At 73.1% G+C, this 55666-nt stretch carries 48 protein-coding genes and 7 tRNA genes (2 of these 55 cut by a window edge); 38 read left to right on the forward strand and 17 right to left on the reverse strand.

The window, feature by feature from the left end; translation table 11 throughout:
• From ACZ3KJ_RS15230 to ACZ3KJ_RS15240, 3 genes are all read left to right on the forward strand, one after another.
• Positions 1–122 carry the 3' end of an aldo/keto reductase gene (locus tag ACZ3KJ_RS15230; RefSeq protein ID WP_467527187.1) on the forward strand. Its footprint begins 850 nt before the window's first position, so the window shows 122 of its 972 coding nt (coding positions 851–972); the start codon falls outside the window, past its left edge; it ends in the stop codon at positions 120–122.
• A gap of 128 nt (positions 123–250) precedes the next feature.
• The gene (locus ACZ3KJ_RS15235; protein WP_467527189.1) at positions 251–817 is read left to right on the forward strand and encodes a TetR/AcrR family transcriptional regulator; all 567 of its coding nucleotides are present in this window, start codon (positions 251–253) and stop codon (positions 815–817) included.
• Positions 814–2337 (forward strand): MFS transporter, encoded by a 1524-nt coding sequence (locus ACZ3KJ_RS15240; RefSeq protein WP_467527191.1) that lies wholly within the window; start codon positions 814–816, stop codon positions 2335–2337. The genes ACZ3KJ_RS15235 and ACZ3KJ_RS15240 overlap by 4 nt, the downstream gene beginning before the upstream one ends.
• A gap of 81 nt (positions 2338–2418) precedes the next feature.
• On the opposite strand, the gene ACZ3KJ_RS15245 is transcribed toward ACZ3KJ_RS15240, so the two are convergent.
• A complete protein-coding gene (locus tag ACZ3KJ_RS15245; RefSeq protein ID WP_401690996.1) occupies positions 2419–3090 on the reverse strand; it encodes a lysophospholipid acyltransferase family protein in 672 nt (223 codons plus the stop codon).
• Positions 3091–3677: 587 nt separating this feature from the next.
• Between ACZ3KJ_RS15245 and ACZ3KJ_RS15250 the strand changes: the two genes are divergently transcribed.
• From ACZ3KJ_RS15250 to ACZ3KJ_RS15260, 3 genes are all read left to right on the forward strand, one after another.
• Positions 3678–4895 carry a glycerophosphodiester phosphodiesterase gene (locus ACZ3KJ_RS15250; protein WP_467527193.1) on the forward strand — a complete coding sequence of 406 codons (1218 nt, stop codon included), beginning with the start codon at positions 3678–3680 and terminating at the stop codon, positions 4893–4895.
• 68 nt (positions 4896–4963) lie between these two features.
• The gene (locus tag ACZ3KJ_RS15255; RefSeq protein WP_467527195.1) at positions 4964–5473 is read left to right on the forward strand and encodes a sigma-70 family RNA polymerase sigma factor; all 510 of its coding nucleotides are present in this window, start codon (positions 4964–4966) and stop codon (positions 5471–5473) included.
• A gap of 45 nt (positions 5474–5518) precedes the next feature.
• Positions 5519–6016, forward strand: a complete 498-nt coding sequence (locus ACZ3KJ_RS15260; RefSeq protein WP_467527438.1) for a GNAT family N-acetyltransferase — start codon at positions 5519–5521, stop codon at positions 6014–6016.
• Here ACZ3KJ_RS15260 and ACZ3KJ_RS15265 read toward each other — a convergent pair.
• Both ACZ3KJ_RS15265 and ACZ3KJ_RS15270 read right to left on the reverse strand, forming a co-directional pair.
• On the reverse strand, positions 6006–6422 hold the full coding sequence (locus tag ACZ3KJ_RS15265) for a hypothetical protein (protein WP_467527440.1): 417 nt from the start codon (positions 6420–6422) through the stop codon (positions 6006–6008). The genes ACZ3KJ_RS15260 and ACZ3KJ_RS15265 overlap by 11 nt on opposite strands.
• Position 6423: 1 nt before the next feature.
• Positions 6424–6783 (reverse strand): hypothetical protein, encoded by a 360-nt coding sequence (locus tag ACZ3KJ_RS15270; RefSeq protein ID WP_389519719.1) that lies wholly within the window; start codon positions 6781–6783, stop codon positions 6424–6426.
• A gap of 574 nt (positions 6784–7357) precedes the next feature.
• Here ACZ3KJ_RS15270 and ACZ3KJ_RS15275 point away from each other — a divergent pair.
• The 8 genes from ACZ3KJ_RS15275 (at position 7358) to ACZ3KJ_RS15310 (ending at position 19349) form a co-directional block, all read left to right on the forward strand.
• A complete protein-coding gene (locus ACZ3KJ_RS15275) occupies positions 7358–8410 on the forward strand; it encodes a methionine ABC transporter ATP-binding protein (RefSeq protein ID WP_467527196.1) in 1053 nt (350 codons plus the stop codon).
• Complete coding sequence (locus ACZ3KJ_RS15280) at positions 8407–9144, forward strand: methionine ABC transporter permease (protein ID WP_401690805.1); 738 nt, start codon at positions 8407–8409, stop codon at positions 9142–9144. The genes ACZ3KJ_RS15275 and ACZ3KJ_RS15280 overlap by 4 nt, the downstream gene beginning before the upstream one ends.
• Before the next feature lie 65 nt (positions 9145–9209).
• Complete coding sequence (locus ACZ3KJ_RS15285; protein WP_467527197.1) at positions 9210–10037, forward strand: MetQ/NlpA family ABC transporter substrate-binding protein; 828 nt, start codon at positions 9210–9212, stop codon at positions 10035–10037.
• A 216-nt stretch (positions 10038–10253) separates the two neighbouring features.
• Positions 10254–10892, forward strand: coding sequence for a GNAT family N-acetyltransferase (locus ACZ3KJ_RS15290; RefSeq protein WP_467527198.1), 639 nt, complete (start codon positions 10254–10256; stop codon positions 10890–10892).
• 94 nt (positions 10893–10986) lie between these two features.
• Positions 10987–12204 carry a precorrin-6y C5,15-methyltransferase (decarboxylating) subunit CbiE gene (gene cbiE / locus ACZ3KJ_RS15295; RefSeq protein ID WP_467527199.1) on the forward strand — a complete coding sequence of 406 codons (1218 nt, stop codon included), beginning with the start codon at positions 10987–10989 and terminating at the stop codon, positions 12202–12204.
• A gap of 366 nt (positions 12205–12570) precedes the next feature.
• Positions 12571–16902 (forward strand): nicotinate-nucleotide--dimethylbenzimidazole phosphoribosyltransferase, encoded by a 4332-nt coding sequence (cobT, locus tag ACZ3KJ_RS15300; RefSeq protein ID WP_467527200.1) that lies wholly within the window; start codon positions 12571–12573, stop codon positions 16900–16902.
• A 312-nt stretch (positions 16903–17214) separates the two neighbouring features.
• The gene (gene cobA, locus ACZ3KJ_RS15305) at positions 17215–18465 is read left to right on the forward strand and encodes a uroporphyrinogen-III C-methyltransferase (protein WP_467527202.1); all 1251 of its coding nucleotides are present in this window, start codon (positions 17215–17217) and stop codon (positions 18463–18465) included.
• A gap of 65 nt (positions 18466–18530) precedes the next feature.
• Positions 18531–19349, forward strand: coding sequence for a TrmH family RNA methyltransferase (locus tag ACZ3KJ_RS15310; protein WP_467527204.1), 819 nt, complete (start codon positions 18531–18533; stop codon positions 19347–19349).
• 167 nt (positions 19350–19516) lie between these two features.
• On the opposite strand, the gene ACZ3KJ_RS15315 is transcribed toward ACZ3KJ_RS15310, so the two are convergent.
• The gene (locus tag ACZ3KJ_RS15315; RefSeq protein ID WP_467527442.1) at positions 19517–20980 is read right to left on the reverse strand and encodes a serine/threonine-protein kinase; all 1464 of its coding nucleotides are present in this window, start codon (positions 20978–20980) and stop codon (positions 19517–19519) included.
• 196 nt (positions 20981–21176) lie between these two features.
• Here ACZ3KJ_RS15315 and ACZ3KJ_RS15320 point away from each other — a divergent pair, with 196 nt between their 5' ends.
• From ACZ3KJ_RS15320 to ACZ3KJ_RS15335, 4 genes are all read left to right on the forward strand, one after another.
• Positions 21177–21497, forward strand: coding sequence for a hypothetical protein (locus tag ACZ3KJ_RS15320; RefSeq protein WP_467527206.1), 321 nt, complete (start codon positions 21177–21179; stop codon positions 21495–21497).
• A 91-nt stretch (positions 21498–21588) separates the two neighbouring features.
• Positions 21589–21774, forward strand: a complete 186-nt coding sequence (locus ACZ3KJ_RS15325; RefSeq protein WP_467527208.1) for a hypothetical protein — start codon at positions 21589–21591, stop codon at positions 21772–21774.
• Between the two features lie 329 nt (positions 21775–22103).
• A complete protein-coding gene (locus ACZ3KJ_RS15330) occupies positions 22104–23042 on the forward strand; it encodes a phosphotransferase enzyme family protein (protein WP_467527210.1) in 939 nt (312 codons plus the stop codon).
• Positions 23043–23123: 81 nt separating this feature from the next.
• Positions 23124–23414, forward strand: a complete 291-nt coding sequence (locus ACZ3KJ_RS15335) for a TFIIB-type zinc ribbon-containing protein (RefSeq protein ID WP_467527212.1) — start codon at positions 23124–23126, stop codon at positions 23412–23414.
• 124 nt (positions 23415–23538) lie between these two features.
• On the opposite strand, the gene ACZ3KJ_RS15340 is transcribed toward ACZ3KJ_RS15335, so the two are convergent.
• From ACZ3KJ_RS15340 to ACZ3KJ_RS15360, 5 genes are all read right to left on the reverse strand, one after another.
• A tRNA-Val gene (locus ACZ3KJ_RS15340) sits at positions 23539–23610 on the reverse strand.
• Between the two features lie 34 nt (positions 23611–23644).
• Positions 23645–23716: transfer RNA gene (locus ACZ3KJ_RS15345), tRNA-Val, on the reverse strand.
• Positions 23717–23734: 18 nt separating this feature from the next.
• A tRNA-Val gene (locus ACZ3KJ_RS15350) sits at positions 23735–23806 on the reverse strand.
• 1 nt (position 23807) lies between these two features.
• Positions 23808–23881: transfer RNA gene (locus tag ACZ3KJ_RS15355), tRNA-Cys, on the reverse strand.
• Positions 23882–23920: 39 nt separating this feature from the next.
• Positions 23921–23993 (reverse strand) — tRNA-Gly (locus tag ACZ3KJ_RS15360).
• Between the two features lie 189 nt (positions 23994–24182).
• Here ACZ3KJ_RS15360 and ACZ3KJ_RS15365 point away from each other — a divergent pair.
• The 3 genes from ACZ3KJ_RS15365 to ACZ3KJ_RS15375 all read left to right on the forward strand — a co-directional run bounded on the left by ACZ3KJ_RS15365 (position 24183) and on the right by ACZ3KJ_RS15375 (position 27142).
• A complete protein-coding gene (locus ACZ3KJ_RS15365) occupies positions 24183–25226 on the forward strand; it encodes a chorismate-binding protein (RefSeq protein WP_467527214.1) in 1044 nt (347 codons plus the stop codon).
• Entirely contained in the window at positions 25223–26044 is an 822-nt protein-coding gene (locus ACZ3KJ_RS15370; RefSeq protein ID WP_389519694.1) for an aminotransferase class IV, read from the forward strand. The genes ACZ3KJ_RS15365 and ACZ3KJ_RS15370 overlap by 4 nt, the downstream gene beginning before the upstream one ends.
• A gap of 273 nt (positions 26045–26317) precedes the next feature.
• Complete coding sequence (locus ACZ3KJ_RS15375; RefSeq protein ID WP_467527216.1) at positions 26318–27142, forward strand: GNAT family N-acetyltransferase; 825 nt, start codon at positions 26318–26320, stop codon at positions 27140–27142.
• A gap of 132 nt (positions 27143–27274) precedes the next feature.
• Here ACZ3KJ_RS15375 and ACZ3KJ_RS15380 read toward each other — a convergent pair whose 3' ends face one another.
• Entirely contained in the window at positions 27275–27820 is a 546-nt protein-coding gene (locus ACZ3KJ_RS15380) for a DsbA family protein (protein ID WP_467527218.1), read from the reverse strand.
• Positions 27821–28395: 575 nt separating this feature from the next.
• On the opposite strand from ACZ3KJ_RS15380, the gene ACZ3KJ_RS15385 reads away from it, so the two are divergent.
• Both ACZ3KJ_RS15385 and ACZ3KJ_RS15390 read left to right on the forward strand, forming a co-directional pair.
• Positions 28396–28842: a hypothetical protein gene (locus ACZ3KJ_RS15385; protein WP_467527220.1), complete on the forward strand. Its 447-nt coding sequence runs from the start codon at positions 28396–28398 to the stop codon at positions 28840–28842.
• A gap of 346 nt (positions 28843–29188) precedes the next feature.
• Positions 29189–29341: a hypothetical protein gene (locus tag ACZ3KJ_RS15390; RefSeq protein WP_187750717.1), complete on the forward strand. Its 153-nt coding sequence runs from the start codon at positions 29189–29191 to the stop codon at positions 29339–29341.
• Between the two features lie 149 nt (positions 29342–29490).
• On the opposite strand, the gene ACZ3KJ_RS15395 is transcribed toward ACZ3KJ_RS15390, so the two are convergent.
• Entirely contained in the window at positions 29491–30051 is a 561-nt protein-coding gene (locus tag ACZ3KJ_RS15395) for a CGNR zinc finger domain-containing protein (protein WP_467527221.1), read from the reverse strand.
• A gap of 229 nt (positions 30052–30280) precedes the next feature.
• Positions 30281–30694: an SsgA family sporulation/cell division regulator gene (locus ACZ3KJ_RS15400; RefSeq protein ID WP_004002642.1), complete on the reverse strand. Its 414-nt coding sequence runs from the start codon at positions 30692–30694 to the stop codon at positions 30281–30283.
• 191 nt (positions 30695–30885) lie between these two features.
• Here ACZ3KJ_RS15400 and ACZ3KJ_RS15405 point away from each other — a divergent pair, with 191 nt between their 5' ends.
• The 7 genes from ACZ3KJ_RS15405 to ACZ3KJ_RS15435 all read left to right on the forward strand — a co-directional run bounded on the left by ACZ3KJ_RS15405 (position 30886) and on the right by ACZ3KJ_RS15435 (position 39272).
• The gene (locus tag ACZ3KJ_RS15405; protein WP_467527222.1) at positions 30886–31344 is read left to right on the forward strand and encodes a TIGR02611 family protein; all 459 of its coding nucleotides are present in this window, start codon (positions 30886–30888) and stop codon (positions 31342–31344) included.
• Between the two features lie 75 nt (positions 31345–31419).
• Positions 31420–31491: transfer RNA gene (locus tag ACZ3KJ_RS15410), tRNA-Val, on the forward strand.
• A gap of 1207 nt (positions 31492–32698) precedes the next feature.
• Positions 32699–33985, forward strand: coding sequence for an ABC transporter substrate-binding protein (locus tag ACZ3KJ_RS15415; RefSeq protein WP_467527223.1), 1287 nt, complete (start codon positions 32699–32701; stop codon positions 33983–33985).
• A 14-nt stretch (positions 33986–33999) separates the two neighbouring features.
• Positions 34000–34956 carry a carbohydrate ABC transporter permease gene (locus ACZ3KJ_RS15420; RefSeq protein WP_467527224.1) on the forward strand — a complete coding sequence of 319 codons (957 nt, stop codon included), beginning with the start codon at positions 34000–34002 and terminating at the stop codon, positions 34954–34956.
• Positions 34953–35828, forward strand: coding sequence for a carbohydrate ABC transporter permease (locus tag ACZ3KJ_RS15425; protein WP_467527226.1), 876 nt, complete (start codon positions 34953–34955; stop codon positions 35826–35828). Before ACZ3KJ_RS15420 ends, ACZ3KJ_RS15425 begins: the two co-directional genes overlap by 4 nt.
• A 10-nt stretch (positions 35829–35838) precedes the next feature.
• Complete coding sequence (locus ACZ3KJ_RS15430; protein WP_467527227.1) at positions 35839–36429, forward strand: hypothetical protein; 591 nt, start codon at positions 35839–35841, stop codon at positions 36427–36429.
• Between the two features lie 104 nt (positions 36430–36533).
• The gene (locus ACZ3KJ_RS15435) at positions 36534–39272 is read left to right on the forward strand and encodes an exo-rhamnogalacturonan lyase family protein (protein ID WP_467527229.1); all 2739 of its coding nucleotides are present in this window, start codon (positions 36534–36536) and stop codon (positions 39270–39272) included.
• A gap of 86 nt (positions 39273–39358) precedes the next feature.
• Here the strand turns inward: ACZ3KJ_RS15435 and ACZ3KJ_RS15440 are convergent, their stop codons facing one another.
• Positions 39359–41734: an SCO7613 C-terminal domain-containing membrane protein gene (locus ACZ3KJ_RS15440; protein ID WP_467527230.1), complete on the reverse strand. Its 2376-nt coding sequence runs from the start codon at positions 41732–41734 to the stop codon at positions 39359–39361.
• Positions 41735–41792: 58 nt separating this feature from the next.
• On the opposite strand from ACZ3KJ_RS15440, the gene ACZ3KJ_RS15445 reads away from it, so the two are divergent.
• From ACZ3KJ_RS15445 to ACZ3KJ_RS15455, 3 genes are all read left to right on the forward strand, one after another.
• A complete protein-coding gene (locus ACZ3KJ_RS15445; RefSeq protein ID WP_467527231.1) occupies positions 41793–42239 on the forward strand; it encodes an SRPBCC family protein in 447 nt (148 codons plus the stop codon).
• Between the two features lie 39 nt (positions 42240–42278).
• Positions 42279–42350: transfer RNA gene (locus ACZ3KJ_RS15450), tRNA-Val, on the forward strand.
• A gap of 118 nt (positions 42351–42468) precedes the next feature.
• A complete protein-coding gene (locus tag ACZ3KJ_RS15455; protein ID WP_467527233.1) occupies positions 42469–44310 on the forward strand; it encodes a DUF2207 domain-containing protein in 1842 nt (613 codons plus the stop codon).
• A 74-nt stretch (positions 44311–44384) separates the two neighbouring features.
• Here the strand turns inward: ACZ3KJ_RS15455 and ACZ3KJ_RS15460 are convergent, their stop codons facing one another.
• Positions 44385–45110, reverse strand: a complete 726-nt coding sequence (locus tag ACZ3KJ_RS15460; RefSeq protein ID WP_467527235.1) for an exonuclease domain-containing protein — start codon at positions 45108–45110, stop codon at positions 44385–44387.
• Between the two features lie 190 nt (positions 45111–45300).
• Between ACZ3KJ_RS15460 and ACZ3KJ_RS15465 the strand changes: the two genes are divergently transcribed.
• From ACZ3KJ_RS15465 to thrS, 3 genes are all read left to right on the forward strand, one after another.
• Positions 45301–45867 (forward strand): DUF4365 domain-containing protein, encoded by a 567-nt coding sequence (locus tag ACZ3KJ_RS15465; protein WP_385072037.1) that lies wholly within the window; start codon positions 45301–45303, stop codon positions 45865–45867.
• On the forward strand, positions 45864–47087 hold the full coding sequence (locus tag ACZ3KJ_RS15470; RefSeq protein WP_467527238.1) for a hypothetical protein: 1224 nt from the start codon (positions 45864–45866) through the stop codon (positions 47085–47087). Before ACZ3KJ_RS15465 ends, ACZ3KJ_RS15470 begins: the two co-directional genes overlap by 4 nt.
• A gap of 91 nt (positions 47088–47178) precedes the next feature.
• Positions 47179–49155 carry a threonine--tRNA ligase gene (gene thrS, locus ACZ3KJ_RS15475; RefSeq protein ID WP_467527240.1) on the forward strand — a complete coding sequence of 659 codons (1977 nt, stop codon included), beginning with the start codon at positions 47179–47181 and terminating at the stop codon, positions 49153–49155.
• Positions 49156–49183: 28 nt separating this feature from the next.
• Here thrS and ACZ3KJ_RS15480 read toward each other — a convergent pair whose 3' ends face one another.
• Entirely contained in the window at positions 49184–49852 is a 669-nt protein-coding gene (locus ACZ3KJ_RS15480; RefSeq protein WP_467527242.1) for a potassium channel family protein, read from the reverse strand.
• 67 nt (positions 49853–49919) lie between these two features.
• On the opposite strand from ACZ3KJ_RS15480, the gene ACZ3KJ_RS15485 reads away from it, so the two are divergent.
• The gene (locus ACZ3KJ_RS15485; protein WP_385072027.1) at positions 49920–50483 is read left to right on the forward strand and encodes an HIT family protein; all 564 of its coding nucleotides are present in this window, start codon (positions 49920–49922) and stop codon (positions 50481–50483) included.
• Between the two features lie 217 nt (positions 50484–50700).
• Here the strand turns inward: ACZ3KJ_RS15485 and ACZ3KJ_RS15490 are convergent, their stop codons facing one another.
• Complete coding sequence (locus tag ACZ3KJ_RS15490; RefSeq protein ID WP_467527244.1) at positions 50701–52353, reverse strand: hypothetical protein; 1653 nt, start codon at positions 52351–52353, stop codon at positions 50701–50703.
• Positions 52354–52596: 243 nt separating this feature from the next.
• Positions 52597–54792, reverse strand: a complete 2196-nt coding sequence (locus tag ACZ3KJ_RS15495) for an elongation factor G-like protein EF-G2 (protein ID WP_467527245.1) — start codon at positions 54790–54792, stop codon at positions 52597–52599.
• A gap of 291 nt (positions 54793–55083) precedes the next feature.
• On the opposite strand from ACZ3KJ_RS15495, the gene pgsA reads away from it, so the two are divergent.
• Positions 55084–55666, forward strand: partial view of a phosphatidylinositol phosphate synthase gene (pgsA, locus tag ACZ3KJ_RS15500; RefSeq protein WP_467527246.1) — the 5' portion only. It continues 170 nt past the right edge of the window; the window shows 583 of its 753 coding nt (coding positions 1–583); the start codon lies at positions 55084–55086; its stop codon lies beyond the right edge, outside the window.

Consider the following 55666-nt stretch of genomic DNA (forward strand, 5'->3'; position numbering starts at 1 on the left):
TCGCCTCCAACCTGCACGCGGCCGTCGTCGACCTCGACGAGGAGCAGCGGGCCGCGCTCGGCGCGCTGGCCGAGGAACCGCAGGCCTACTGGGAGCGCCGCGGCCGGCTGCCCTGGCACTGAGCCGCCCCGGACACACCCTTCTCTCGCGCCACCCTTCTCTCCCAGCACCCTCCCCTCACCACTGCCCTTCTTGAGACTCACATGCCCATAGTGAGACACGAATGTCTCATGTGGGCTACTCTCGTCTCATGGCTGTCGACCGAGACCACGTGCTGCGCAGCGCAGCCGCCCTGCTGACCCGCAAAGCCACCGCGACCATGGACGAGGTCGCCAAGGCCGCCGGGATCAGCCGCGCCACCCTGCACCGCCACTTCGCCGGGCGGGAGGCGCTCGTACGGGCGCTGGAGGCGCTGGGCATCGCGGAGTGCGAGGCCGCGCTGGACGCGGCCCGGCTCGACGACGGCCCGGCGCGCGACGCCGTCAGCCGCCTCGTCCGCGAACTCGAACCCGCCGCCGGACTGCTGTCCTTCCTCTACACCGAGAGCCAGCTGTTCGAGGGCGAGGGACAGAACGAGGGCTGGGACCGGCTCGACGCGCGGATCGCCGCCCTGTTCCGGCGCGGCCAGCAGAACGGCGAGTTCCGCATCGACCTCACTCCGGCCTGGCTCACCGAGGCCCTCTACGGCCTCATCGCCTCCGGCGCCTGGGTCGTGCTGAGCGGCAAGGTCGCCGCCAAGGACTTCCACCACATGATCACCGAGCTGCTGCTCGGCGGCGCGCTGCGCCATCCCGCACCACGGAGAGAGGAACCATGACCAGCACCCTGCGGCCGGCCGGAACGACGGCGGAGGTGAGGCGTCCGGGCCGCTGGCTCGCGCTCTCCGTCCTCGTGCTCGCCGTGCTGCTGGTGGCCGTCGACGCGACCGTCCTCGGTCTCGCGACCCCCTACATCAGCGAGGACCTCCAGCCCACCGGCACCCAGCTCCTCTGGATCGGCGACGTCTACTCCTTCGTCATCGCGGGCCTGCTCGTCTCGATGGGCAGCCTGGGCGACCGCATCGGCCGCAAGCGGATCCTGCTCGGCGGCGCCACGGCGTTCGGCCTGATATCCGTCCTCAACGCCTACGCCGCGACACCGGAGGCGATGATCGCGGCCCGGGCGCTGCTCGGGGTCGCCGGCGCGACCCTGATGCCCGCCACCCTCGCCCTGATCCGCAACCTCTTCCACGACCCGCGCGAGCGCAGCCTCGCCGTCGGCATCTGGGGCGCCACCGCCTCCGCCGGCACGGCCGTCGGCCCCATCGCGGGCGGCTTCCTGCTGGAGCACTTCTGGTGGGGCTCGGTCTTCCTGATCAACCTGCCCGTGATGGTCGTCCTGGTCCTCGTCGGCAGCAAGCTCCTGCCGGAGTCGAGGAACCCCGAGCCCGGCCCCTGGGACCTGCCCGGCGTCGTCCTGTCGCTGGCCGGCACGATCGGCGTGGTCTACGCGGTCAAGGGGGCCGCCACCCACGGCCCCACCTGGGACGCCTTCACGGCCGGTGCGCTCGGCGCGGCCGCCCTGTACGGCTTCGTGCGCCGCCAGCTCACCCTGCCGGCCCCGCTGCTGGACGTGCGGCTGTTCCGCAACCGGGGCTTCAGCGGTGCCGTCCTGGCCGATCTGCTGACCGTGCTCGGGATGTCCGGCCTGGTCTTCTTCCTCTCCCAGTACCTGCAACTCGTCCAGGGGCGAGGGCCGTTGGAGGCGGGTCTGGCCGAACTGCCCGCGGCGGTCGGCGCGGTGGCCGCCGGTCTGGTGGCGGGCCGGGCGGCGCGCCGGTTCTCGGTCCGCGCGGTGGTCTCCGGCGGCCTGGCGGCCGTGGGCCTGGCCCTGGCCGCGCTGACCGTGCTGGACCGGTCCACGGGCTACCCGCTGCTGGGAGGCGCCCTCCTGGTCGTCGGTCTGGGCGCCGGCTTCTCCTTCACGGTGACCGCCGACGTGATCCTGTCCTCGGTCCCCAAGGAACAGGCGGGCGCGGCCTCCGCGGTGTCCGAGACGGCGTACGAGCTGGGTGCCGCCCTGGGCATCGCCGCGCTCGGCTCGATCGTGACGGGCGTGTACCGGGGCTTCACCGCACCGGCGGGCACCCCCGGGGCGGCCCACGAGTCACTGGGCGGCGCGGTGGAGGCGGCGACGGCGATGCCGGCGGCTGCGGCCCGGGAGATGTTGACCTCGGCGCGCGAGGCGTTCGTCGACGGACTCTCCGTCGCCGCCGGCCTGGGCGCGGTGGTCCTGCTGGTCACGGCGGTCGCGGCATGGTTCCTGCTGCGGAACGCACGGCTGGAGAACCGGCCCTGAAGGGAAACCGGGGCGGGGGCCGGCCGAGCCGCCGAGCGGGGGGAGGCGGCCGGGTCGAGGAGACGCCCGGCCGCCGGAGGCCTACGCCGCCTTCGCCTTGGTCGCGTACATGTCCACGTACTCCTGCCCGGACAGCCGCATGACCTCGGTCATCACCGAGTCGGTCACCGCCCGCAGCACGTAGCGGTCACGGTCCATGCCCTCGTAGCGGGAGAACTCCATCGCCTCACCGAAGCGGACGGTGACCCGCCCCGGCCGGGGCATCCCGGCACCGCCCGGCTGGAGCTTGTCCGTGCCGATCATCGCGAAGGGGACGACGGGCGCCCCGGTCATCAGCGTCAGCCGGGCGATGCCCGTGCGGCCGCGGTACAGACGGCCGTCGGGCGACCGGGTGCCCTCGGGGTAGATGCCGAAGATCCTGCCCTCCTCCAGCACCCGCCGGCCGGTCGTCAGCGCGGCCACCCCGCCGCGGCCGCCGTCCCGGTCCACCGGGATCATGCCGACGCCGGTGAAGAACCACGCCATCAGCCGCCCCTTGAGGCCCTTGCCGGTGACGTACTCGTCCTTGCCGATGAAGAAGACCTGACGGTCGCACACGAGCGGCAGGATCATCGAGTCGATGAAGGTGAGGTGGTTGCCGGCCAGGATGACGGGACCGTCCCCCGGGATGTGCTCCGCGCCTTCCACACGGGGGCGGAACATCAGGCGCATGATCGGTCCGAGCACTGCCTTGATGAGCGCGAAGCGGGACAACGAGCCCTCCGATGTCAAGGGATAGCGGTATGAGTCTGTGCAGGTGAGGACGATACTCGCGGCGCCCCTGGAACCGCACATCGGGTTCACCGAGGTCTTACGTAGTGTTGACGTACGTTTACCTGAACGGACGCCCCGTCCCCGGTACGTCACACGGACGGACCGGTGTGACGTATCTCGCGGCCGAGGCGGTCCCGGGACGACGCGGACCTTCACGGCCCCCGCTCCACCCGGTACGGCACGTCCGCCCGCACCCGGTACGGCACGCCACCGCCACCCGGTGCGGCCCGTCACCCGGTGCGGCTCGCCGCCCGGCGTGCGCGGCGCGCCGTGACACCGGGCGCGGAAGCGCTCGACGCCGTACGCCGGCGAGCGCCACCGCTGCCCGGGCCGGCCGGTCCCGGCCCGCTCCGGCCGACACCGAGCGGCTACCCCGCCCCGCCGCGCCGAATCCGACGGACCGTCACGACAGCGTCGTGAACCGGCCATCTCCCGTCACTCGCCCGTTCGGGCCGGAGCCTCCCCTCGGTCATGTGGAGGCCCCTACGATCTGCGCGCACGACACGAGCCGACGGCAGGGAGGCCCCATGGGAACGCGCGAGTCGCAGGAGTCGCGGAAGTCGCAGCACGCGCCGGAGTCGAACGACCGGGCGAGCGGAACCGGACGGCGGGCGTTCCTCGGAGCGGCCGCCGTCCTCGGGGCCGGCGGCACGGCGCTCGGCCTGACCGGCACCGCCCGGGCCGCCGGGACCCGGACCGGCGCCGCCGGCGGCGGCAAGGGCCTCAAGAGCCTGCCCGTGCCGACGATCATCGGGCACCGGGGGGCCAGCGGCTACCGGCCCGAGCACACCCTCGGCTCCTACCAGCTCGCCCTCGACCTCGGCGCCGACATCGTCGAGGCCGGCGACCTCGTGCCCACCAAGGACGGCCACCTCGTCTGCCGCCACGAGCCGGAGATCGGCGGCACCACGGACGTCGCCGACCACCCCGAGTTCGCCGACCGCAAGACCACCAAGGTCCTCGACGGCGTCTCCACCACCGGCTGGTTCACCGAGGACTTCACGCTCGCCGAGCTGAAGACCCTGCGCGCGACCGAACGCATCCCGGCCAACCGACCGCACAACACCCTCTACGACGGCCGCTGGGAGATCCCCACCTTCGAGGAGGTCCTCGCCTGGCAGGACGAGCAGACCCGGGAGCGCGGCAAGCAGGTCTGGATCTACCCCGAGCTCAAGCACCCCACCTACTTCCGCAAGCTGGGCCTGGGCCTGGAGGAGCGGGTCGCCGAGCTGCTGCGCCGGGAGGGCAAGGACGACCGGAACGCGCCCGTCGTCCTCCAGTCGTTCGAACCGACCAGCATCCAGCGCCTGAACAAGCTGGTCGACAACCCCCTCGTCGTCCTCCTCTCCACCGCCGCCACCCGCCCCTGGGACTTCGTCGAGACCGGCGACCCGCGCACCGTCGCCGACCTCGTCACCCGCAAGGGCCTGCGCGAGATCGCCGGGTATGCCCAGGGCATCGGCCCGACCCTCGACCTGGTGATCCCGAGGGACGCGAACGGCCGCCTCACCACCCCGACCACCCTGGTGAAGGACGCCCACGCGGCCGGCCTGATCCTGCACCCCTACACCCTGCGCAACGAGAACCCCTTCCTGCCCGCGGAGTTCCGCGAGGGCACCGACGCGGACGCCTACGGCGACGTCTTCGGCGCCTACCGGGCGTACTTCGCCACCGGCATCGACGGCGTCTTCACCGACCAGCCCGACACCGGCCTGCTGGCCCGCGAGGACCACGTCAACGGCTGACCGACCCGTTGGGGTGACGAACCGGCCGCCCGGGCAACCCAGGCCCGGGCGGCCGCGTCGTGCCGCACATGACGCACGACCTGCTCGCCGCCCTGCGCCCGCTGCTCACCGCGGAGGCCTCCGCCGAGGCGCACGCCACCGGAGCCGAGCCCGCCGACCTCGAACAGGCGGTGTGGCTGCGCCTGCTGGAACACCTCGCCACCGACGGACGTCCGCCCCTCGACCCGCACCGCTGGCTGCGCGCCGCCGTCCGCGCCGAGTCCCGCCGCACCCGCCGCACCACCCGCCGGGAACGGCCCTTCGAGACCGATCCCGCCGACGACGGCGACCACGGCCCCGAGCACCTCGCCCTCACCGCCGCCCGCCACCGCGCCCTGCGCGACGCCGTGCGCCGGCTCCCCGGCCGCTGCCCCCGGCTCCTCCAGGCGCTGCTGTCGCCGCGGGACCTCACGTACCGGGAGATCGCGGGGGAGTTGGGTATCTCACAGGGCAGCCTCGGACCGGAACGTTCCAGATGTCTGGGATGTCTGCGGCGTCTGCTCGCACCGGAGGTTGCGGCCCGCGAAGTGCGGGGATAGGAGTGAAGGACCACGAGCGATCAGGTGAGCGGGAGGCGTGCGCACATGGGCATGAGCGTGACCATCTCGGTGGCGACCGAGCAGGATGCCGAGCAGATCTTCAGGTTGCAGTACCTGTGTTTCCAGAGCGAGGCGGCCCTCTACGGCAACTACCGCATCGCCCCCCTCGTCCAGACCCTCGACTCGGTCCGCCAGGAGCTCGCCTCCGACTGCGTGTTCGTGGCGCGGCTGGGCGACGAGGTCGTCGGCTCGGTCCGCGGCTCCCTCACCGAGGACGGCGCCGCCGCCATCGGCAAGCTCTGCGTCCACCCCCGCCTCCAGGGGCACGGCATCGGCGCCCGGCTGCTGCGCGCCGCCGAGTCCGCCCTCGCCGAGGAACGCGGCGCCACGCGGTTCCGCCTCTTCACCGGCCACCGCAGCGAGGGCAACCTCCGCCTCTACCGCCGCGTCGGCTACGAGACGGTCGGCACCTCCCAGGGCGCCGACGGCGTACCGATGATCGTCCTGGAGAAGGCGGCCGGGACGTACGTGGCTACGGCGTGACCGTGCGCGACCTGCGCAGCCAGTACAGCGCCGTCAACGGCAGCAGCACCGGGATGAACACGTACCCCATCCCGTAGTCCGACCACACGGTCGAGTCGGGGAAGGCCGACGGCTCCACCAGCGTCCACGTCCCGACCACCAGCACCCCCGCGAGTTCGGCGGCGCAGCACACCTGCGCCGCCCTCCGCGCCGTCTCCCCGCCCCGCACCAGCGAGTACGTGATGAACCCGTACACGACGCCGGCCAGCGCGGACAGCGAGTACGCCAGCGGCGCCCGGTCGAACTCCGTGGCGATCTGGTACGCCGACCGCGACACGGCCCCGACCACCATCACGCCGTAGAACCACACCAGCACCAGCCCCGGCCCTCCGATGAGCCGCGCGGGCTTCTCCTCCACGGCCGCCATCTCAGCCTCCCCAGATGTCATAGAGCCGCACCTCCAGCACGGCGAGCACCACGCCGCCGGCCGCGACCGTCACCGAACCCCACCGCGTCCGCTCGGCCAGCGACATGAACCCCGCCGCCGGCACGCACGCGAACGCCCCCAGCAGATAGGCCACGAAGATCGTCGTGCCCTGCGCCGGGTCCTCGCCCCGCGCCAGCTGCACGATCCCGATCACCAGCTGCGCCAGCGCCAGGACCGAGACCACGGCCATCCCGATGAAGTGCCAGTCCTTCGTGGGCTGATCACGGTAGGCCGCCCAGCCGCACCAGGCGGCCAGCAGCAGCGCGGCGACACCGGTCACCAGCGTCAGGACATCAAGCATGCAGCGACTTTATTACGGCGTGACCGGCCCCCCGTGGTCGGCCCCGGGCCCCGCCGCCGCGCCGCCCGCGGCCCCGGCGCGAGGACCGTGGCGTTGGCCACAGCCCGCCGGGCCGGCGACCCGGCGCGGCCCCGCTGTGAAAGAGCTGTCAGCCCTGTCCTTCCTGGTCACCGCCGGGAGAGGAGAGCTCCGCGCAGGTCCGGGACGCGTCCGCGGCCGTCCATGATGCGGACGACCGAGCCCTGTCAGGACCGTACGTCTGGTTTACTGATCGCATGACCACGACGAGCAGCCGCACCCTTGCGACCGAGGCGACCCCGACGCCCGGTGCTCGTTGTACCGGTCGAATGTGCGCCTTTTAGAGGGCCCCTGCACCACCCCGGGTTCGCGCCCCGAAGCGAGCCGCCGTGGCACACCGGTACGCCGTGAGCCGTACGCGTCCCGAGCCGCGCCCCGCGCACCAGTTCTCCCCCCGGTTCGATCGCCACCGCGAGGACCGTGCCGCGTCCCTGACCGAATCGCCTCCGTGCCCGGGCACACCCACGCCCGCGCACTCGACAGTGACGGAAAACCAGTGATCACCACATCGGGCCTGACGAAGATTTATCGGGCTGACCGCTCCCGCGGCCGTGAGGTCACCGCCCTCGACGGCGTCGACCTGCACGTCCGCGAAGGCGAGGTCTACGGCGTCATCGGCCAGTCCGGCGCCGGCAAGTCCTCGCTCATCCGCTGCATCAACCTGCTCGAGCGCCCCACCTCCGGGACGGTCACCGTCGACGGACAGGACCTCACCGCCCTCGCCGGCCGCGGACCGCGCGCCGGCCGTGAGCTCCGCCAGGCGCGCAGCCGCATCGGCATGGTCTTCCAGCACTTCAACCTGCTGTCCACGCGGACCGTGCAGGACAACGTCGAGCTGCCGCTGGAGATCCTCGGCAGGTCGGGCCGCGAGCGCTCCCGCAAGGCCCTCGAACTGCTCGACCTGGTCGGTCTCGCCGACAAGGCCAAGGCCTACCCCGCCCAGCTCTCCGGCGGCCAGAAGCAGCGCGTCGGCATCGCCCGCGCCCTGGCCGGCGACCCCAAGGTCCTCCTCTCCGACGAGGCCACCAGCGCCCTCGACCCGGAGACCACCCGCTCGATCCTGACGCTGCTGCGCGACCTGAACCGGCAGCTGGGCCTGACCGTCCTGCTCATCACGCACGAGATGGACGTGGTCAAGAGCATCTGCGACTCGGCCGCGCTCATGGAGCAGGGCCGCGTCGTGGAGTCCGGCACGGTCAGCGAGCTGCTCGCCACGCCCGGCTCGGAGCTCGCCGCCGCGCTCTTCCCGGTGAGCGGCGAGGCCGCCGACGAGGGCCGCACCGTCATCGACGTCACCTTCCACGGCGAGTCCGCGACCCAGCCGGTCATCTCCCAGCTCGCGCGCACCTACAACATCGACATCTCGATCCTGGGCGCCGCCATCGACACCGTCGGCGGCCTCCAGGTCGGCCGGATGCGCATCGAACTGCCGGGCCGCTACGAGGACAACGTCGTACCGGTCGGCTTCCTGCGCGAACGCGGACTCCAGATCGACGTACCGGGCGCTTCGCAGGAGAAGTCCCCGCTGGTGAAGGACGGTGCCAAGTGACCTGGTCCGAGATGCAGCCCCTGCTCGCGCAGGCGTGTTGGGACACCCTCTACATGGTGGGCTGGTCCACTCTCATCGCCGTCGTGGGCGGCCTCCCGCTCGGCGTCCTCCTCGTCCTCACCGACCGTGGCGGCCTGTTGCAGAACGTCGTCGCCAACAAGGTGATCGGGCAGGTCGTGAACATCGCCCGCTCCATGCCGTTCATCATCCTGATGGTCGCCCTGATGGGCTTCACCCGCTCGATCACCGGCACCACCATCGGCCGCGAGGCCGCCATCGTGCCGCTCGCCATCGGCGCCATCCCGTTCTTCGCCCGGCTGGTCGAGACGGCCGTGCGCGAGGTGGACGGCGGTCTCGTCGAAGCCGTCCAGTCGATGGGCGGCAACACCTGGACGATCGTGCGCAAGGTCCTCGTACCGGAGGCCCTGCCCTCGCTGATCGCCAGCACCACCACCACGATCGTCGCCCTCATCGGCTACTCCGCGATGGCCGGCACGGTCGGCGCGGGCGGCCTCGGCGACATCGCCATCCGCTACGGCTACCAGCGCTTCGAGACCGAGCTGATGTGGATCACCGTCGCGATCCTCGCCGTCGTCATCTCGCTCATCCAGTTCGCCGGCGACTACGCGGCCCGCTCCCTGCACCGCCGCGGCGGCCGCTCGGGTCCCGCCCCCAAGCTGCGGCTCCTCAAGGTCAAGGAGCCCGCGGCCGCCGACATCGGCAACGCCGCCTGACCCGTCACCCGGATTCCCCGCACACCCGCAGCGGGGTCGCATCACCCTCAGGAAAGGCACTTTTCGTGCGTAACACCGCCAAGATCACCACCGCCGTCCTCGCCGCCGGAGCCCTCACCCTCGGACTCACCGCCTGCGGCTCGGACAAGGACTCCGCCTCCGACACCAGCGGCCCGCTGATCGTCGCCGCGAGCCCGGTCCCGCACGCCGAGATCCTCGACTACGTCAAGGAGAACCTGGCCGAGAAGGCCGGCCTCGACCTGGAGGTCAAGGAGTTCACCGACTACGTCACGCCGAACACGGCGACCGAGGACGGCTCCGTGGACGCGAACTACTTCCAGAACCAGCCGTACCTCGACGACTTCAACAAGAAGAACGGCACCCACATCGTGCCCGTCGTCACGGTCCACCTGGAGCCGCTCGGCCTCTACTCCAGCACGGTCAAGAGCGTGGACGACCTGAAGAGCGGTGCGACCGTCGCCGTCCCCAACGACACCGTCAACGAGGCACGCGCGCTGAAGCTGCTCGCCGCGAACGGGATCATCACCCTCAAGGACGGCGCGGGCAACGCGGCCACCCCCGCCGACATCACCAAGAACCCCAAGGGCCTCAAGTTCAAGGAGCTGGAGGCGGCCCAGACCCCGCGCTCCCTGGACGACGTGGACGCCGCCGTCATCAACGGCAACTACGCCATCGAGGCCGACCTCAAGCCCGCCGAGGACGCCCTCGTCCTGGAGTCCGCCAAGGACAACCCCTACGGCAACTTCCTCGCCGTCAAGGAGGGCAACGAGGACGACCCGCGCGTCAAGAAGCTCGCCAAGCTCCTGACCTCCGACGAGGTCAAGAAGTTCATCGAGGACAAGTACGCCGGCTCCGTCATCGCCTCCTTCTGAGGCACCGTCACCGCCGCGAGGCCACACCCGGCCGCTTCCGGCCGGCCCCCCCCCGCGCGCTCACGGCGTCCGCGCGCACCCACGGGGTCCGCCCCTTCACAGGGAGTGGACCCCGTGGTGCGTCGCGGTGCTTTCATGCTGCATGCTGGGCAGTTCAGCAGGCCTGACGGTCAAACAGGCCGGGCCCCGACGGTTTCGAAGGTTACGGAGCGGCGCATGACGAGCACCTTCCCCACCATCTCCATCAGCACGGAGCGGTTGGTGCTGCGTCCCCTCGACGAGGACGACGTGCCCGCCCTGGCCGAGATGATGAACGACGAACAGGTCACGGCCTGGACCGCGGTCCCCCAGCCCTTCACCGAGGCCGGAGCCCGCACCTGGATCACCGAGTACGCCCCCGCCGAACGCGCCGCCGGCCGTGGCCTCGACCTCGCCGTCACCGAGTTCCTCACCCAGCGGCTCGTCGGCGTCATCCGGCTCGGAAAGACGAACTGGCACGTCCGCTCCACCGAGCTGTCGTACATCGTCGCCCCCTGGGCGCGCGGCGAGGGCTACGCCTCCGAGGCGGCCCTCGCCACCGCGCAATGGCTGTTCACCGACCAGAAGTTCGAGCGCATCGAGGTGCGCACGGCCGCCGACAACACCGCCTCCCAGCAGGTCGCGCAGAAGATCGGCTGCATCAGCGAGGGCGTCCTGCGCAACGCCTGTATAGCGCGCGCCCGCGCCGAGGACGGCACCTGGAACGAGGTGCGCACCGACTTCATCGTCTGGAGCCTGCTCCCCGAGGACCTGGACGGCGCCGGGGAGCGGCTCTCGGACGACGGCGGCTACACGTCCTACGCCGACTGGAACTGACCTCCGGCCACCCCACCGCCGCCGCCCGGGCCCACCCGACCAGGTACTCTCACGGAGCCCGCCGCCTGCGTAGATTCCCGGGAGACTGACGACGATGGCCGACCGCGTCACGGTGATCGGCTGGGACGGCTCGCCGCTGACCGCCGCGGCCCGCTCCGCGCTGGGTGCCGCCACGCTCGTGGCCGGCGCCGCCCACCACCTGGCGCTGCCCGAAGTGCCGCCCGCCGCCGAACGCATCCGCCTCGGCAGCGTCGCCCTCGCCGCCCGCCGCATCGCCCCCCACCGCGGCACCGCGGTCGTCCTCGCCGACGGCGACCCCGGCTTCTTCGGCGTCGTCCGCACCCTGCGCGCCCCCGAGTTCGGCCTGGAGGTCGAGGTCGTCCCGGCCGTCTCCTCCGTCGCCGCCGCCTTCGCCCGCGCCGGCATGCCCTGGGACGACGCCCAGGTGGTCGTCGCCCACCGGCGCACCCTGCGCCGCGCGGTGAACGTGTGCCGCGCCCACCCCAAGGTCGCCGTCCTCACCTCACCCGGCGCCGGCCCCGCCGAACTGGGCCTGCTCCTGGAGGGCGTCCACCGCACCTTCGTCGTCTGCGAGGAACTCGGCACCGACCGCGAACGGGTCGCCGTCGTCACGTCCGACAAGGCCGCCGACCACACCTGGCGCGACCCCAACGTCGTCATCGTCATCGGCGGGCCCACCGCCCCGGCGGCGGGCGCCGAGGGCGGCTGGATCGCCGGCCGCGACCCGGGCGCCGGCCCGCGCGGCTGGGCCCTGCCCGCCGAAGCCCACGGCGGCGACCTCGGCGAGGGCGAGTCGGAACTGCTCCGCGCGGCGCAACTCGCCCGTCTCGGCCCGCGCGTGGGCGACCTCGTCTGGGACATCGGCTGCGGCAGCGGCGCCTTCGCCACCGACGCCGCACGGGCGGGCGCGGCCGTCATCGCCGTCGACCGCGACCTGGAGGCCTGCGCCCGCACCGACGCCTCCGGGCGCCGCCACGGCGTCCACCTCCAGACCGTCCGCGGCACCGCCCCGCACGTCCTGGAGAACCTGCCCGAACCGGACGTCGTCCGCGTCGGCGGCGGGGGAGCGGCGGTGGTCTCCGCGGTCGCCGACCGCCGTCCGCAGCGCATCGTCACCCACGCCCTCACCCGGGACGCCGCCGAACTCGTCGGCCGCGAGCTGACCCAACACGGCTACCGCGTCGAGTGCGCCCTCCTCCAGTCCGTCGAACTCGACACGCGGGACTGGACGGAGACGGAGCGGAGCGTCGCGTTCCTGCTCAGCGGGGTGCTCCCCGACCGTTCCGCCTGACCCGGTCCACCCTCCCCGTGATCCTGTTGTCGTACCGCGCGCGGTAGGCTGGCCGATCGTCGTACCGCATCCGTTCGCCCGGCGCTTCGTCGGTCAATGTCCGGAAAACGCATCCGTTTTGGGATGCGTGTGATACGGCGAAACCGGAGGGCGCGCAACGTGGCGCAGTCCACAACGGAGCGTCGCGGATCACCTGTCGTGGCGCGACGAGGGCCGGGACAATGCCACTGAATGGCTTTGTCGTCTTTTGCGGGCGGGTCGTTCGTGCCGCTGGGCGCGGACGCTCGTTCTTCACTACGGGGCGGTCGGTGCGCCGTTCCGGGTGAGCTGGTCGTAGGAGCACTAACCGATGGGCGAGGGGTACGCATGACCGACACCGGCCAGGTTCCGGGCGAGGGACTGCCGGAGAACGCAGGCATGGTGGATCAGCCGGGCGCCTCCGCACCCGGCGCGTACACCTACCTCTCCGAGACCACAGCCGAGGACGAGGACCTGTTGCTGCTGCCGGGCGCCCAGAGCGCCTGGGGCAACGAGGTGGCGCCGCCGGCACCGGAGCCGGTGGTCGAGGCCCTGCACGAACCGGGCCCGCACGAGACGGCCGGCCGCGACAGCGGATCGGTCGACCTCAGCGCCGTCCGCCTGCCCGGCCCCACGGTGCCCACGGCCCCCACCACGCCGATCCCGCCGATCACCCCCCGCCGCCCGCTGCACCTGGGCCCGCCCCTCCCCGACACCTCCGCCAGCCCGGTCCGCTCCCTCGCCGACCGCGGCCCCGCCGGAGCGCCGGTACGCCATCCCGCCCCGCCCGTCTCCGGCCCCGAGTACCTCGACGCCCAGCCGCTGCGCGAGACGGCCCCGCAGGGCGCCGTTCCCTGGGGTGCCCAGGCCGCGCCCCAGGCGCCGGTCGTCCCGAGGGCGGCCCCCGCCGAAACGGTTGTCCCGGCGGCCCCGCAGCAGCCCGAGCCGGTGGGCGCGGCCGAGGCGGTCGTGGCCCGCGTGGCCACGCAGGCCGTCGCGGCCACCGGTGTTCCGCAGCAGGAGCACGAGCACGAGCACGGGCACGCCGCCGCGACGCCGCAGCCCGTGGAGGCCGTACACCCCGGTGGGGCCGCGCAGCCCGGCACCGTCGCCGGCGCGCAGGCCGTGACCGGCGGCGCGGTGTCCGCCGAGGCCGCGCCGCACACGCCGGGGGCGGAGTCCGTGCCCGCCCCGGTGCCGGGGACCGCACAGGTGCCCGAGGCCGCCGCCGGCGCCCCGGCGCCGGCCGTGGGAGGGCCCGTGGACGGGCCCCAGGAGCCGCAGGCCGAGCAGGTCCAGCAGGGCGGGTACGCACAGGAGTCCGCCGCCGGTGCCCCCGGGGGTGCGCAGACGCCGGAGCAGACCGGGGCCGAGTCCGTGCCGTCCGGGAGCGTGCCGTCCGGACCTGTGCCGTCCGAGGCCGTGACGGCGGAGGCCGCGCCGGTGGAGCCGGGGCCGGGCCCGTCCGGGCCCGTCCTGGTTCCCGGGGCGGAGACTGCGGGCGCGGGTCTGCCCGCCGATCAGGGCGCGGGCCTGTCCGCCGGTACGGTGGACGGTCCTCAGGCGGCTGCCGCCGAGACGCCCGCTGACGCGGCCCCCACCGCCGAGACGCCCGCCGACGCGGCCCCCGCTGTCCAGGCTGCCGAGGGTCCGGCGGTGTCCCCGCCCGCCCCTGTTGCCCCGGTCGCGGAGGCGCCCGCCGACGCGTCGGCGCCGGCCGCCGAGCCCCCGGTGCCCGCGGCCGACGCGGCAGCCCCGGCCCCCGCCGAGGCGCCCCACGCGGAGGCCCCGGCCGACGCGCAGGCCGACGCCGTCGAGGCGCCCGTACCCGGACCGGCCCCCGAGGCCGTCGCTACCGCCGCAGCCGCCGAAGCTCCCGCCGCGGATGCCGCGGTCCCCGTCCAGGCGGCCACCGCGACGCCCGAGACGGCGGCACCGGCGACCCCGCAGGTCCCGGAACCGGTTGCCCCTGCCGCAGCGCAGGCCGCTCCCGTAGAGCAGGCCGCTCCCGCTGGGCAGGCCGTTGCGGCCGAGCAGCCGGACGCCCCGGCCTCCCCGGCCGCCGCGGAAGCCGGCGTCCCCGCACCCGAGGCGCCCGCCCCCGCAGCCGCCGAGCCCGCCGTCGAGGCGCCGGCCGAACCCGTCGCCGTAGCCGCCGCGCCCGACGCCCACCTCGCGGACGCCTCCGAGGTGCCCGCCGAGGGCACCCCCGCCGAGCCGGCGCCCCAGCAGCAGCCCGCCGAGGCCGGGCAGGCCCCCCAGCAGGAGCCCGTGGCCGAAGCCCACGTGGAGCCCGCACCCGAGCACCACCACGCCGCGGAACCGCAGCCGGAGCACGAGTCCGTACCGCAGCCCGAACCGCAGGCGGCACAGGAGCCGGAGCAGCAGCAGGCCGAGCCGCAAGCGGAACAGCAGCCCGGACAGCCGACGGAGCAGCAGACAGCCCCGCAGGCGGAGCCGGCCGCGCCCGAGACCCCGGCGCCCGACCACGGAGCGGACCCGGCGTCCCGGACCCCGGACGCCGTCGCCGCCCCGGTGACGGCCGAGGCCGCCCCCGCTACCGCTGCCGTCGCGCAGCCCGCCGCGCAGTCCGGGGTGGAGGCACCCGCAGGCGAGCCCGTCCCGGTGGACGGCACGGTGTCCACCGCTGCGGACCTCGCCCCGGCCGCACCGCACGTCATCATGCTGCCGGACGGCCCCCAGGCGGCCGAGCCCGGTGCGGAGACGCTCGCCGCCCCGGCGGCCGGGACCCCCGTCGCCACGGTCCCCGCCCCCCGCGGAGCCGACGCCCCGATCACGGCGGCCGCCGCCCCCGGCACGGAGCCGGGAGCCGAGCCGGGGCCCGAGCCCGACCCGAACGTCGCGCAGGACCCGGAGGACCTGGACACCAGGGCCGCCGACCAGGAGGAGAGCACGGCCCCGGTGGAAGAAGCACCACAGCCCGCCGGCCCCGCCGCGCCCGCGTACGACGACGCCGAGCGCGAGGCCGTCCTGAAGGTCATGCGGGAACGCCGTGACATCCGCAACGGCTTCCGCAGCGACCCCATCCCGCACGAGGTGCTGCTGCGCGTCCTGGAGGCCGCCCACACGGCGCCCTCCGTCGGGCACTCGCAGCCCTGGGACTTCGTCGTCATCCGCTCCGCCGACACCCGGCGCGCGATGCACGAACTGGCGATGCGGCAGCGCGACGCCTACGCGAAGTCGCTGCCCAAGGGCCGGGCGAAGCAGTTCAAGGAACTGAAGATCGAGGCCATCCTCGACACCCCGGTGAACATCGTCGTCACCGCCGACCCCACCCGCGGCGGCCGTCACACCCTGGGCCGCCACACCCAGCCGCAGATGGCCCCGTACTCCTCCGCGCTCGCGGTCGAGAACCTGTGGCTCGCCGCCCGCGCCGAGGGCCTCGGCGTCGGCTGGGTCAGCTTCTTCGACGAGCGCGAGATGGTCCGCGCCCTCGGCCTGCCCGACCACCTCGAAGTGGTCGCCTACCTCTGCGTCGGCTACGTCGACGAGTTCCCGGACGAGCCCGAGCTGATGCAGGCCGGCTGGGCCAAGCGCCGCCCCCTGTCGTGGGTCGTCCACGAGGAGACGTACGGCCGTCGCGCGCTGCCTGGCGAGGACCCGCACGACCTGCTCGCCGAGACCGTCGCCGGCATCCGCCCGCTCGACGCCAAGGCGCTCGGCGAGGCCTGGGAACGGCAGAAGCGCATGACCAAGCCGGCCGGGGCGCTCGGCATGCTGGAGATCATCTCCGCCCAGCTGTCCGGCCTCTCCCGCCAGTGCCCGCCGCCGATCCCGGAGCCCGCGGCCGTGGCGGTCTTCGCGGGCGACCACGGGGTGCACGCCCAGGGCGTCACCCCCTGGCCGCAGGAGGTCACGGCCCAGATGGTCGCCAACTTCCTGGGCGGCGGAGCGGTCTGCAACGCCTTCGCGACCCAGGTGGGCGCCGAGGTCTGCGTGGTGGACGTCGGCGTGGCGGCCGACCTCCCCGCCACCCCCGGCCTGCTGCCCCGCAAGGTCCGCGCGGGCACGTCCGACATGACCACCGGTCCCGCCATGACCCGCGAGGAGGCCAAACAGGCCATCGAGGTGGGCATCGAGACGGCCCGCGACCTGGTCGCGGCCGGCAACAAGGCGCTGCTCACCGGCGAGATGGGCATCGCGAACACCACGGCGTCCGCCGCCCTCATCTCCGTCTTCACGGGCGCCGACCCCGCCGAGGTCACCGGCCGCGGCACCGGCATCAACGACGAGACCCTCGCCCGCAAGACCGAGGTCGTCCGCCGCGCCCTCGAACTCCACCAGCCGGACCCCGCCGACCCCATCGGCGTCCTGGCCGCGATCGGCGGCTTCGAGCACGCCGCGATGGTGGGCCTCCTCCTGGGCGGCGCCTCCCTCCGTACGCCGGTGATCCTGGACGGCGTCAGCGCCGGCGCCGCCGCCCTGGTCGCCCGCGCCATCGCTCCCGAGGTCCTCGCGGCCTGCATCGCGGGCCACCGCAGCGCGGAGCCGGGGCACGTGGCCGCCCTCAACAAGCTGGGCCTGCGCCCCCTGGTCGACCTCGACCTCCGTCTCGGCGAGGGCACCGGCGCCCTCCTGGCCCTCCCCATGGTCCAGAGCACGGCCCGGGCGATGCACGAGGTGGCGACGTTCGACTCGGCCGGAGTGACCGAGAAGTAGCGGTGGTGGGGCAGCAGGTGACCGAGCGGTAGGCGACCCGGGACGGTGGGCGTCGCGCCCGGCGTCGTTCCCGCTCCGGGCCCGTCAGGGCCCGCCCCCGCCCGCGTCCCTGCCCGCACCTCCGGGCGTAACGGCTGGGCGCCTGGGGGCGGGCGGGTGCACGGACCGGGCGCACCGGCTGGGCGCGCGCCTGCCCGGGCGCCCGGCCCGGCCACCGTGCCCAGCCACCGGACACCCGATCCGCCAGAATCCCCCGCAGCTTAAAATCCGCACGTCAGGGCTATCGCACCGCCGCAAGAGGAGCCGCACCTCATGGCCGAACACCCCGCCTACCCCGTAGGCCTCCGCCTCACCGGCCGCCGGGTCGTCGTCCTCGGCGGCGGCCAGGTCGCCCAGCGCCGCCTCCCGGCACTGATCGCGGCGGGCGCGGACATCGTCCTGGTGTCCCCCGCGGCCACCCCGTCCGTCGAGGCCATGGCGGACGCGGGCGAGATCGCGTGGACGCGGCGCCCCTACGCCGAGGGAGACCTCGCCGACGCCTGGTACGCCCTGATCGCCACCAGCGACCCGGAGGCGAACGCCCGTGCCTCGGCCGAGGCGGAGGCGCACCGCGTCTGGTGCGTCCGCTCCGACGACGCCGACGCGGCGACCGCCTGGACCCCGGCCACCGGCACCAGCGAGGGCGTCACGGTCGCCGTCCTCACCACGGACGCCCGCGGCCGCGACCCCCGCCACACCGCCGCCATCCGCGACGCGGTGGTCGAGGGCCTGCGCGACGGCACCCTGGTGGCACCGCACCACCGCACCCGCACCCCCGGCGTGGCCCTGGTCGGCGGCGGCCCCGGCGACCCGGACCTGATCACGGTCCGCGGCCGCCGGCTCCTCGCCGAGGCCGACGTCGTCATCGCCGACCGCCTCGGCCCGCGCGACCTCCTCGCCGAACTCCCGCCGCACGTCGAGGTCATCGACGCGGCGAAGATCCCCTACGGGCGCTACATGGCCCAGGAGGCGATCAACAACGCGCTGATCGAGCACGCCCAGCAGGGCAAGTCCGTCGTCCGGCTCAAGGGCGGCGACCCGTACGTCTTCGGCCGCGGCATGGAGGAACTCCAGGCGCTCGCCGACGCGGGCATCGCCTGCACGGTCGTCCCCGGCATCTCCAGTTCGATCTCGGTGCCGGGCGCGGCCGGCATCCCGGTCACCCACCGCGGCGTCGCCCATGAGTTCACCGTGGTCAGCGGCCACGTCGCCCCCGACGACGAGCGCTCCCTGGTCGACTGGGCGTCACTGGCGAAGCTCACCGGCACCCTCGTGATCCTCATGGGCGTCGACAAGATCGGCCGGATCGCCGAGACGCTGGTGGCGCACGGCAAGCCCGCCGACACCCCCGTGGCGCTCGTCCAGGAGGGCACGACGTCCGCCCAGCGCCGCGTCGACGCCACCCTGGCGACGGTCGCCGAGACGGTCCGTACGCAGGAGGTCAAACCCCCGGCGGTCATCGTCGTCGGCGAGGTCGTCACCGTCGGCCCGCGTACGCCGGCACCCCCGCACACGCCGGCCTGACCGCGGGCGACAGCCCCGTTCCGAGCCGTTCGCACCGCACCCAGGACAAGGCGGTAACACCCCCCGTGGCCGATCTCATCACCATCGAGGACCCCGGCGACCCGCGTCTGCGCGACTACACCGGCCTGACCGACGTCGAGCTGCGCCGGCGGCGCGAGCCCGCCGAGGGCCTGTTCATCGCCGAGGGCGAGAAGGTCATCCGGCGGGCCAAGGAGGCCGGCTACGAGATGCGCTCGATGCTGCTCTCCGCGAAGTGGGTCGACGTCATGCGGGACGTCATCGACGAGCTCCCGGCCCCGGTGTACGCCGTCAGCCCGGAGCTCGCCGAACGGGTCACCGGCTACCACGTCCACCGCGGCGCCCTCGCCTCCATGCAGCGCAAGCCGCTCCCGACGGCCGCCGACCTCCTGCGCACCGCCCGCCGTGTGGTGATCATGGAATCGGTCAACGACCACACCAACATCGGCGCCATCTTCCGCTCGGCCGCCGCCCTCGGCATGGACGCCGTCCTGCTCTCACCGGACTGCGCCGATCCCCTCTACCGGCGCAGTGTGAAGGTCTCCATGGGCGCGGTCTTCTCCGTGCCGTACGCCCGCCTGGACAGCTGGCCCAAGGGCCTGGACTCGGTCCGCGAGGCCGGGTTCACGCTCCTCGCCCTCACCCCGGACGAGAAGGCCCGCAGCCTGGACGAGGCCGCCCCGCACACCATGGACCGGGTCGCCCTCATGCTGGGCGCGGAGGGCGACGGCCTGTCCACCCAGGCCCTGGTCGCCGCCGACGAATGGGTCCGCATCCCCATGTCCCACGGCGTCGACTCGCTCAACGTGGGCGCGGCCGCGGCGGTCGCCTTCTACGCGGTGGCGACCGGCCGCCCGCGGGCATAGGCGCGTCGTCCGGCGAGGCACCGCGCCCGCGAGGCACCGCGCCCGCGAGGCACCGCGCCCGCGAGGCACCGCGCCCGCGAGGCACCGCGCCCGCGAGGCACCGCGCCCGCGAGGCGAGGAACCCGGACCACGGACCACACGCCGGCCCCTCGCCCCCGGCCCGGGGCCTACCCGGCCGACCCGCCTGCGGCCCCCGGCCGCGCAGGTTCCTGCCCCTGCCCCTGATCCACTCCCTGACCTTGCCCTTGCCCCTGTCCCTGCCGCTGGTCCTTCACGACGCCGTCGCCGCCCCCGAGTCCCCGGGCGGGACCCTGGCAGCCCTGGACGACGGCGATGCCGAGCGCGACGAGCAGCGTCACGACGACGAAGACGAACAACCGCTGCCGCAGCAGCCGCGGATTGGCCGGCCGCAGCCCGGTCCCCGTGGAGCGCGGCGCCGTACGGCCCGAGGTGCCGCGGGGCGCCGGCCGGCTGCCGCTGCCGGACCGGGTGCCGCGTGCGGCGCGCGCGGTGCGGCCGGTCGGAGTGGGGCGGGCCCCGGACCGCGACGACGGCGGCACACCGCCGCCCCGCGCGCCGCTCCCGCCCCGGGAGGCGCTCCCGCCCGGCGCGGCGCCACCGCCCCGCGAGGGCGCGCCTCCCCGAGGCGGCACCGCCCCGCGCGAGGACGGCACCCCGCCCCGTGGCACCGGAGTGCCGGGCCGGCGCAGCGTGGGCTGCGGAAAACCGGGATCGGTCAGCCGTCCGGTCGGCCGGTCCGCCTCACTGGCCCGTGGCACGGGCGGCCGGACCTCGGTCATCCCGTGGGCCTCGCGGGCCGCGATCTCCTTCAGCCGGAGCGACAGGTCCAGGGTGCTGGGCCGCTCCTCGGGGTCCTTCGCCAGACAGGCCCGGATCAGCGGGGCCAGGGCATCCGGTACGCCGTGCAGCTGGGGCTCCTCGTGCACCACCCGGTACAGCATGACCTCGGAACTGCCCTGCCCGAAGGGGGAGTCGGCCATCGAGGCGTACGCGAGCGTGGCACCGAGCGAGAAGACGTCGGTCGCCGGGGTGACCGCCGCGCCGCGCACCTGCTCGGGCGCCAGGAAACCGGGCGAGCCGACCGCCGTACCGACGTGGGTCAGCGTCGAGGCCCCCGTCGCCCAGGCGATGCCGAAGTCGATGATCCGCGGCCCCTTGGGGGAGAGCAGGATGTTCGACGGCTTCAGGTCCCGGTGCACGACCCCGGCCTCGTGGACGGCGACGAGCCCCTCGGACAGCGCGGCCCCGATCGCCGCGAGCTCGGCGGCCCCCAGGGGGCCGTCGTCGTTGACCTTGTCGTGGAGTGAGGGGCCGGGCACGTACTGCGTGGCGAACCACGGGCGGTCGGCGTCCAGGTCCGCCGCGACCAGCCGTGCGGTGCACCCGCCCCTGATCCGCCGCGCCGCCGAGACCTCCCGCGCGAACCGCGACCGGAACTCCTGGTCCTCCGCCAGATCGGGCCGGATCACCTTCAGCGCGACCCGCTGCCCCTTCTTGTCGGACCCCAGATAGACGACGCCCATCCCGCCCGCGCCGAGCCGTCGGTGAAGCTTGAACGAGCCGACGACGCGCGGGTCCTCGCGCCTCAGGCGCATCATCGCCATGTTCATCCCCGCTGCCCGGTCCGTGTGACGTGGCACAGCTTACGTTTCCACAGCCGTCCGCGCGCAGAGGCCGCGCCCTCTCGGCCCGGCGGATTGTCAGTGCCCGGTGGGCCACTTGAAGAGTGGTCAGGGGGCTCGCGGCCGGCGGTGCCTTGCCGCCTCCGGCACCTCAACGGCGCTTCACAGAAAGGGGATTGCCCCCATGAAGGGTGACCGGATGGAGAGTGCCGTCGACGCCTGCGGCACGACACGGACGTACGAGGTGGCGGCGAGCAGGGCAGGCCGCAGGGTGGAGACCGCGGTGCGCCGAGGGGTGGTGGAAGTGAGTGACGTCACCCTGAGGGGTCCCCCCGAGAGGACAACTCGGGAAAGCGGCCCGGTACCGGACGGCCCCTCCGGGAAGACCCCGAGACCTGGGCCCCCGTCTCCACCCAGGGGAGTACGTCCCAGGTCACGGCTCATCCTCCGGGAGGCCCGCCAATCGGTACGAGGGCATGACGCCCGCCCTCCGCCACGCGCCTAGATTGGAGGTCAAGCGGCGGGTGCAGCACTCGTCCCCCGAGGTCAGACGCCCGCCGCTGCCGACGACAACCGACACGGTCAGGAGAGGGACCATGGCCTACACGGCACCGCGGACGCTCGTCCGCGGCCAGGAGCGCACCGCGCCCCGCGCCCGCCGCCACCCCCTGGTGGCGACGCTGATGGCCCTTCCTCTGGCGGTCCTGCTCCTCGTCGTCTTCGACGGCTGGGAGACAGTGACCACACAGGCGTCGTCCGTGGGCGTGATGCTGGGGCGCTGAGCGGCGACCCCAGGCCCGGAAGAGCGGTCCGGGCGGGGACATCCACCCATGAAACCCCGTGGGGACGGGGGTGCGGCGGACGGCACAAATGCCGGCGCAGCTGGGGAGCTGCGCCGGCATTGCCCTTTCCCGGCACGCTTGCCACCCGTGCGGTGCCGGTGCCGCGCACCTCGCGCACCTCGCCCGGCGTTCCCGGTACCCGACCGCTCCCTGCCCGCCTGAAGCCGCGGAGGAGACCGTCGTCTCCGTCCCCGCCCCTCGGCGGACTCTCTCCTCCGGCCACGTACCCTCGCCAACGAACCGACGTCGAGCGCCGCCGAGGGAGTCCCATGCCAGCCGTCCCCCTGCTCCCGGCGCTCGCCGCCCGCGCGCGCAGCTCCGCCCATCCGTCCGTCGACGACTGCGCCTGCGGCACCGCCACGCTCGCCGACCGCGCCGACGCCACCGTCGTCCGCCACGCCGGCACCGTCGCCAAGGCCCACGCCCCGGACACGGACGCCGGCGCGCTCGCCCCCCGCCTCGTCACCGCCGCGCGCCTGCCCGACGTCCTCCTCCCGCCGCTCACCCCGACGCCCGCTTCCCTCCACGGCCGGCTGGTCACCTTCTGGCCGTACGGCACCCCGGTGGACGCGGACGACCCGGACGCCGCCCCCTGGGAGGCCGCGGGGACCCTCCTCGCCCGTCTGCACCGGGCGGCCGCGCCCACCCCGCTGCCGCCGATGCGGGGTCCCGCCAAGGCCGCCCGCGCCGTGGCCCGCCTGCGCGCCGCCGGCCCCCACCCGGCCGTGGCCGACGTCCTGCGCGCCTGGGACACCCTGCCCGCCTGGGCCCGCGCCGAGGCACCCATGCCGGACGGCACCACCGTCTGCCACGGCGACCTCCACCTCGGCCAGCTCGTCCGCCACCCGGCCCCCGACGGCCCCTGGTGCCTCATCGACGTCGACGATCTCGGCGTCGGCGTCCCCGCCTGGGACCTCGCACGTCCCGCCGCCTGGTACGCCTGCGGTCTGCTGCCGCCCGAGGAGTGGACCCGCTTCCTGACCGCCTACCGGCAGGCGGGCGGCCCCGCCGTCCCCGCCGACGGCGACCCCTGGCCCGACCTCGACGTCCCGGCCCGCGCCCTCACCGTCCAGAGCGCGGCCCGTGCCCTCACCAAGGCGCTCGCGGGGGGCGGACGGCCGTTGGACGAGGTCGAGCGGGGTCTCGTCGACGCCTGTGCCCGAATGGGCTCCCTCCCTCCTCAGTTGGCGCCGAACTCCGCCAAGTAGGGTGCAACCGACCGCGGCCGGACAGAGTCTGTCCCGGCGATAGGCGAAGCAGGACCGACCGGCGAGGAGTTGAGCCGAACCATGCAGTGTCCGAAGTGTCACGCTCCGATGCACACCTACAACCGCAACGGCGTCCAGATCGAGCAGTGCAGCAACTGCCGCGGGATCTTCCTCGACTACGGCGAACTGGAGGCGCTGACCCGTCTGGAGTCGCAGTGGTCGCAGCCGGCCCCGCCGCCCCCGGCCGCCCCGCAGGCCTACCCGCCGGCCGCCCCGCCCGCCCCGGCCTGGGGCGCCCCGCACGGCGGCCACGGTGGGCACTACGGTCACCACCGCAACAAGAGCTTCGGACACATGCTCTTCTCCAGCTGAGCACGGCGGGCCACCCGGCCCGCCCCCTCCGCGGCACTTGCGGCGCGCGTGGTGCTCGGAGCACTTGCAGCAGCTGCGCACGGAGAAGCCCCCGGCCGTGGGAACGGCCGGGGGCTCCGGTGTGTGGACGATACTGGGATTGAACCAGTGACCTCTTCCGTGTCAGGGAAGCGCTCTCCCGCTGAGCTAATCGTCCTCGGGACCACGACCCGCGGGCCGTGGGTGCTGCGTGCGCGATACTGGGATTGAACCAGTGACCTCTTCCGTGTCAGGGAAGCGCTCTCCCGCTGAGCTAATCGCGCGGGGATCCGAAGATCCAGTGGACGATACTGGGATTGAACCAGTGACCTCTTCCGTGTCAGGGAAGCGCTCTCCCGCTGAGCTAATCGTCCTTGGAGGTGGAGACGGGATTTGAACCCGTGTAGACGGCTTTGCAGGCCGTTGCCTCGCCTCTCGGCCACTCCACCAGGAGTGCAGGGGTTCGGGAAGATCCCCTCGTTCCTTCGAGCGGACGACGAGGCTCGAACTCGCGACCTCAACCTTGGCAAGGTTGCGCTCTACCAACTGAGCTACGTCCGCCTGTCGTTTCGGTCCGCTTCCGCGTCCCGGCGACGTGTTGAACTCTAGCGGATTCCTCGGCCAGTACAAAAACGCGTTTGTGCAGCGTGCTGCGCTGCGTCTCCCCAGGTACCGGCCACAGCGCCTGCTCAGGCCCCCCTCGGGACGTGCCCGGGCCGCCGCCGGGACGCCCGCCCTAGACTCGACAGCGTGCTCGACCTCCCTCCTCTCGCCCGCTTCGGCGACCGCGTCGCCACCGGGCTCCTCGACGTCACCGACGATCCCGCGGCCCTCGACTCCGAGGGGTTCTGGGCCGTCTGCGCGGACTTCGAGGGGCGTCTGCTCTGCGCGCGCTTCGCGGACGTACGGGTCGAGCCGGTGCCCGCGCCCGTGCCGGGGGAGTGGCGGGGACCCGCGGCGGACGGCTGGACGTCGTCCCTGGACCGCGCCGCGTACACGGCCGGCGTGCGCCGCATACGGCAGCACATCGCGGCCGGCGAGGTCTACCAGGCCAACCTCTGCCGCGTCCTCTCCGCGCCGGTGGCACCCGACGCCGACGTGGACGCCCTGACCGCCCTGCTGGCCCGCGGCAACCCGGCGCCGTACGCGGGAACGATCCGTCTGCCCGGGCACGGCGTCGAGATCGCCACCGCGTCGCCCGAGCTGTTCCTGCGCCGGGACGGGCGGGCCGTGGAGTCGGGGCCGATCAAGGGCACCGGGCGGACCGAGGCGGACCTCCTCGACAAGGACCACGCCGAGAACGTGATGATCGTGGACCTGGTCCGCAACGACATCGGCCGCGTCAGCCTCACCGGCAGCGTCACCGTCCCCGACCTGTGCGTGGTCGAGAAGCACCCCGGTCTCGTCCACCTCGTGTCGACCGTCCGCGGCGAGCTGCGCGACGGCGCGGGCTGGCCGGAGCTGCTGGACGCCGCGTTCCCGCCCGGCTCCGTCACCGGCGCCCCCAAGTCCAGCGCCCTGCGGATCATCGACGCGCTCGAGACCGCGCCCCGCGGCCCGTACTGCGGTGGCATCGGCTGGGTCGACGCCGACCGCGCCACCGCCGAGCTGGCCGTCGGCATCCGTACCTTCTGGATCGACCGCGCGGAAGGAGTCCTGCGCTTCGGCACCGGCGCCGGCATCACCTGGGGGTCCGACCCCGAGGCGGAATGGCGGGAGACCGAGCTGAAGGCGGCCCGGCTGCTCGGGGTAGCGTCGGGGACGTACGAGGTGGATGGAAGGACCCTGACGTGAAGATATGGCTCGACGGCGGGCTGCGGGACAGCGAGTCCGCGCGCGTCTCCGTCTTCGACCACGGCCTGACCGTGGGCGACGGCATCTTCGAGACCGTGAAGGCGGTGGACGGCCGGCCGTTCGCGCTGACCCGCCACCTCGACCGGCTGACCCGCTCCGCGCGCGGCCTCGGGCTGCCCGACCCCGACCACGACGAGGTCCGCCGCGCCTGCGCCGCGGTCCTCGAGGCCAACCCGATGCCGCTGGGACGGCTGCGCATCACCTACACCGGCGGCCACGGCCCGCTCGGCTCCGACCGGGGCGAGCACGGCCCGACCCTGGTCGTCGCCCTCGGCGAGACCAGCCGCCGGCCCGACTCCACGGCCGTGATCACCGTCCCCTGGACCCGCAACGAACGCGGCGCGCTCACCGGCCTGAAGACCACCTCGTACGCCGAGAACGTCGTCGCGCTGGCCCGGGCGCACCAAGAGGGCGCCTCCGAGGCCCTGTTCGGCAACACGGCCGACCGCCTCTGCGAGGGCACCGGATCGAACGTCTTCGTCGTCCTGGACGGTGAGATCCACACCCCGCCGCTCGCCTCCGGCTGCCTCGCGGGCATCACCCGGGCGCTCACCGTCGAGTGGACCGGCGCCAAGGAGACCGATCTGCCCCTGGAGGTGCTCCAGCGGGCCGAGGAGGTCTTCCTGACCTCCACCCTGCGGGACGTCCAGGCCGTGCACCGCGTCGACGGCCGCGAACTGCCGGGCGCGGCGGGCCCGGTGACCGCCAAGGCGATGCGCGTCTTCGAGGAACGGGCGGGCGACGACCTCGACCCGTGACGGGCGGCGGGGCCGGGCGGCCACCGGCACGCGCCCGTGGCCGGTGCTTCCACGGAGGCTTCCGTGCCCGGCGGTCGTCGGGGCCGTCCGTACAGGTGGTCGTACGGGCCGTCCGTGCCCGGCCGTGCCCCGGGGCCGTCCGTGCCAGGCCGTTTCAGGGGGCCGTCCGTCCGGGGCGTTCGCGCGGAGGCGTCCCCCCGGGGTTCGTGCGCGTCCATCGCGTCCGCGTATATTCGGCTGACCCGGGGCGCGACAGTGGGTAGAACACCCGTGATGACGACGACCCTGCGGCCGACCGAGCCGCTCCAGCACGGTGCGGACGGGGCACTGTCCCGCCACTACCAGGTGTGCGTGAACAGCCGTCCCGTCGGAGCGATCCACCTCTCGACGTCCGTGTCCTTCGGCCCCCGTGTCGCCCGGATCGCGGATCTGCGCATCGAGGAACCGGACCGCGGGCGCGGCCGGGCCACGGTGGCCGCGCTCGCCGCGGAGGAGGTGGCCCGGAGCTGGGGGTGCGCCCGGATCGAGACCAGGGTGCCCGCCCACGCCGAGGCCGCACTGCGGCTGGCATCCGCGCTCGGCTACGTCCAGCGCAACCGGGGCATGGAGAAGCCCCTCGGCACGGCCGTGCCCGAGCTGCCCGCCGGCAGCCGGGCCAGGCCCATGACGGAGCCCGAGTTCGAGCGGTGGTACGAACGGGCCGTCCCCGGCTACGCCCAGGTCTGGCTCGACCAGGGCGTGCCCGAGGACGAGGCGTTCGCCAAGTCGCTACGGGACCACGAGGTGCTGCTGCCGCGGCGCCTGGCGACGGAGGACACGCTGTTCAGCGTCCTGGAGCACGAACACACCCCGGTCGGCAGCCTGTGGGTGTCGTTCCGCGGGGACAAGGCCTACGTCTACGACGTCGAGACCGCCGAGCCCTTCCGGGGCCGTGGCCACGGCCGGACCCTGATGCTGCTGGCGGAGGCCCAGGCGGCCGCCGCCGGCACACACGTGATCGGCCTCAACGTCTTCGCCGGCAACACCCCCGCCGAGCGGCTCTACGCCTCACTCGGCTACGTCCCGGTGAGCTACTCGCTGCACAAGCACCTGCTCTGAGACCGGCCCGGTCCCTCCCGCCCCGCGCGTCACCCCTGGTCAGGCCCGGTTTTCTGCCCGGAGGGTCAACCCTGTCGAGCCCGGCCCCGCCCGGTGGACCAGCCCTGTCGGCACCCGGTCGCGCCCGGTGGGTCAGCCCTGTCCGGTCAGCAGTCGGTCGGCGATCTCCTCGATCCTCGCGCGCAGTCCCTCCTGGCTCTTGCCACCGTCGAGGCGCTCACCGCCGATGACATACGTCGGGGTGCCGGTGACTCCGATCGCCTTGCCCTCGGCCTGGTCCGCGTCCACGATCAGGATGTGCCGGCCGTCGATGAGCGCGGTGTCGAACTCCTCGGCGTCCAGGCCCAGTTCCCGGGCGACCTCGACCAGGAAGGGTTCTCCCCCGCGGGTCAGCTCCTCGACCCGGCCCAGTACCGCCTCGACGTACGCCCAGCCCTTGCCCTGCTCCACGGCTTCCTCGGCGGCCTGCGCGGCGGCGAAGGCGTGCTGGTGCTTCTCCAGCGGGAAATGCCGCAGCCGCACCTCCAAGCGGTCCCCGTAGCGCTCGCGCAGGGCGTGGAGGTCGTCGAGGGCGCGGTGGCAGTCCGGGCACTGCAGTTCGCACCAGACGTCGAGGACGACCGCGGAGGGTCGGGCGGCCGCGGGCGCCGGGGCGGAGGCGGGGGAGGAGTCACTCATGGCATCAGTCTCCCAGCCCACGCCACGCCACCCCAATCCGGACCGGACCCCCGCTTGCGCCGTCCTGATCCGGACCGGCCTCCCGCTTGCGCCGCCCCGATCCGGACCGGGCTCCCGCTTGTGCCGCTCTGATTAGGACGGGGCCCCGCTTGTGCCGCTCAGATTGGGACGGGACCCCGCTTGCGCCGCTCTGACTAGGACGGGGCCCGCTTGCGCCGCCGCGTCCGGGCTCTCGCCTGCGCCGCCCCACCCGGACCAGGCCCTCGCCCTGCGCCCCCCTTGAGGCTGCTGCGACCGTGGGCCGGGCCCTGAGGCCGCGGGGCGGGCCGAGCCGCACCGCTCTCCCCGACCGGGACGCCGACCCGCACGCTGCGCGGCGCCGACCCGCGGAGGGGCCGGGACCTTCGGAGAAGCCGAGGCCCGCGGAGGAGCCGACCCCGAGATGTCCCTGATGTCCGCTCGGATCCATGGCCCGGGGACACCCCGCAGGTGCAGGATGGGAGGGGCGAAGCGCTGACGTACCGCGGCGCCGAGCCGTCCCTGCCCGAGTGCGTCACCGTCGCCTGGAGGACCGGATGATTGCCGAGACCGTCTGTTCCGCCGTCGCCGCGGCCGGCCTGGGCATCGCCGCGATCACGGCCTACCGCAAGCGCTTCCTGAAGGCCGCCCGGATCGCGGCCTACGCACTCGTCCCGCTCGGCCTCGTGATGACCGGTGCCGTCGAGTGGGTCGCGGACACCGCCTTCAGTCCCGTGGCCTGGGCCGGCTTCGGTGTGCTCGGCCTGGCCTGGGCGCTCTTCGCGACCACCCGGGCCGTGGAGCGCCGCCGCGGAGGCGGTACCCGCAAGGAGCGCAAGGCGGCGGCGCGGACCGCACAGCCCGATGCCGTGGCCCCCGGAGTCTCCGCGCCCTCCCTGGGACAGGGCTCCCGCCCGGCGTCCCGTCCCGGGGCCACGCCCAGGGAGACCGCGGCGGACGACTTCAGCGACATCGAGGCCATCCTGAAGAAGCACGGCATATGAGGCGGTGGCGTACCGGGTGAATGGGTGCCGCCCCGGCGGCACCGCCGGCACCGGCTGTGCCGACCGCACCGGCTCGTACGCCGCCTGGCATCGGCACCCCGCGCGGGAGACGGCCCGGGTCCTGCCCGGCGTCTGCGGGAGGCGGCCCGGACGGCCCCGCCCGGTGTGCGAGAAGCGATCCGGCGCAGGTCGGCACAGCATTCGCATCTGAAGCGACACAGTCGAGCCACACCCGCGCGAAAATGATCACGGCCGGAAGTCGACCTTACTAAAACGGCGAACACCCGCTCAATCCGGGCGTGTTGATCGCGTAGCCGGTGCCGCCTGCGTCATCATCGCCCGCGAGATGCTGGACACGACACAGAGCGATGCCGCGCCACCTCAGGACGAGCCGCGCGGGTGCCTCTTCGCCCTTTCCCAGCCACCGCTGATGATCTTCCTTGCGGTGATCGGGAGTCTGCTGCTCATGGCTGCGCTGCACGACCTGCTGCTGCTGTGAGCCGTACCCGCGGTACCCGGCGCCACCCGCCGGGGCCGCGTCGGCATCGGGGCCCCGGCGCGATCCGCCCGACGGCCCGGCGACCGGATCGGCCGACCAGGGGAGACGGCGATCGACGGTCCCCGACCCGGGAGCGGTCCGGCGGCTGCTCAGCCCGCGGCCTCCTTCCGGCGTGCGCGGTACGCGGCCACGTGCAGGCGGTTGCCGCAGGTGCGGCTGTCGCAGTACCGGCGGGAGCGGTTGCGGGAGAGGTCGATGAAGGCACGCCGGCAGTCCGGGGCCTCGCAGCGCCGGAGCCGTTCCTGTTCACCGGCCACCACGAAGAAGGCCAGCGCCATCCCGCAGTCGGCCGCCAGGTGATCGGCGATCGACGCACCCGGCGCGAAGTAGTGCACATGCCAGTCGTAGCCGTCGTGATCGGTGAGCTGGGGTGTGGTGCCGGCGGCGGCCACCAGCTCGTTGATCAGTGTGGCGGCGGCGCGGGCGTCGGGCGCCGCGAAGATGCCCGCGAACCGTGCTCGGATCTTGCGCACCGCGGAGAGGTCGAAGCCGGAGAGCACACCGACGTCACTGATCTCGTGTTTTCGTACGAAGTCCGCGAGGGCGGCGACGTCCGGCAACCCGTCCTGCGCGGTGTCGTCCTCCGGTGCGGTGTTGACCAGATCCACCACGGCATCGAGTGCACACCGGGTGTCGTGGGTGATCAGCACGTTTCGCTCCCTGGCCTGGGGGTCGGGCGGACGCCCGCCGATGCTGGCCGATGGTAGCCGCACCGGGCCGCCGAGCCACGGCCCGTCGACACCGTGGACACGCACCGACGTGCCGGCGCCGCACCACGGTGACCCGTGGCGCGGCGCCGGCATGTGCCCTATGCGGTTGTCCTGGCCCGAGCCGTCTCCCCGAGTGGACGGCGCCGGGCGGCTCAGTGGGAGCTTCGCCCTAGCTTTCCGCCAGGATGTGCGACAGCTCCTGATCGAGGTCGAAGTGGCGGTGCTCCGTGCCCGGGGGCACAGCCGCGTCCGTCCGCTTCAGGAAGGATTCCAGGGCCCGCGCCGGGGCCTCGAGCAGAGCCTCGCCCTCAGGAGAGCTCAGGGCGATGCACACGACGCCCTGACCGTGGCTGCGCGACGGCCAGACACGGACGTCGCCGGTGCCCGTGGGCCGGTGCAGGCCCTCCGCGAGGAGGTCGCGGGCGAACACCCACTCGACGGTCTCCTCGGCTCCGGTGTGGAAGGTGGCGTGCACGGCGTAGGGGTCGGCCGTGTCGTACCGCAGGCCTGCGGGGACAGGCAGGGAGGACTCGCTCGACACAACGAGGCGCAGGTGCAGCTCGCAGCTGACCGTGGTGTTCATAAGCGCCAGGGCCTTTCGCTCAGTGTGCGCTCGGGGATTCGCACGTCGGCGAAATCGACATGCCACCTACGGTGCCGTTGTAAACCCCTCTGAGTGTTTTGCGTGCCTTTATGTAACCCTTCCGGCCGAGAGATCGTTCGGGGAGTACCACCATTACGGTGACCGGAATCTCTCGGGTAGGGTTGGCCTGTATGAATACGGGGAGTGACGAGCCGGGCGAGGTAGCCATGGCGGCGGAGGACGCGAGGACCGGCGGGGCGGAGCAGGGGCAGGAGCAGGCGCTCGGCTCCCGGGCGCCGGAATTCGTCAAGGCCCGCCGCGTCCTGCACCTGAGCTGGCAGGTCGGGATCTTCATCGTCGGGTTGGCGGTCGTGGTGGCCGGCATCATCATGCTGCCGCTGCCCGGACCCGGCTGGATCGTGATCTTCGGCGGCATGGCGATCTGGGCGACCGAGTTCGTCTGGGCGCAGTTGGTCCTGCGCTGGACCAAGCGCAAGGTGACCGAGGCGGCGCAGCGTGCGCTCGACCCGAAGGTGCGGCGGCGCAACATCATCCTGACCTCGATCGGTCTCCTGATCATCGCGGTGATCGTCGGTATCTACGTGTGGAAGTTCGGCTTCGAGATGCCCTGGAACATCGAGGACCAGTGATCCGGGGCAGGGCGCACGGACCGGCAGGCCGGTCACAGGCACCCCCTGACATGGGGTAATGTTCTTCCTGCGCCCGGGCGATTAGCTCAGTGGGAGAGCGCTTCGTTCACACCGAAGAGGTCACTGGTTCGAACCCAGTATCGCCCACCCGGCACGGCGGCCCGTCTGCGACAGAGCAGACGGGCCGCCGTCGTATACCCATCACGCCCCGGCGTGCCATCCGGCGCTTCCCCCCGGCGTGCCATCGGGCGCTTCCCCCCGGCGTGCCATCGGGCGCTTCCCCCCGGCGTGCCATCGGGCGCCTTCCCCGCGTGCCATCGGGCGCCTCCCCCGGCGCGCTGTCGCAGGCCGGCTCCGTCCGCCGTCAGCGGCGCGTTAACCCGCCGGAGGGCTCGTGCCGGGCCGCCTGGGCCTGGCACGGCACCTCGGACCGGAGGACGCCGCTGAAACAGGCTGTCGGGAGGGCCCGAGAGGGCACAGGGCCCTGCAAGGGCATTCCTCTCCGGTCGGGGTGGCGGGCTGAGCCGTCGTGGTCCATCCTTGCCGCTCGGGCACACGCCGTCACCCTGGCGGTGGCCGTCATCTCGACACAGGGTGCTGCCCCGGCACAGTCGGCCGGCGCGCCTCCCGTGCGGGGGCGCCGAGGGTCGGAAGGGCCGTGCATGCGGTGGCGGCAGGGGAGGACAGGTGGAGGCAAAGGGGAGCCGGGTGGCCGGACGCGCCGGACGCGCGGTGGAGGCAAAAGGAAGCCGGATGGCCGGACCCGCGGTGGAGACAAAGGGAAGCCAGGTGGCCGGACGCGCGATGGCCGTCAAGGCGACCCGGGTGGTTCGGCGCGCGGTCGCGGTAGGGGGAGGCCGACTGACTGGCTGCGTCCCCGATCCGGGGTGCTCGCCCCGATGCGCCCCCCACCTCCTTCCGATCTCCCGGCACCTTTCCCGTATATCCCTCCCCGTGCGTCACGTGTCCCTCCCTGTGCGTCACGCCTGCGCGACCTGTGCCGTGCCGCCGCCAAGCTCGCTGAACCTTTCAGTTCGGACTGCCGCCCATCGCCCGGTCGCCTCGACCCCCCGCTTCCCTCCCTGCCCCGCCGTCGGCGAATTCCAGCCGCTCCCACACCCCCGCCAGCCCCCCGCCCGCCGTCCGAGGAGCCGAACGTCCGCCTCCCACCTGCGCCTTCTCTCCGGCGCTGACGAAATGTCAGCCACCTGCCCGGCCGTCGACCCGCGCCCGCCCGTCAAGAAATTCCTGTCCGAATCATTGACGCTCTCCCGACCCCCTCGTACCTTGTGCCAGCAAGCGCTTTCTTGAAACGATTCATGCAAGCGGCAACGACGCTGCGGGGAGGCCGGCTGTGGGAGCCAGCAGGAATGTTGACAGGCGAACGATCCTGAAGGTGGCCGGGGCATCAGCGGCCACCCTGGGGCTGGCCGCTACCACGGGATGCGGAGGCGACAGCGGTTCCGGGGACGGGACGGTGACGCTCCGTTACGCATGGTGGGGTGGCGAGCCGCGCGCCATCGCCATCAAGAAGACGATCGCACTCTTCGAGAAGAAGTACCCGAAGATCAAGATCAAGCCCGAATTCACCGACTACGAGGCGTTCTGGGAGAAGTTCCAGACCCAGGCCTCCGGCGGGAATCCGCCGGATGTTTTCCAGAACGCGGTCGGTTTCCTGCGCAAGTACGACAAGCGCGGTGTTCTGCTGGACCTCAAGACGCAGGCGGACGCGGGCAATCTGAGCCTGGAGAACTTCCGCAACGGAGTTCTGGCGAACGGTCAGGTCGACGGCAAGCAGATCGGCATACCCGTCGGCGCCAACACCATGTCGCTCGTCATCGACCTCAACGCCTTCAAGAAGGCGGGCGTCGAGGCGAAGTTCGGCTGGACCTGGGACGAGTACTTCGACGCGCTCCAGACCATTCAGGACAAGGCCAAGATCGCCGGCGACACCGGCTACTTCAGCATCATGTACCTGTACGACCTCTACCTGCGCCAGAACGGCAAGGCCTTCTTCACCGACTCCGACCTCGGCTTCACCCAGGACGACCTGACGCAGTGGTGGGAGGACGGCTACAAGCGCGTGAAGTCCGGGCTCGTCGCCGATCCGAAGAAGATCGAGCAGGCCAAGCCCAAGTCCGGTCTGTCGGCGGGCCTCGCCGCGTCCGAGTTCACCTGGGACAACTTCTCCATCCGCTACGAGGGCGAGGGCGAGTCGGACTACGGGCTCGCGCCGATCCCCACCACGGACGGCAAGAACACCGGCCAGTACCTCGGCTCGCTGATGCTCAGCGCCTTCTCCGGGACCAAGCACCCCAAGGAGGTCGCGCAGTTCATCGACTTCATGGTGCACGACCCCGAGGTCGGCAAGATCATGGGCTACGACCGCGGCATCCTCGCCACGACCGAGCAGTACGAGGCGTTCACCCCCACCGACGACAACAACAAGGGCGTCAAGGCGTACGAGGAGGAGGTCGCCGCGGCCGGTGTGCTCGGGAAGATCACCCCGCACCCGTCCGGCGCCGATGTCGTCGAGGCGGCCTTCCTGCGCATCGGCGGTGAGGTCGCCCAGGGCAAGACGAAGCCCGCCGACGCCGCCAAGACGCTGTTCGCCGAGGCCAAGGCCGCGTTCGCGGGCTGAGGGGACGTACCACCATGACGCTCGTCAAGGAAGCGCCCGCGCGCTCGGCCGGGAAGCGGTCCGCCGCTCCCGTCGCCGGGCGCCGCGGGCGGCGCCGCGAGAACCTCGCCGGTTATCTCTTCATGTCGCCGTGGATCGCGGGGTTCCTGCTGCTCACGGCGGGGCCGATGATCGCGTCGCTGTACTACGCGTTCACCAGCTACAACCTGTTCACGCCGCCCCAGTGGGTGGGGCTGGACAACTTCACGACGATGTTCCAGGACCCGCGCTGGCAGAAGTCGGTGCAGGTCACGCTGAAGTACGTCGTCGTGGCCACGCCGCTGAAGCTCCTGCTCGCGCTCGGCGTCGCGCTGCTGCTCGCGCAGAAGCGGCGAGGACAGGGCCTGTACCGGGCCGCGTTCTACATGCCCTCGCTCATCGGCGCCAGCGTCTCCGTGGGTTTCGTGTGGCGGGCGCTGTTCTCGGACGACGCGGTCGTGGACCGTACGCAGAAGATCTTCGGTCTCGACGTGGGTGGCTGGATCGGCAACCCGGACTACGTCCTCTACGCCCTGGTGGCCCTGAGCATCTGGCAGTTCGGCGCGCCGATGGTCATCTTCCTGGCCGGCCTCAAGCAGGTCCCGCGGGAGCTGTACGAGGCCGCCGAGATGGACGGGGCCGGCCCCTTCCGCAGGTTCTGGAACGTCACGCTGCCGATGATTTCCCCGGTGCTGTTCTTCAACGTGCTGCTGGAGTCGATCCACGCGTTCCAGGTGTTCGGCTCCGCGTACGTCGTCTCCGACACCCGGTGCGGGCCCGCCGACGCCACGCTCGTCTACACCTGCTACCTCTACCAGAAGGGCTTCAAGGAGGCCCAGATGGGCTTCGCCTCGGCGATGGCCTGGACGCTGGTGGTCGCGGTGGCGCTCGTCACGGCGGTCCTGTTCTGGTCGCAGAAGAAGTGGGTGCACTACGAGGAGGCCGCCAAGTGACCACTGCCACCAGCCCTGTGGCGCGCACCGCGAGCGAGCGGCGGCGCACCGGATCGATCGCCTGGCACGTCGGCGCGCTCGCCGTCCTCGCGGTCGTCCTGTACCCGGTCGTCTGGGTGGTCGGTGCCTCGTTCAAGCCGAGCAAGGACATCATCGCCAGCCTCGACCTGCTGCCCACCAAGCCGGTCTGGGCCAACTTCTCCGGACTCTCCGACGGCATCTCCGGCATCTCCATCAGCAGCTTCTTCGTGAACTCGCTGATGTACGCCGTCCTCGCCGTCGTCGGTGTCGTGGTGTCCAGCTCGCTGACCGCGTACGCCTTCGCCAAGATCCGGTTCGCCGGGCGGAACCTGCTGTTCACGCTGATGATCGGCACGCTGCTGCTGCCGTACCACGTGCTGCTCATCCCGCAGTACGTGATGTTCCGCAACCTGGAACTCGTCGACACGCTGGTGCCGCTCGTCGCGGGCAAGTTCCTGGCCACGGAGGCGTTCTTCGTCTTCCTGATGGTGCAGTTCATGCGCGGGCTGCCGCGTGAGCTGGACGAGGCCGCCAAGCTCGACGGCTGCGGGCACCTGAGGACCTACTGGTCCATCGTGCTGCCCCTGTGCCGCCCCGCCATCATCACCAGCGCCATCTTCACCTTCATCAACGCGTGGAACGACTTCATGGGGCCGTTGATCTACCTCAACACCCCCGAGAAGTACACGGTCTCGCTCGGCCTGATGATGTTCCGCGACCAGGAGGGCATCTCCAACTACGGCAGCATGATCGCGATGTCGCTGGTGGCGCTGGTGCCGGTCATCGCCTTCTTCATGGCCTTCCAGCGCTACCTCATCGACGGTATGGCGACGTCCGGACTGAAGGGCTGAGACGGTCACCATGGCGCAGACACGCGTGAAGGCACGCAAGGAGTCCGTGTTCGGCGAGCGCTTCGCGCTCTTCGCCGAGTCCCTGCTCACCGGCGTGTGGATCGCCGTGGCCTGTCTCGGGGTCGTCACCTACCCCGCGGCCTTCGCCGCCGGCGCGCGGCATCTGCGGCGACGGGCCCGTCACGAGGGCGGCGGCTGGCGGGACTTCGTCGCGGACTTCCGGGCGGCCGTGCGCGCGGGGTGGGTCGTCGGGCTCACCGGCTGGGTGGCGGCGGCCGCGGTCTGGATCGACGTACAGGCCGCGCGCGCCGGGCTCCCCGGCGGGCCGCTCGTCGGGGCCGTGGGCCTGTTCGCCCTGATCGGGTGCGTGGTCGCCGGGATGCGCGCGGCCGCGGTGTGGACGCCGGGTGACTCCTGGCGCCCGCTGCTCGCCCAGGCCGGCCGCCGTACCGTGCTCGACCCTGCCGGATCCTTTCTGCTCACCGCCGGGCTCGCCGTGGTCGCCCTGTCCGGCATGTTCGTCGCGCCGCTGGCGGTCCCCGTCCTGGGGGCCGTCGCGGCGGCGGCCGTCGCCGTCGAGGAGCGCTACCGGCGCCGCTGACGGGCGGTGCCCCCTTGTCGGTCCGGCGCCCCGGGCGCCGTACCTCTCTCTGTCATGCCCCTGACCACCCCCCTGCACCCGCACGGAAGGAAAGGCTGCATCCCATGTCTCCCATCCCCCGCAGGTCCCTCCTCAAGGCGGCAGCCGTCGCCGGCGCCGCCGCCCAGTTCAGCTGGGCCCTGGGAGCGAAGGACGCGCAGGCCGCGCCGATAGCCGCGGCCGCCGACGACGACCCGGTGACCCTGGACTGGCTGGAGGACGGCGGCCTCGGCGCCGCCCCCGGCTCCACCCTCGGCGTGCCCTGGCCGATGGGCACCTACCAGGAGGACCAGACCTTCGCGCTGACGGACGCCGACGGCAAGGACGTGCCCGTACAGTCCTGGCCGATCGCCTACTGGCCGGACGGGTCCCTGAAGTGGACCGCCCACGCCGTCAGCTCCGGCACCGGCAAGCTCACCCTCGCCGCCGGCACACCGGCCGCCCCCGACAACAAGGTCACCGTCGACAAGAGCGGCGGCACCGTCGACGTCTCCACCGGCGTCATCACCGCGAAGATCGGCAAGGACGGCGCCACCCTCATCAAGTCGGTCAAGCGCGGCTCCACCGAGATCGCCAAGAACGGCCGCCTGGTCCTGATCCGCCAGCCCGAGATCGAGGACGAGGACCAGGGCAGCGTCAAGACCGAGCGCTTCGACGGCGCCATCTCCGACGTCACCGTCGAGCAGGAGGGCCCGGTCCGCGCGGTCGTCCGCATCGACGGCAAGCACCGCAAGGGCAGCCGCAGCTGGCTGCCGTTCTCCATCCGCCTGTACTTCTACGCCGGCGCCGACTCCTTCCGCATGGTGCACACCATCACCTTCGACGGCACGCAGGAGCCCGGAAAGGCCAGCGGCGACTTCATCCGCGGCCTCGGCGTCCGCTTCACCGTCCCGATGCGCGACGAGTCCTACGACCGGCACATCCGCATCGGCGGCGAGGGCACCGGCCTGCTCCGCGAGGCCGTCAAGGGCATCACCGGCCTGCGCCGCGACCCGGGCGCGGCCGTCCAGGCGGCCCAGTACGCGGGCGAGAAGCTGCCCGACCCCTCCACCTGGGACCAGCGGGTCACCACCCGCCTCCAGTACATCCCCGAGTGGGGCGACTACACCCTCTCCCAGCTCTCCGCCGACGGCTTCACCCTGCGCAAGCGCACCAAGAAGGGCTACGGCTGGATCGGCGCCGGCGGCGGCAAGCGGGCCTCCGGGTTCGGGTACGTCGGCGGCGTGAGCGGCGGCCTCTCCTTCGGCCTCAGGGACTTCTGGGAGAAGTTCCCCGCCCAGCTCGACATCCGCGACGCCCACACCGACGAGGCCGAGGTCACCCTCTGGCTCTGGTCGCCCGAGGCGCAGCCCATGGACCTGCGCTTCTACCACGACGGCATGGGCCAGGACACCTACGCCGAGCAGCTCGAAGGCCTCAACATCACCTACGAGGACTACGAGCCCGGCTTCGGCACCCCCTACGGCATCGCCCGGACCTCCGAACTCCTCTTCTGGGCCAACGAGGCCACCCCGACCCCGGAGAAGCTCGCCGAGCAGGTCGAGGCCGTCCGCGTCCTGCCCCAGCTCGCCGCCCCGCCCAAGCAGCTCATCAAGGCCAAGGTCTTCGGCCCCGGCCTCTACTCCGAGCCCGACCGCTCCACCCCCGCCAAGGCCAAGATCGAGGACCACCTCGACTTCCTCTTCACCTACTACAAGGACCAGGTGGAGCAGCGCCGCTGGTACGGCTTCTGGGACTACGGCGACATCATGCACACCTACGACACCGTCCGGCACCAGTGGCGGTACGACATCGGCGGCTACGCCTGGGACAACTCCGAGCTGTCGCCGGACCTCTGGCTCTGGTTCGCCTACCTGCGCTCCGGCCGCGCGGACATCTTCCGCTTCGCCGAGGCGATGACCCGGCACACCGGCGAGGTCGACGTCTACCACATCGGCCAGTGGGCGGGCCTGGGCACCCGGCACGGCGTCCAGCACTACGCCGACAGCGCCAAGCAGCAGCGCATCGCCAACACCACCTACCGCCGCTACTACTACTTCCTCACCGCCGACGAACGCGTCGGCGACCTCATGCACGCCAACGTCGACTCCGACGAGACCTTCCTCGTCCTCGACCCGCAGCGCAAGGTGCGCACCGACACCTACACCCCCGACCGGCACGCCCTGTCGATCGGCTTCGGCACCGACTGGAGCGGTCTGGTGTCGGCCTGGCTGACGGAGTGGGAGCGCAAGGGCCCCAAGTGGGAGAAGGCCAAGGCGCGCGTGCTGTCGACGATGGAGGGCATCGCCGCCCAGCCGAACGGCTTCGTGCAGGGCAGCGGCCTGTACGACCTCGACACCGGCCAGTTCGCCGTCGCCACGACGCCGGTCGTCGGCGTCTCCCACCTCTCCGCCGTCTTCGGCCTCAACGAGCTGTGCGCCGAACTCATCCACCTCGTCGACATACCGAAGTTCAACGAGGCCTACTACGACTACTGCCGCTACTTCAACGCCAGCAAGACCGAACAGGCGGCACGCTACGGCTCCAACTTCGGCACCCTGCTGCTCTTCCAGGGCCACTCGCGCCTCGACGCGTACGCGGCCGTGCAGACCGGGGACGAGAAGCTCGCCGCACGCGCCTGGGACAAGTTCTACAACTCCGACGGCTACAAGGAGTCCGCGCCCTGGCAGACGGAGGCACTCAGCGGCCCCGTCACCCTGGTGCCGGGCAGCGAGGCGGCCTGGGTGTCCACCAACGACACCGCGCTGTACGGCCTCGCCGCCATCGAGAACCTGGCACTGCTCGGCGACAAGATGCCGTCGTAGCCGGCCGGGGGCGAAGGGGGTGATCCGCGTCGGCCGGATCACCCCCCGGGCCTGTCGACCGGATCACGCCGCGGACGGCAGGGCCGTTAGTCCATCCTCCCCAGCACCTCCCGCACCCGCCGCGCGTCGCGCAACCGCTGCTCGTAGGTGGCACCCACCGCGAGCAGCAGCAGACCGGCGAGTGCGGGAGGCACCCACCGCGGGACGAGACCGACGACCTGGGCGAGGTACGGGGCCAGCTCGTGCAGCGCGTCCAGGGCCAGCACCGAGGCGCCCAGCGCCAGGGGCGCCTGGAGCCGGTGCCGGGCGCCCAGCAGCGTGACCAGCAGCGCCGCGGCCCCCAGCAGCAGCGGACGGGTCCACTGCGGGTCGCCCCAGGCCGCGGCGAGGCCCGGCAGGAACGTGGCCGCGAGCCCGGGGCCGTACGCCGTCCAGGACGAGGTCTCCGGCACGCGGCGCCGGCGCCAGGCACCCACGGCCAGCGCCGGGACGGTCACGGGCAGCGTGTACGCCTCCGGCGCGGAGACCTCCCAGGCGGCCAGGCGGACCCAGGCGGCCAGCAGGAAGAGGACAGCGGCCGCGAAGCCGGCGGGCCGGCGGCCGGCGCGGACCGCCGAGGCGCCCGTGATCACACCGCACAGGGACAGCACCAGCGCCAGCATCGGCGGATCGGTCACCGCGAGACCCACCGCGAGCACCCCGGCGGCCGCGCCCGTCACCTCGACCGGCACGGTCGCCGGGGACCCTCCGAGCCGGGCGGCGAACAGGGCCGCGGCCGCGGCGACCGCGAGGACCGGCAGCGCGGTGTGCGCCGCCGGCCACTGCGCCGCCGCGCCCGCCGCGCAGGCCAGCGCGGTGGCGTAGCCGAGCGCGGCCGGGGCCGTGACCGGGGTGAGCCGAGGCCGCGCCGACACCGTCACGAACAGCGCCGTCAGCGCCGGCAGCACGGTCAGGGTCGCGCTCTGCGTCGCCAGGGACAGCAGCGCGACGGTGACCGAGGTGGCCAGGGAGAGGGCCGCGGCGGTCCACGGGGTGGGCAGGAAGGCCGCTGCCGCGGTGAGGACGCCGAGCGCCAGCAGCGTGGCGACGTAGGGCAGTTCGCAGACCGCAGGGAGGGCCGTGCACGCCGCCCACGCCAGGAACAGCGCCCCGGTACGGGCCCGGGGACGCCAGGTGTCGTGCCGGACGGCCAGGGCGAGGCCGCCCGCGACGGCCACCAGGACGAGCAGCGCCTGTACCGGGTGCGGCGGCCACGGGGTGTGGACGGTCACCGCGTCGCGGGCGTCCGCGGGCGCGCCCGACCAGGGGTGCTCCAGCCGGCCGAGCGGGCCCAGCAGCACCACCGCGACCAGGGGCAGCGCCCACAGCAGCGCGAGGGCCTGCACCGCGGCACCGGCCCGGGCGAGGCCGACCCGCAGCGGCTCGGCGAGCCGGTGCGGTACCGCCGCGAACAGGACGAGGCCGCAGGCGAGGTGGGCGGGGACCGCCCAGCCGGCGGGCAGCGCCGCCCGCAGCGCCCCGCCGCCCGCGGCCACCAGCAGCAGACCGCCCGCGGACGCCGCGGCACCCGCCGGGCCCGGACCCGGCAGCCGCAGGGCGGCGCCCAGCGCGACGGCCGCCGCGAGGACGAGCAGCGCCGTCGCACGGGCGGCGGCGCCCGGACCGGCGGCCGTCCAGGACAGCCATCCGGCCGCCAGGACGCCCCCACCGCCCAGCGCGCAGGCGCCGACGGCGGCGGTGACCCGCGCCGACCGGACGGTCACCCGGAGCGCGACGGCCGTGTCGAGCCCGGCCGTCACCAGCAGCGCCGCCGCGACGGCGTCCAGGTCGGCACCCACCGCGAACACGCCCAGCGGCAGCGGGAGTTGGGCGGCGGCCAGCGCCGAGGGCAACGGCAGCCGCAGGGCGGGCAGCCCGTGGCCGTACGCCGCCCAGAGCGCCGCCAGCAGCGCCGCCGCGACCGCCGCGTACCCGGTGCCGTCGGTGCCGGTGAGCGCCGCCCCGCGCAGCGCGTAGGCGTCCAGCGCCGTGAGCGCCAGCCCGAGGCCCGCCACCGACTCCGCGGTCGAGCGCAGCCCGCGCCGCAGCAGGAACACCGGCGCGGCGAGCACGGCCACCGTCACCGTGCCCAGCACCACGGCCCGCCCGGCGATCCCCAGATGCCCCCAGCTCACCAGGGTGAACGCGATCGCCGCGACCGTCAGCAGGGTCCCGCCGAGCAGCAGCAGGACGTTCTGGACGCGCGGGGCGCTCGCCTCGGGACGCGCCGCGGGCCGGGGCGGCGGTCCCACCGGCGGCCGGCCGTTCCGCAGAGCGGCGACCACCTGGCCGCGGCGCGTCAGCAACCACGCCCGACGGGCGTCCAGTTGCCGCAGTTCGGCGTCGATGAGCCACAGCTCCTCGGCCGGGGGCGGAAAATGCGTCATGGAACGGAGTGTGGTCCGCGTCACCCCCGACGGCATGAGCGCGGCTACTCAGGGCGTACTCAGATCCCGGACCGGCGGCGGGCACACTCGGCCCATGGACTGGACGCACTACCGCTTCCGCAGCCTGTGGCGCCTGCCCGCGCCGCCCGCCGCCGTCTACGCCGCCCTGGAACGCCCCGAGGACTACCCCCGCTGGTGGCCGCAGGTCCGCGAGGTGACCCGGCTCGACGACACCACCGGCGTCATCACGATCCGCTCGTTCCTGCCGTACGCCATGACCTTCACCGCGCGCGAGGTGCGGCACGATCCCGGGGCCGGGGTGCTGGAGGTCGCCCTGTCCGGGGACATCGAGGGCTGGGCGCGCTGGACGGTGACCGCGGCGGGAACCGGCGCGCTCGCCCGCTACGACCAGGTCGTCGACGTCGACAAGCCGTTGCTCAGGCGGTTCGCCGTGCCCGGACGGCCGGTCTTCCGCGCCAACCACCGGCTGATGATGCGCGCCGGCCGGCGCGGACTCGCGGCCTACCTGCAAGCGGTTTGAACGAAGCCCGCGGGGACCTGTATTGTTCACTCCGTTCCCGGGCGATTAGCTCAGTGGGAGAGCGCTTCGTTCACACCGAAGAGGTCACTGGTTCGAACCCAGTATCGCCCACCGGGAAAGAGCCGGTCCGCATCGAGCGGACCGGCTCTTCCGTGTGTGCCGCGGGGCCGGATACGCTTCCGATCTTCACGGGGCAGGGGAGGCGCCCGTGGCGGGAGGGGACCTTCACTTGAGCACTGCGCAGGCCGGCAGACCGTGGGCGGTCGAGAACCTCACCCGGGCGCGGAGGGTCGTCGCCCCGTTCAAGATCTTCTTTCTCGTGCTGCTGCTCGGCGGGCTCGTCGCGCTCTTCCGGGTCACCGGCAACGTGGAGCGCGTCACCGCGATGTGGGTGGGCGCCGAGATCGCCGCCGACGGCAGCATCCGCGTCACCGAGGTCATCGACTACGACTTCGGATACCCCGACACCACCCGGCACGGCATCTACCGGGACCTGCCGGACCTGCCCTACGACGAGGACACGGCCGGGATCGTCGTCACCATGGACGGCGCCCGGGTCCCGTGGGAACTCACCGTCGGGGACGACTACCAGGAGCCGGACGGCAGGATCGAGGCCGCCCCCAGGATCAAGGTGGGCGACCCCGACCGCTCCGTCACCGGCGTGCACCGGTACCGCATCCAGTACACGCTCACGGAGGTCGTCAGGAGCGGCGAGCTCGCCTGGGACGCGGTCGGTACGGGATGGCGGGTCGACCGCCGCGACGTGGAGATCCAGGTCGTGGCCCCGTACGACCTCACCGGCACCCGCTGCGTGCGGGGCACCGACGGTTCCGAGGGCGCCTGCACCGTCCGCAGGACCGGGCCCGGCCGGCTCGCCGCCGACCTCGGCACGCTTCAGGGACACGAGGGCGTCACCCTCTCCACCTCCCGCGGGCAGAAGCTGACCGGCGCGAAGCCCGCACTGCCCGAGCCGCCCTCCGGGAAGGCCGCCGGAGAAACCCTGGAACACCCGCTGTGGGTGGCCCTGTCGGCCTTCGGCTCCACGCTGGCCTGCGCCGCCGTGACCATCTGGCTGCTGCGCCTCCTCGGCCGCGACCGGATCGTGGAAGAAGGGCCCGACGGGACGCCCGGCCGGACGCGGCGCGTCGGCCTCGACCGGCTAGCCGCCTCGCTCCCGCCGTCCCCCGTGCCCCCCGAGGGACTGACCCCGGCCCAGGGCGGGATCCTGCTCGCCGAACAGGTCGCGCCCGAACACCAGGCGGCCTGGCTGCTCGGCGCGGCCGCCGACGGGCACATCACGTTCGAGGGCGACGACCGGTACCCCACCCTCAAGCGCCGCGAGGGGGGCGACGCCCCGGCGGACCCGGTCGCCGACGTGGTCTTCGACACCATGTTCGCCGGGCGGGACACGGTCACCCTCGGCCTGGCCGACGCGCGCTTCAGATCCGCCTGGGAGACGCTCGCCGACCGGCTGACGCGGTGGCAGACCGACAGCGGCCTGTGGGACGCGGCCGCCGCGCGCCGTGCCCGCGTCGGACGGCACATCGGTACCGCCGCCACCCTGACCGGCTTCGCCACGGCGGCTCTCGGGGCCTGGCTGGGCGGCGGCCGGTACCCGGCCGGTACGCCCGTGCTCGCCGCGGGCCTGACCGCCGTCGGCGTCGGCTTCGCGCTGCGGCTGCGTGCCTGGGAGTTGCAGACCCGCACTCCGCGCGGCGCCGCCCTCTGGCTCCGGACGGAGGCGTTCCGGCGCCACCTCCTCGACCCGCCCCCGCACCGGGACCGCGAACCCCTCGACGAGGAACGGGTGGAGCTGTACACGGCCTGGTCCGTGTCCCTCCAGGCGGAGCACCCCTGGCAGCAGGCCGTCGCCGACTCGACGGCCGTCCCCCGGCGGGGCGCGACCGTCACGTCCCGGATCGGCCCCGCCCTCGCCATCGGCCTGGTCGCCGCCGCCGTGAGCTCCAGCACGGCCCCGTCCTCCGGAGGCGGAGGCGGCGGCGGAGGCGGTGGCGGCGGTGGCGGGGGTGTCGGTGGCGGCGACGGCGGCGGTGGCGGAGGGTCGTGGTGACCGACCTGCCGGTGACCTGCCCGCAGCCACAGTCGCAGCCGCAACCGCAGCCGCAGGGGACGCCGTAGGGGCTCCTACGCCGCCGCCGGCAGCACCGGGCGCAGCGGCCACGACGTGTCGACCGTCTCCGGTGAGCCGTTGCGCGCGAACCACGCCTGGAGGCCGCGCGCCTGCGCCGCGTGCCAGGTCGTCTGCAACGCGTGCAGTTCGCCGGGCGACAGGCGCTCCAGCCGGGCCGCGAAGCGCCGGCCCAGCGCCCGCACCACCTCCAGCGCGGCCACCGCGTCCGCCGCGGCGTCGTGCGCGTCGGCCAGCGCCACGCCGTAGTGCTCACACAGGTCGACGAGCGTGCGGCGGCCCTTGCGGTAGCGGTCCAGGTGCTTGTCCAGCACCCTCGGGTCCAGCACCCGGAGAGGCGCCGGCTCCAGCCAGTGACCCAGCGACGAGGCGCGGTGCCGGCGCAGCTCGCGGTCGAGCAGCGTCAGGTCGAACGGCGCGTTCATCACCACCAACGGCCGTGCCGCCGCAGCCTGTTCGGCGAGCAGCTCGGCTATCTCGTACATCACCGGCGACGGCCAGCGGCCGTTGCGGTGCAGATGGTCCTCCGTCAGCCCGTGCACCGCCGTCGCCTCGGCGGGCACCGGCACGCCCGGGTTCACCAGCCAGCGGGTCACCCGCGGCCGGAGGCCCGGCCCGTCCTGGACGACGAGCGCGGCCGACACGATCCGGTCGGTCTCGACGTCCACCCCTGTCGTCTCCGTGTCGAACGCCGCCAAAGGGCCCTCGTACCAGTTCGTCATACCTGCACAACCCCTCGTTCAGCCACGGCAGCTGACGTCCCGTCTTCTGCCTGTTTGGTGATACCCGGGCTGTTTGCGCCGTACGCCGGGAGGACACAACAGGAGTACGGGTCCCCGCAGTTCAGGGGCTCGACGCGGAATCCACTCGACCCCCGGCACGGGATCGGGGCTGCCTGGAAGGCTGTTGGCCATGGTGATAGCGCAGCCCGAGCGGGGCGGGCTGCTGCCCGAACGGACGGAACCCCAGCGCGGCACACTCGCCACCACCGCCTGCATGGAGACCTTGCAGGTGGGCTACCTCCACGCGGTCGCGGCGGCGGCCGGCTGCTCGCTGTCCCAGCCCTTTCCGGACAACGGCATCGACTGGCACGTCAGCCACAGCGCGCCCGGCCACACCGTCGACGACGAGGTGACCATCAAGGTGCAGCTGAAGGCGACGTACCAGATCCCGCCGAACCCGCCCGGCCGGTCCTTCTCCTTCACGCTCGACAACGACCACCTGAGGAAACTCGCCCGCACCCCGGTGTCGGTGCACAAGATCCTCGTCGTGATGATCGTCCCCCGGTCCCGCGACCAGTGGCTGCGGGCCGGCCACGACCGGCTCGACCTCAGGCACTGCTGCTACTGGGTCAACCTCGCCGGCCACCCGGTCACCGGCCGGACCCGGACCACCGTGCGGATCCCCACCTCGCGCGTCTTCGACGACCGGGCCCTGTGCGAGATCATGACGCGGGTCGGGACGGGAGGCAGACCATGACGCACCGCCCGTCCGACGAACCCCTGCGGCCGGTACGGCCCCATCCCGCCGAGCCCGCCTGGCACCGTCCCCCCGAGCCCGCCGACGTCGACCCGGCCGTCCTCGGCGCCCTGCTCCACCGGCACGGCTGGCAGCGCCGCGGCGGCGCCGCCGGACGCTACGGCCGCTGGACCCCGCCCGGACCGGGCGGCGCCGCCACCAGCCTGCTGGTGCCCGAGAGCCGCGCCTTCCCCGACAGCGACGACCTGCTCGGCGAGGCGCTCCAGGCGCTGGCGCGCAGCCAGGCGCCCGCCGCGCGGGAGGTGCTGGTCGCCCTCGCCGTCCCCAGCGACGAGGTCCACTGGTGGCGCGACGTCCCGGCCGGGCCCGCGGCCGTCGGCGCCGCCTCCTGGGCCGTCGAGGAGCAGCTGCGCGGCGCCGCCCGGCAGCTGCTCCTCGCCGCGGCGCTCGCCACCCGCGCACGGGCCGGCTACCACGGCGCCCGGCACCGGCGCACGGCCGCCGCGGTGCTGGAGACCGTCCTCGTCGGCTCCGCGGACGGCGGCCGCCGGCTGACCGCGTTCACGCCGGTGGCCGGGGCCCGCCCCCTCGCCGTACGCCTCCACCATGCGCTGTACGCCGTCCGCGAGGCCATCGACTACCAGCGCGCCACCGGCGGCATGGACGCCTTCGACGGGGCCGTCGAGGCGGGCGCCAGCCGGGAGCTCACCGAGGCGCTGATCGCCCTCGTCCGGGGCACCGAGGGCGCCCGGATCGCCGTCGCCTGGGCGCCCGCCGCCGGAGTGCCCGAGGGCTGCGCCGCCACCGCCGAGCCCGTGGAGTTCTCGCCCGGCGACCTGACCGCCCTGCGCGCGGCCGGCGCCCGCTACCTGCGCGAGGAGCCCTCGGTGCCCGTGCGCATCACCGGAGCGGTGGTCCGGCTGCGCAGGTCGGGGCCGCGCGGCGAGGGCAGCGTACGGCTGCGGGTGCTCGCCGGTGCCGAGGTGCCGCACGTCCGGCTCACCCTCGACGAGGACGACTACCGCATCGCGGTCCAGGCCCACCTGGTCGGACTGCCGGTGCGGGTGCAGGGGCGGCTGGAGAGCCGGGGCGGTTTCCGCAGGCTGACGGCCGCGCGCGGAGTGGTCCCCGTGCAGGTGGACGAGTCCGAGCGGGACCGGCTGATGAAGTCGCTGCACGAGAATCTGGACTGCTTCGAGGAGGCCTGCGGAGGGGACTGATTTCGCGGTCGGCGGGTGCGGGTCGGTACGATCCCCTATTGCGCGCGCTCCCGGTATGGCGCCGCACCCCACCTGCAGTCAGGAGAGACCGGTGTCAGACGTCCGTGTGATCATCCAACGCGATTCCGAGCGGGAAGAGCGCGTGGTGACGACGGGCACTACGGCCGCCGACCTCTTCGCCGGCGAGCGCTCGATCGTCGCCGCGCGGGTGGGCGGTGAGCTCAAGGACCTCGCTCACGAGCTCCGGGACGGCGAGACCGTGGAGGGTGTCGAGATCTCCTCCGAGGACGGCCTCAACATCCTGCGCCACTCCACCGCGCACGTCATGGCCCAGGCCGTGCAGGAGCTCTTCCCCGAGGCCAAGCTGGGTATCGGCCCGCCCGTCAAGGACGGCTTCTACTACGACTTCGACGTCGAGAAGCCGTTCCACCCCGATGACCTCAAGGCCATCGAGAAGAAGATGCAGGAGATCCAGAAGCGCGGGCAGAAGTTCGCCCGCCGGGTCGTCACGGACGAGGAGGCCCGCGAGGAGCTGGCCGGTGAGCCGTACAAGCTGGAGCTGATCGGCCTCAAGGGCTCCGCGTCCTCCGACGACGGCGCGGACGTCGAGGTCGGCGCCGGCGAGCTGACGATCTACGACAACCTGGACGCCAAGACCGGCGAGCTGTGCTGGAAGGACCTCTGCCGCGGTCCCCACCTGCCCTCCACCCGGCTCATCCCGGCGTTCAAGCTGATGCGCAACGCGGCCGCCTACTGGCGCGGCAGCGAGAAGAACCCGATGCTCCAGCGCATCTACGGCACCGCCTGGCCGTCCAAGGACGAGCTGAAGGCGTACCTGGACTTCCTCGCCGAGGCCGAGAAGCGCGACCACCGCAAGCTGGGCAGCGAGCTCGACCTGTTCTCCATCCCGGAGCAGATCGGCTCCGGCCTCGCGGTCTTCCACCCCAAGGGCGGCATCGTCCGGCGGGTCATGGAGGACTACTCGCGGCGCCGCCACGAGGAGGAGGGCTACGAGTTCGTCTACACCCCGCACGCGACGAAGGGGAAGCTCTTCGAGACCTCGGGCCACCTGGACTGGTACGCCGACGGCATGTACCCGCCCATGCAGCTCGACGAGGGCGTGGACTACTACCTCAAGCCCATGAACTGCCCGATGCACAACCTGATCTTCGACGCGCGCGGCCGCTCCTACCGTGAACTCCCGCTGCGCCTCTTCGAGTTCGGGACCGTGTACCGGTACGAGAAGTCGGGCGTCGTGCACGGCCTGACCCGTGCCCGCGGCTTCACCCAGGACGACGCGCACATCTACTGCACCCGCGAGCAGATGTCGGAGGAGCTCGACAAGACGCTCACCTTCGTCCTCGGCCTGCTGCGCGACTACGGTCTGACCGACTTCTACCTGGAGCTGTCGACCAAGGACCCGGAGAAGTTCGTCGGCTCCGACGAGGTCTGGGAGGAGGCGACCGAGACCCTGCGCCAGGTCGCCGAGAAGCAGGGCCTGCCGCTCGTGCCCGACCCGGGCGGCGCCGCCTTCTACGGCCCGAAGATCTCCGTCCAGACCAAGGACGCCATCGGCCGCACCTGGCAGATGTCGACCATCCAGCTCGACTTCAACCTGCCGGAGCGCTTCGACCTGGAGTACACCGGCCCCGACGGCTCGAAGCAGCGCCCGGTGATGATCCACCGTGCCCTCTTCGGCTCCATCGAGCGGTTCTTCGCGGTGCTCCTGGAGCACTACGCGGGCGCCTTCCCGGCGTGGCTGGCGCCGGTCCAGGCGATCGGCATCCCGATCGGCGACGGGCACGTGGAGTACCTGGAGAAGTTCGCCGCCGCCGCGAAGAAGCAGGGGCTGCGCGTCGAGGTCGACTCCTCCTCCGACCGGATGCAGAAGAAGATCCGCAACGCCCAGAAGCAGAAGGTGCCCTTCATGGTCATCGCGGGCGACGAGGACATGTCGAACGGTTCGGTGTCCTTCCGCTACCGCGACGGCTCGCAGGAGAACGGCATCCCGTTCGACGAGGCCATCGCCAAGATCGCGAAGGTCGTCGAGGAGCGGGCCCAGGTCTGATCCCCCGGTGCGCGGGCCCTCGGAGAGCTCAGTCCTCCGAGGGCCCGCCGCCGTTCCGGCGGTCGCTCTCCAGCGAGAACACCTGGAGCAGCCACGACGAGAACGAGCCCGTCACGGCGCCCAGCAGCGCCAGCCCGCACGCCATCAGGCCGACGGCGATCACCCGGCCCCGGGCCGTGACCGGGACGACATCGCCGTAGCCGACCGTGGTCAGCGTCGCGCACGCCCACCACAGCGCGTCCCCGAAGGTGTGCATCTGGGTGCCCGGCACCCCCCGTTCCTCGTCGTAGACGGCGAGCGAGCACGCGAAGCCGAGCAGGACCGTCGTCACCCCGGCGTAGGCGATCACGCGCGCGTAGAGCGACAGCCGGGGTTCACCGTGCCGGCGCTGGACGGCCTCGTACACCTTGACCACCCGCAGCGGACGCAGCAGGGGCAGCAGGACGACCACGGTGTCCAGCTTGTGCGCGGGGACGAACCGCGGCCCCTGCCCGCTCAGCCGCCAGCGCACCCCGTAGTCGACCACGAACATCAGCCAGGCGAGGTACATCACCGCCGCGCACAGGTCCCGCCATGCGCCCGGCAGCCCCTGGGCGAGGACCTGGATCGCGTACATGATGAGGAACACCAGTGAGGCGACGGCCAGAGGTAGCTCGGTGCGCCGCTCCCAGCGGGCCTGACGGCCGACTTCGTCCATCGGCCCAGCTTGGCCCGCGCAGGTCGCGCCGCAACCCCGGCGACACGTCGCGAACGGGCGAAGCCATATGCTGCCTTGCATGACGAGTGAGCCGGAGCAGCAGATCGGAGTGGGGACGCAGGACGCGTTCCAGCGCCTGTGGACGCCCCACCGGATGGCCTACATCCAGGGCGAGAACAAGCCGACCGGCCCGGGGGCCGACGACGGCTGCCCCTTCTGCTCGATCCCGGCGAAATCCGACGAGGACGGGCTGATCGTCCGGCGGGGTGAGCACGTGTACGCGGTGCTGAACCTGTACCCGTACAACGGCGGCCACCTCATGACCGTCCCCTACCGGCACGTCGCCGACTACACCGACCTGACCGGGCCGGAGACCGCCGAGCTCGGCGAGCTGACCAAGCAGGCGATGACCGCGCTGCGCACCGCGTCCGGCGCGCAGGGCTTCAACATCGGCATGAACCAGGGCTCGGTGGCGGGCGCCGGCATCGCGGCGCACCTGCACCAGCACATCGTGCCCCGCTGGGGCGGCGACACGAACTTCATGCCGGTCGTGGGGCACACCCGGGTGCTGCCGCAGCTGCTGGCGGACACCCGGAAGATGCTGGCGGAGGCGTGGCCGACGGCTTCCTAGGTGCCGTCCCGGACGGCGTCGTCCCGGACGGCTCGGGACGGGTGAGCCAGGACTCGGCCACGGGATCGTGAACAGGGGAGGGCCTTCCGGGGCGCCGTGGATCGTGACGTCCACAGGAACCGAAAGGCCCTCGGGGCCCACCGTGCACACCCCTGACCGGGACCGGCCGGTCGCGTCCGGTCCCGGTCCGGTCCCGGTCAGGTCCGGCCACGGGAGGCTACGCGTCGTAGGTGTCGGCCTTCTTCGGGGAGGCCTCCTGCACCGCCCCGCTGAGCGCCGACGCGCGCGAGCTGAACTTGTCGGTGTCCACGTCGTGCTCCTTGAGCACCCTGAGCGCGGCCCGGTGCACCGCGCGCAGCACCGGCGTGGCGGTGCGCAGCGCGTCGTCCGCCATGAAGCGGTGGCTCCAGGGCTGGTCGGCCCAGGCGTGGCGCAGACCGAAGGGCTCGGGCAGGCCGATCGAGCCGCCGAGCCACTTCAACAGCGGCGGGTACCAGCTGATCGTGGCGCGGGCGGCCAGCCGCACCACCTCGTCGGGGGTGACGAGCGGAAGCTTGACCGTCCGGGTCTCCCAGAAGCGGACGGTCTTGGCCACCTGCTTGGTGGGCGCCGCGGGCTTGGTGCTGAACAGCCCGTTGACCGGGCCCAGGGCGTGTCCGGTGACCTCGATGCGCAGGGTCTCCTTCAGCACGGTCACCGTGATCATCATGGTGAGGATCAGGTTGCCGTTCCACAGGTGGGGCCACTGGACACCCAGGTAGTGCCGGTCGCCGCTGTCGAACTGCTGGTTGTTGCAGATGTCCTCGACGGCCTTCGGCTTGACCTGGTAGGCCTCGACGTCGGTGCCCTCGGGCCTGGACACCGCCTTGGCGCCCGCGCCCACGTGGGTGACGACCCAGTGCCGGACCGACGGGGCGGGGAACCCCCCGGTCTTCAGGTTCTGCCGGTTCAGCAGGCTCAGCTCGTCGTGGATGGCCCTCACGACCGTCCAGCTGCGGAACTCGTGGACGCCCTTGACCGGGTCGATCGGGACCAGCTCCTCGGCGAGGTGCCAGGCGCCCCAGCGGGTGCCCATGCCGAGGATGCCCTTGGGGCCCGCGTAGAAGATCGAGTTGGACTGCTGCTCGGCGCTGAGCCGGGCCAGGGACTGGCGCAGCTGCTCGGCAGCGGCCTGGTCGGGGCTGGTGGGCACCGCCTCGGGGACCTTCGCGCCGACGCTGCCGCCGGACAGCAGCCCGCCCCAGTTCTCGCGCAGATCCTTCGCGGTGCTCTCGCAGAGCCGCTTGGCCAGGAACCAGCCGGCGACGGGGGCCACGATGCACCCGCGCGCATACCAGCCCGCGATGCCGGTGAACGGCATCCGCAGCAGGAAGATCACGGCGAGCGCGCCGACGGCGACCAGCAGGCCGGTGGCGAGCCCGGAGACCCGCTTGTCGCCCGCCTTGCCCATGGTGGCCCGCAGCTGGAAGACGAGCAGCCAGACCAGGAGACCCGGCAGGAAGAGCACCCCGCACACCAGCATGAGCCCGGTCAGCTTCTGGTCGCGCTGCCGGCGGATGCGGGTGGCCGCCAGGCAGTGCTCGACGACCACCTGAGGTTCGCTGCCGAAGGACTGGATGAGCGGATCGCGGCCGACGCCCAGCATGCGGTCGATCACGGCCTGGGAGTACGCCTCACCGAAGTTGGGCCGGAAGATCTTCGCCCATGGGCGGCCCTCCTTGACCGTGGTCTGGTGCCACTCGTTGTCGGCCTTCTTGATCTCCTCCATCGGTGTGTCCCGATAGGCCGCCGAAGCCAGGGCGTACGTCGGGGCGCCCCCTGAGCCGCCCGTCCTCGGCACCTGTGGCCCGAAGAAGTCCTCAACGGTCATTACCGCCCCCACTCGCCGCCACTCTCGCTCCTGCGGCCTTCCCGACTTCCGTACTCCGCACACCTGTTGATCAGGTCATCAGCGTATCTCCAGCCGACGGCATCCGTCGGCGGACGGCCGAAGCCGCCCGCCGCACCGGAGGAATCGGATGAATCGGATGAATTGGATGAATCGGAGGAAGTGCAGGAAAGGCGTTCCGTGCCGGGCACTTGAGGCCACTCGGGAACGGCCTCTTCCCAACCCCTAACCTTCCTCCGCCTGTTGGCGCACCCGCTCGGCCACCTGGACCGGCATCGGCTCGTGCCGGGCGTAGGAGCGGTCGAACCGGGCCGTGCCGTGCGAGAGCGAGCGCAGGTCGACCGCGTACCGGCCGATCTCGATCTCGGGCACCTCGGCGCGCACCAGCGTGCGCCCGCCGCTCGTCTGCTCGGTGCCCAGCACCCGCCCGCGCCGGCCGGACAGGTCGCTCATCACGGCGCCCACGTACTCGTCGCCGACCAGGACGGACACCTCGGCCACCGGCTCCAGCAGATGGATCCGGACGTCGGCCGCGGCCTCCCGCAGCGCGAGCGCGCCGGCCGTCTGGAACGCGGCGTCCGAGGAGTCCACCGAGTGCGCCTTGCCGTCGAGGAGCGTGATCCGCACGTCGACCAGGGGATGCCCGGCCGCCACCCCCTTGGCCGCCTGGGCCCGGACGCCCTTCTCGACGGAGGGGATGAACTGGCGCGGCACCGCGCCGCCGACGACCTTGTCCACGAACTCGATGCCCGAGCCGCCCGGCAGCGGCTCGACCTCGATCTCGCAGATGGCGTACTGGCCGTGCCCGCCGGACTGCTTGACGTGCCGGCCGCGGCCGGCGGACCTCTCCGCGAACGTCTCCCGCAGGGGGACCTGGTGCGCCACGACGTCGACCTGGACGCCGTAGCGGCTGCGCAGCCGTTCCAGGGCGACGTCCGCGTGGGCCTCGCCCAGGCACCACAGCACCACCTGGTGGGTGTCCTGGTTCTGCTCCAGGCGCATCGTCGGGTCCTCGGCGACCAGCCGCGCCAGCCCCTGCGAGAGCTTGTCCTCGTCCGCCTTGCTGTGGGCCCGGATGGCCAGCGGCAGCAGCGGGTCGGGCATTCGCCAGGGCTCCATCAGGAGCGGGTCGTCCTTGGCGGAGAGGGTGTCGCCGGTCTCCGCGCGGCTCAGCTTGGCCACGCACGCGAGGTCGCCCGCGACGCAGTGGGTCAGGGCGCGCTGCTGTTTGCCGAAGGGCGCGGACAGGGCGCCGACGCGTTCGTCGACGTCGTGGTCCTCGTGGCCGCGGTCGGTCAGCCCGTGGCCGGAGACGTGGACGGTGTCGTCGGGACGCAGGGTGCCGGAGAAGACGCGGACGAGCGAGACGCGCCCGACGTAGGGGTCGGACGACGTCTTCACGACCTCCGCGACCAGCGGCCCGCCCGGATCGCACGACGTCAGCTCGCGCGGCTTGCCGTCGACGGTCGTGACGCTCGGCGCCTCGCGCTCCAGGGGGGTCGGGAAGCCGCGGGTGACCAGGTCCAGCAGCTCGACCGTGCCGAGGCCCTGGCGGGCGCCCTCGGCCGCGGGGGCGGCGGCCAGCACGGGGAAGAACGTCCCGCGCGCGACGGCCCGCTCCAGGTCCTCGATCAGCGCCCCGACACCGATCTGCTCGCCGCCCAGGTAGCGGTCCATGAGCGTCTCGTCCTCGCTCTCGGCGATGATCCCCTCGATCAGCCGGTTGCGGGCCTCCTCGATCAGCGGCAGCTGGTCCTCACCGGGCTCGGACTCCTTGCGCTCCCCGGTGGAGTAGTCGAACAGCTTCTGCGACAGCAGGCCGATCAGCCCCGTCACGGGCGCGTGCCCGTCCGGCGCCTGCGGGCCGTGCAGCGGCAGGTACAGCGGCAGCACGGCGTCGGGATCGTCGCCGCCGAAGGCCTCCGCGCAGATCCGGGTCATCTCCTCGAAGTCCGCGCGCGCCGCCTCCAGGTGCGTCACGACGATGGCGCGCGGCATGCCGACGGCGGCGCACTCGTCCCACACCATCCGGGTCGAGCCGTCCACGCCGTCCGAGGCGGAGACGACGAAGAGGGCCGCGTCCGCGGCGCGCAGACCGGCCCTGAGCTCGCCGACGAAGTCGGCGTATCCGGGGGTGTCGATGACGTTGATCTTGATGCCGTCCCAGATGACGGGCACCAGGGAGAGCTGCACCGAGCGCTGCTGGCGGTGCTCGATCTCGTCGTAGTCGGACACGGTGCCGCCGTCCTCCACGCGGCCCGCCCGGTTCACCGCTCCCGCCGTCAGCGCGAGAGCCTCCACCAGGGTCGTCTTGCCCGATCCGCTGTGGCCGACCAGTACCACATTCCGTACGGACGCGGGGTGGTCGGCCGCCGTAGCCCTGCCGGCGGCTCCGGGGTGGGTGTGTGTCTTGTCGCCCATTTCTTGCCTCCCGTGCACGGTGAGGTCATCGGGGGCGCGGACACGGCGGCGCCGCGTGCGGTGGCGGCTCCGGCGACGCCCGCGGTCCTTCGAGCTTTCCACTCCCGTCACGGCTCGTCCATACGAGGGACGCGCCGGCGCCACGCACCCGTGGCGGGCGCGCCCGGCCGGGCCGCCGCCGGCCCGTGACACGGGGCCGGGTGCCCGACGGCCGCCCCCGCGCACCCGTGGCTACGATGGGCCAGCCGGCGGCCACCAGGGGCCGCGGCCACACCGACCGTCGGGAAGGCCATGCTGAACAAGTACGCGCGTGCATTCTTCACGCGTGTCCTCACGCCGTTCGCCGCGTTTCTCATCCGCCGGGGCGTGAGCCCCGACACGGTCACGCTGATCGGCACCGCCGGCGTGGTCGCGGGCGCGCTGGTCTTCTACCCCAGGGGCGAGTTCTTCTGGGGCACGGTGGTGATCACCCTCTTCGTCTTCTCCGACCTCGTCGACGGCAACATGGCCCGCCAGCTCGGCCGGTCCAGCCGCTGGGGCGCCTTCCTGGACTCCACGCTCGACCGGGTGGCCGACGGCGCGATCTTCGGCGGGTTCGCGCTCTGGTACGCGGGCGGCGGTGACGACGACGTCCTGTGCGCCGTCTCGATCTTCTGCCTGGCCAGCGGCCAGGTCGTGTCGTACACCAAGGCGCGCGGCGAGTCGATCGGGCTGCCGGTCGCCGTCAACGGGCTGGTGGAGCGGGCCGAGCGGCTGGTGGTCTCGCTGGTCGCGGCCGGCCTGGCGGGCCTGCACGCGTTCGGCGTGCCCGGCATCCAGTACCTGCTGCCGGTCGCCCTGTGGATCGTCGCCGTCGGCAGCCTGGTCACGCTGA

This window comes from Streptomyces sp. NPDC003248 (assembly GCF_055563235.1).

What these genes read in the sequence shown, in the direction of transcription:
- ACZ3KJ_RS15235 (WP_467527189.1), top strand. Translation starts at nt 251, where the DNA reads ATGGCTGTCGACCGAGACCACGTGCTGCGCAGCGCAGCCGCCCTGCTG.
- ACZ3KJ_RS15240 (WP_467527191.1), top strand. Translation starts at nt 814, where the DNA reads ATGACCAGCACCCTGCGGCCGGCCGGAACGACGGCGGAGGTGAGGCGT.
- ACZ3KJ_RS15250 (WP_467527193.1), top strand. Translation starts at nt 3,678, where the DNA reads ATGGGAACGCGCGAGTCGCAGGAGTCGCGGAAGTCGCAGCACGCGCCG.
- ACZ3KJ_RS15255 (WP_467527195.1), top strand. Translation starts at nt 4,964, where the DNA reads ATGACGCACGACCTGCTCGCCGCCCTGCGCCCGCTGCTCACCGCGGAG.
- ACZ3KJ_RS15260 (WP_467527438.1), top strand. Translation starts at nt 5,519, where the DNA reads ATGGGCATGAGCGTGACCATCTCGGTGGCGACCGAGCAGGATGCCGAG.
- ACZ3KJ_RS15265 (WP_467527440.1), bottom strand. Translation starts at nt 6,422, where the DNA reads ATGGCGGCCGTGGAGGAGAAGCCCGCGCGGCTCATCGGAGGGCCGGGG.
- ACZ3KJ_RS15270 (WP_389519719.1), bottom strand. Translation starts at nt 6,783, where the DNA reads ATGCTTGATGTCCTGACGCTGGTGACCGGTGTCGCCGCGCTGCTGCTG.
- ACZ3KJ_RS15290 (WP_467527198.1), top strand. Translation starts at nt 10,254, where the DNA reads ATGACGAGCACCTTCCCCACCATCTCCATCAGCACGGAGCGGTTGGTG.
- cbiE (WP_467527199.1), top strand. Translation starts at nt 10,987, where the DNA reads ATGGCCGACCGCGTCACGGTGATCGGCTGGGACGGCTCGCCGCTGACC.
- cobT (WP_467527200.1), top strand. Translation starts at nt 12,571, where the DNA reads ATGACCGACACCGGCCAGGTTCCGGGCGAGGGACTGCCGGAGAACGCA.
- cobA (WP_467527202.1), top strand. Translation starts at nt 17,215, where the DNA reads ATGGCCGAACACCCCGCCTACCCCGTAGGCCTCCGCCTCACCGGCCGC.
- ACZ3KJ_RS15315 (WP_467527442.1), bottom strand. Translation starts at nt 20,980, where the DNA reads ATGAACATGGCGATGATGCGCCTGAGGCGCGAGGACCCGCGCGTCGTC.
- ACZ3KJ_RS15320 (WP_467527206.1), top strand. Translation starts at nt 21,177, where the DNA reads ATGAAGGGTGACCGGATGGAGAGTGCCGTCGACGCCTGCGGCACGACA.
- ACZ3KJ_RS15325 (WP_467527208.1), top strand. Translation starts at nt 21,589, where the DNA reads ATGGCCTACACGGCACCGCGGACGCTCGTCCGCGGCCAGGAGCGCACC.
- ACZ3KJ_RS15330 (WP_467527210.1), top strand. Translation starts at nt 22,104, where the DNA reads ATGCCAGCCGTCCCCCTGCTCCCGGCGCTCGCCGCCCGCGCGCGCAGC.
- ACZ3KJ_RS15335 (WP_467527212.1), top strand. Translation starts at nt 23,124, where the DNA reads ATGCAGTGTCCGAAGTGTCACGCTCCGATGCACACCTACAACCGCAAC.
- ACZ3KJ_RS15375 (WP_467527216.1), top strand. Translation starts at nt 26,318, where the DNA reads ATGACGACGACCCTGCGGCCGACCGAGCCGCTCCAGCACGGTGCGGAC.
- ACZ3KJ_RS15380 (WP_467527218.1), bottom strand. Translation starts at nt 27,820, where the DNA reads ATGAGTGACTCCTCCCCCGCCTCCGCCCCGGCGCCCGCGGCCGCCCGA.
- ACZ3KJ_RS15385 (WP_467527220.1), top strand. Translation starts at nt 28,396, where the DNA reads ATGATTGCCGAGACCGTCTGTTCCGCCGTCGCCGCGGCCGGCCTGGGC.
- ACZ3KJ_RS15390 (WP_187750717.1), top strand. Translation starts at nt 29,189, where the DNA reads ATGCTGGACACGACACAGAGCGATGCCGCGCCACCTCAGGACGAGCCG.
- ACZ3KJ_RS15400 (WP_004002642.1), bottom strand. Translation starts at nt 30,694, where the DNA reads ATGAACACCACGGTCAGCTGCGAGCTGCACCTGCGCCTCGTTGTGTCG.
- ACZ3KJ_RS15405 (WP_467527222.1), top strand. Translation starts at nt 30,886, where the DNA reads ATGAATACGGGGAGTGACGAGCCGGGCGAGGTAGCCATGGCGGCGGAG.
- ACZ3KJ_RS15420 (WP_467527224.1), top strand. Translation starts at nt 34,000, where the DNA reads ATGACGCTCGTCAAGGAAGCGCCCGCGCGCTCGGCCGGGAAGCGGTCC.
- ACZ3KJ_RS15430 (WP_467527227.1), top strand. Translation starts at nt 35,839, where the DNA reads ATGGCGCAGACACGCGTGAAGGCACGCAAGGAGTCCGTGTTCGGCGAG.
- ACZ3KJ_RS15435 (WP_467527229.1), top strand. Translation starts at nt 36,534, where the DNA reads ATGTCTCCCATCCCCCGCAGGTCCCTCCTCAAGGCGGCAGCCGTCGCC.
- ACZ3KJ_RS15440 (WP_467527230.1), bottom strand. Translation starts at nt 41,734, where the DNA reads ATGCCGTCGGGGGTGACGCGGACCACACTCCGTTCCATGACGCATTTT.
- ACZ3KJ_RS15445 (WP_467527231.1), top strand. Translation starts at nt 41,793, where the DNA reads ATGGACTGGACGCACTACCGCTTCCGCAGCCTGTGGCGCCTGCCCGCG.
- ACZ3KJ_RS15460 (WP_467527235.1), bottom strand. Translation starts at nt 45,110, where the DNA reads ATGACGAACTGGTACGAGGGCCCTTTGGCGGCGTTCGACACGGAGACG.
- ACZ3KJ_RS15465 (WP_385072037.1), top strand. Translation starts at nt 45,301, where the DNA reads ATGGTGATAGCGCAGCCCGAGCGGGGCGGGCTGCTGCCCGAACGGACG.
- ACZ3KJ_RS15470 (WP_467527238.1), top strand. Translation starts at nt 45,864, where the DNA reads ATGACGCACCGCCCGTCCGACGAACCCCTGCGGCCGGTACGGCCCCAT.
- ACZ3KJ_RS15480 (WP_467527242.1), bottom strand. Translation starts at nt 49,852, where the DNA reads ATGGACGAAGTCGGCCGTCAGGCCCGCTGGGAGCGGCGCACCGAGCTA.
- ACZ3KJ_RS15485 (WP_385072027.1), top strand. Translation starts at nt 49,920, where the DNA reads ATGCTGCCTTGCATGACGAGTGAGCCGGAGCAGCAGATCGGAGTGGGG.
- ACZ3KJ_RS15490 (WP_467527244.1), bottom strand. Translation starts at nt 52,353, where the DNA reads ATGACCGTTGAGGACTTCTTCGGGCCACAGGTGCCGAGGACGGGCGGC.
- ACZ3KJ_RS15495 (WP_467527245.1), bottom strand. Translation starts at nt 54,792, where the DNA reads ATGGGCGACAAGACACACACCCACCCCGGAGCCGCCGGCAGGGCTACG.